The sequence below is a fragment of the Arthrobacter sp. P4_F10 genome (assembly GCF_056401435.1).
Genome location: NZ_JBFUJJ010000001.1, coordinates 170,572 through 227,229, shown reverse-complemented (window position 1 = coordinate 227,229; position 56,658 = coordinate 170,572). Strand labels below are relative to the sequence as shown.

The 56,658-nt window shown below is 67.0% G+C and carries 52 protein-coding genes (1 of these 52 only partly in view); 27 read left to right on the top strand and 25 right to left on the bottom strand.

What is annotated here, in order from left to right; translation table 11 throughout:
• Positions 1-209 precede the first annotated feature (209 nt).
• On the top strand, positions 210-1,667 hold the full coding sequence (locus AC1DR1_RS01050; RefSeq protein WP_229994771.1) for an amino acid permease: 1,458 nt from the start codon (positions 210-212) through the stop codon (positions 1,665-1,667).
• 90 nt (positions 1,668-1,757) lie between these two features.
• Here the strand turns inward: AC1DR1_RS01050 and AC1DR1_RS01045 are convergent, their stop codons facing one another.
• Genes AC1DR1_RS01045 through AC1DR1_RS01020 form a run of 6 tightly spaced genes read right to left on the bottom strand, consistent with a single transcriptional unit; the run spans position 1,758 to position 8,205 of the window.
• Positions 1,758-2,591 (bottom strand): HpcH/HpaI aldolase family protein, encoded by an 834-nt coding sequence (locus AC1DR1_RS01045; protein WP_364745047.1) that lies wholly within the window; start codon positions 2,589-2,591, stop codon positions 1,758-1,760.
• Positions 2,576-3,361 carry a 2-oxo-hept-4-ene-1,7-dioate hydratase gene (gene hpaH / locus AC1DR1_RS01040; protein WP_364745050.1) on the bottom strand — a complete coding sequence of 262 codons (786 nt, stop codon included), beginning with the start codon at positions 3,359-3,361 and terminating at the stop codon, positions 2,576-2,578. The genes AC1DR1_RS01045 and hpaH overlap by 16 nt, the downstream gene beginning before the upstream one ends.
• 1 nt (position 3,362) lies before the next feature.
• A complete protein-coding gene (hpaD, locus tag AC1DR1_RS01035; RefSeq protein ID WP_229994774.1) occupies positions 3,363-4,451 on the bottom strand; it encodes a 3,4-dihydroxyphenylacetate 2,3-dioxygenase in 1,089 nt (362 codons plus the stop codon).
• A 39-nt stretch (positions 4,452-4,490) separates the two neighbouring features.
• The gene (hpaE, locus tag AC1DR1_RS01030; RefSeq protein ID WP_476992069.1) at positions 4,491-6,005 is read right to left on the bottom strand and encodes a 5-carboxymethyl-2-hydroxymuconate semialdehyde dehydrogenase; all 1,515 of its coding nucleotides are present in this window, start codon (positions 6,003-6,005) and stop codon (positions 4,491-4,493) included.
• Positions 6,006-6,014: 9 nt separating this feature from the next.
• Positions 6,015-6,719, bottom strand: coding sequence for a GntR family transcriptional regulator (locus AC1DR1_RS01025; protein ID WP_476967488.1), 705 nt, complete (start codon positions 6,717-6,719; stop codon positions 6,015-6,017).
• The gene (locus tag AC1DR1_RS01020; protein WP_476992068.1) at positions 6,712-8,205 is read right to left on the bottom strand and encodes a fumarylacetoacetate hydrolase family protein; all 1,494 of its coding nucleotides are present in this window, start codon (positions 8,203-8,205) and stop codon (positions 6,712-6,714) included. Before AC1DR1_RS01020 ends, AC1DR1_RS01025 begins: the two co-directional genes overlap by 8 nt.
• Positions 8,206-8,426: 221 nt before the next feature.
• Between AC1DR1_RS01020 and AC1DR1_RS01015 the strand changes: the two genes are divergently transcribed.
• Entirely contained in the window at positions 8,427-10,376 is a 1,950-nt protein-coding gene (locus AC1DR1_RS01015; protein WP_476992067.1) for an FAD-binding monooxygenase, read from the top strand.
• A 386-nt stretch (positions 10,377-10,762) separates the two neighbouring features.
• Here the strand turns inward: AC1DR1_RS01015 and AC1DR1_RS01010 are convergent, their stop codons facing one another.
• Complete coding sequence (locus AC1DR1_RS01010; RefSeq protein WP_229994779.1) at positions 10,763-11,533, bottom strand: dienelactone hydrolase family protein; 771 nt, start codon at positions 11,531-11,533, stop codon at positions 10,763-10,765.
• 106 nt (positions 11,534-11,639) lie between these two features.
• A complete protein-coding gene (locus AC1DR1_RS01005) occupies positions 11,640-11,816 on the bottom strand; it encodes a CsbD family protein (protein ID WP_229994789.1) in 177 nt (58 codons plus the stop codon).
• Positions 11,817-11,993: 177 nt separating this feature from the next.
• Between AC1DR1_RS01005 and AC1DR1_RS01000 the strand changes: the two genes are divergently transcribed.
• The 6 genes from AC1DR1_RS01000 (at position 11,994) to AC1DR1_RS00975 (ending at position 16,841) form a co-directional block, all read left to right on the top strand.
• Positions 11,994-12,467 carry an SRPBCC family protein gene (locus tag AC1DR1_RS01000; protein ID WP_364745065.1) on the top strand — a complete coding sequence of 158 codons (474 nt, stop codon included), beginning with the start codon at positions 11,994-11,996 and terminating at the stop codon, positions 12,465-12,467.
• Complete coding sequence (locus AC1DR1_RS00995; RefSeq protein WP_476992162.1) at positions 12,467-13,144, top strand: pentapeptide repeat-containing protein; 678 nt, start codon at positions 12,467-12,469, stop codon at positions 13,142-13,144. The genes AC1DR1_RS01000 and AC1DR1_RS00995 overlap by 1 nt, the downstream gene beginning before the upstream one ends.
• A gap of 109 nt (positions 13,145-13,253) precedes the next feature.
• Entirely contained in the window at positions 13,254-14,465 is a 1,212-nt protein-coding gene (locus AC1DR1_RS00990; RefSeq protein ID WP_229994782.1) for a thiolase family protein, read from the top strand.
• Positions 14,465-15,280, top strand: coding sequence for an enoyl-CoA hydratase/isomerase family protein (locus AC1DR1_RS00985; protein WP_476992066.1), 816 nt, complete (start codon positions 14,465-14,467; stop codon positions 15,278-15,280). The genes AC1DR1_RS00990 and AC1DR1_RS00985 overlap by 1 nt, the downstream gene beginning before the upstream one ends.
• Positions 15,281-15,282: 2 nt before the next feature.
• Positions 15,283-16,173 (top strand): 3-hydroxyacyl-CoA dehydrogenase family protein, encoded by an 891-nt coding sequence (locus AC1DR1_RS00980; RefSeq protein ID WP_476992065.1) that lies wholly within the window; start codon positions 15,283-15,285, stop codon positions 16,171-16,173.
• A 32-nt stretch (positions 16,174-16,205) separates the two neighbouring features.
• On the top strand, positions 16,206-16,841 hold the full coding sequence (locus AC1DR1_RS00975; RefSeq protein ID WP_476992064.1) for a GNAT family N-acetyltransferase: 636 nt from the start codon (positions 16,206-16,208) through the stop codon (positions 16,839-16,841).
• Here AC1DR1_RS00975 and AC1DR1_RS00970 read toward each other — a convergent pair.
• Positions 16,826-17,662, bottom strand: coding sequence for an SGNH/GDSL hydrolase family protein (locus tag AC1DR1_RS00970; protein WP_476992063.1), 837 nt, complete (start codon positions 17,660-17,662; stop codon positions 16,826-16,828). The genes AC1DR1_RS00975 and AC1DR1_RS00970 overlap by 16 nt on opposite strands.
• A gap of 284 nt (positions 17,663-17,946) precedes the next feature.
• On the opposite strand from AC1DR1_RS00970, the gene AC1DR1_RS00965 reads away from it, so the two are divergent.
• Positions 17,947-18,627, top strand: a complete 681-nt coding sequence (locus AC1DR1_RS00965; RefSeq protein WP_229994791.1) for a tyrosine-protein phosphatase — start codon at positions 17,947-17,949, stop codon at positions 18,625-18,627.
• Between the two features lie 9 nt (positions 18,628-18,636).
• On the top strand, positions 18,637-21,444 hold the full coding sequence (locus tag AC1DR1_RS00960) for a S1 family peptidase (protein ID WP_476992062.1): 2,808 nt from the start codon (positions 18,637-18,639) through the stop codon (positions 21,442-21,444).
• A gap of 113 nt (positions 21,445-21,557) precedes the next feature.
• Here the strand turns inward: AC1DR1_RS00960 and AC1DR1_RS00955 are convergent, their stop codons facing one another.
• Complete coding sequence (locus tag AC1DR1_RS00955) at positions 21,558-22,766, bottom strand: globin domain-containing protein (protein WP_476992061.1); 1,209 nt, start codon at positions 22,764-22,766, stop codon at positions 21,558-21,560.
• A 323-nt stretch (positions 22,767-23,089) separates the two neighbouring features.
• Positions 23,090-23,506, bottom strand: a complete 417-nt coding sequence (locus tag AC1DR1_RS00950; RefSeq protein ID WP_229994412.1) for a PaaI family thioesterase — start codon at positions 23,504-23,506, stop codon at positions 23,090-23,092.
• 161 nt (positions 23,507-23,667) lie between these two features.
• Between AC1DR1_RS00950 and paaZ the strand changes: the two genes are divergently transcribed.
• Positions 23,668-25,770 carry a phenylacetic acid degradation bifunctional protein PaaZ gene (paaZ, locus tag AC1DR1_RS00945; RefSeq protein ID WP_229994413.1) on the top strand — a complete coding sequence of 701 codons (2,103 nt, stop codon included), beginning with the start codon at positions 23,668-23,670 and terminating at the stop codon, positions 25,768-25,770.
• 143 nt (positions 25,771-25,913) lie between these two features.
• On the top strand, positions 25,914-26,321 hold the full coding sequence (locus tag AC1DR1_RS00940) for a VOC family protein (protein WP_476992060.1): 408 nt from the start codon (positions 25,914-25,916) through the stop codon (positions 26,319-26,321).
• Between the two features lie 97 nt (positions 26,322-26,418).
• Here the strand turns inward: AC1DR1_RS00940 and AC1DR1_RS00935 are convergent, their stop codons facing one another.
• The 4 genes from AC1DR1_RS00935 to AC1DR1_RS00920 all read right to left on the bottom strand — a co-directional run bounded on the left by AC1DR1_RS00935 (position 26,419) and on the right by AC1DR1_RS00920 (position 29,894).
• Positions 26,419-27,324, bottom strand: a complete 906-nt coding sequence (locus AC1DR1_RS00935) for a DUF427 domain-containing protein (protein WP_476992059.1) — start codon at positions 27,322-27,324, stop codon at positions 26,419-26,421.
• A 69-nt stretch (positions 27,325-27,393) separates the two neighbouring features.
• Positions 27,394-27,999, bottom strand: coding sequence for a TetR/AcrR family transcriptional regulator (locus AC1DR1_RS00930; protein ID WP_229994417.1), 606 nt, complete (start codon positions 27,997-27,999; stop codon positions 27,394-27,396).
• Between the two features lie 31 nt (positions 28,000-28,030).
• On the bottom strand, positions 28,031-29,359 hold the full coding sequence (gene paaK, locus AC1DR1_RS00925) for a phenylacetate--CoA ligase PaaK (RefSeq protein WP_476992058.1): 1,329 nt from the start codon (positions 29,357-29,359) through the stop codon (positions 28,031-28,033).
• 16 nt (positions 29,360-29,375) lie between these two features.
• The gene (locus AC1DR1_RS00920; protein ID WP_229994419.1) at positions 29,376-29,894 is read right to left on the bottom strand and encodes a hotdog fold thioesterase; all 519 of its coding nucleotides are present in this window, start codon (positions 29,892-29,894) and stop codon (positions 29,376-29,378) included.
• 223 nt (positions 29,895-30,117) lie between these two features.
• Here AC1DR1_RS00920 and AC1DR1_RS00915 point away from each other — a divergent pair, with 223 nt between their 5' ends.
• Complete coding sequence (locus AC1DR1_RS00915) at positions 30,118-30,567, top strand: cupin domain-containing protein (RefSeq protein ID WP_476966266.1); 450 nt, start codon at positions 30,118-30,120, stop codon at positions 30,565-30,567.
• Positions 30,568-30,681: 114 nt separating this feature from the next.
• Here AC1DR1_RS00915 and AC1DR1_RS00910 read toward each other — a convergent pair whose 3' ends face one another.
• Both AC1DR1_RS00910 and AC1DR1_RS00905 read right to left on the bottom strand, forming a co-directional pair.
• Positions 30,682-31,878: an acyl-CoA dehydrogenase family protein gene (locus AC1DR1_RS00910; protein ID WP_476966265.1), complete on the bottom strand. Its 1,197-nt coding sequence runs from the start codon at positions 31,876-31,878 to the stop codon at positions 30,682-30,684.
• Positions 31,879-31,881: 3 nt separating this feature from the next.
• Entirely contained in the window at positions 31,882-32,376 is a 495-nt protein-coding gene (locus tag AC1DR1_RS00905; RefSeq protein ID WP_229994423.1) for a MaoC/PaaZ C-terminal domain-containing protein, read from the bottom strand.
• A gap of 132 nt (positions 32,377-32,508) precedes the next feature.
• On the opposite strand from AC1DR1_RS00905, the gene AC1DR1_RS00900 reads away from it, so the two are divergent.
• Genes AC1DR1_RS00900 through AC1DR1_RS00880 form a run of 5 tightly spaced genes read left to right on the top strand, consistent with a single transcriptional unit; the run spans position 32,509 to position 36,561 of the window.
• Entirely contained in the window at positions 32,509-34,092 is a 1,584-nt protein-coding gene (locus AC1DR1_RS00900; protein WP_229994424.1) for an acyl-CoA carboxylase subunit beta, read from the top strand.
• A 12-nt stretch (positions 34,093-34,104) separates the two neighbouring features.
• A complete protein-coding gene (locus AC1DR1_RS00895) occupies positions 34,105-34,428 on the top strand; it encodes an EthD family reductase (protein ID WP_476992057.1) in 324 nt (107 codons plus the stop codon).
• 3 nt (positions 34,429-34,431) lie between these two features.
• Positions 34,432-35,088: an EthD domain-containing protein gene (locus AC1DR1_RS00890; RefSeq protein ID WP_476992056.1), complete on the top strand. Its 657-nt coding sequence runs from the start codon at positions 34,432-34,434 to the stop codon at positions 35,086-35,088.
• 13 nt (positions 35,089-35,101) lie between these two features.
• Entirely contained in the window at positions 35,102-36,025 is a 924-nt protein-coding gene (locus tag AC1DR1_RS00885; RefSeq protein WP_476992055.1) for a DMT family transporter, read from the top strand.
• Positions 36,022-36,561, top strand: a complete 540-nt coding sequence (locus tag AC1DR1_RS00880; RefSeq protein WP_476992054.1) for a nuclear transport factor 2 family protein — start codon at positions 36,022-36,024, stop codon at positions 36,559-36,561. Before AC1DR1_RS00885 ends, AC1DR1_RS00880 begins: the two co-directional genes overlap by 4 nt.
• Before the next feature lie 23 nt (positions 36,562-36,584).
• Here AC1DR1_RS00880 and AC1DR1_RS00875 read toward each other — a convergent pair whose 3' ends face one another.
• The 3 genes from AC1DR1_RS00875 to AC1DR1_RS00865 are packed head-to-tail and all read right to left on the bottom strand — an operon-like array spanning position 36,585 to position 39,551.
• A complete protein-coding gene (locus tag AC1DR1_RS00875) occupies positions 36,585-37,637 on the bottom strand; it encodes an MBL fold metallo-hydrolase (protein WP_476992053.1) in 1,053 nt (350 codons plus the stop codon).
• The gene (locus AC1DR1_RS00870) at positions 37,627-38,385 is read right to left on the bottom strand and encodes an SDR family NAD(P)-dependent oxidoreductase (protein ID WP_476992052.1); all 759 of its coding nucleotides are present in this window, start codon (positions 38,383-38,385) and stop codon (positions 37,627-37,629) included. Before AC1DR1_RS00870 ends, AC1DR1_RS00875 begins: the two co-directional genes overlap by 11 nt.
• Before the next feature lie 56 nt (positions 38,386-38,441).
• The gene (locus tag AC1DR1_RS00865; protein WP_229994438.1) at positions 38,442-39,551 is read right to left on the bottom strand and encodes an alkene reductase; all 1,110 of its coding nucleotides are present in this window, start codon (positions 39,549-39,551) and stop codon (positions 38,442-38,444) included.
• A 117-nt stretch (positions 39,552-39,668) separates the two neighbouring features.
• On the opposite strand from AC1DR1_RS00865, the gene AC1DR1_RS00860 reads away from it, so the two are divergent.
• The gene (locus tag AC1DR1_RS00860) at positions 39,669-40,340 is read left to right on the top strand and encodes a TetR/AcrR family transcriptional regulator (protein ID WP_476992051.1); all 672 of its coding nucleotides are present in this window, start codon (positions 39,669-39,671) and stop codon (positions 40,338-40,340) included.
• 199 nt (positions 40,341-40,539) lie between these two features.
• On the opposite strand, the gene AC1DR1_RS00855 is transcribed toward AC1DR1_RS00860, so the two are convergent.
• Positions 40,540-41,892, bottom strand: coding sequence for an MFS transporter (locus AC1DR1_RS00855; RefSeq protein ID WP_229994440.1), 1,353 nt, complete (start codon positions 41,890-41,892; stop codon positions 40,540-40,542).
• Between the two features lie 397 nt (positions 41,893-42,289).
• On the opposite strand from AC1DR1_RS00855, the gene AC1DR1_RS00850 reads away from it, so the two are divergent.
• From AC1DR1_RS00850 to pta, 6 genes are all read left to right on the top strand, one after another.
• The gene (locus AC1DR1_RS00850) at positions 42,290-43,825 is read left to right on the top strand and encodes a class I adenylate-forming enzyme family protein (RefSeq protein ID WP_476992050.1); all 1,536 of its coding nucleotides are present in this window, start codon (positions 42,290-42,292) and stop codon (positions 43,823-43,825) included.
• Positions 43,822-44,643 (top strand): fumarylacetoacetate hydrolase family protein, encoded by an 822-nt coding sequence (locus AC1DR1_RS00845; protein ID WP_476992049.1) that lies wholly within the window; start codon positions 43,822-43,824, stop codon positions 44,641-44,643. The genes AC1DR1_RS00850 and AC1DR1_RS00845 overlap by 4 nt, the downstream gene beginning before the upstream one ends.
• A 28-nt stretch (positions 44,644-44,671) precedes the next feature.
• Positions 44,672-46,432: an acetyl/propionyl/methylcrotonyl-CoA carboxylase subunit alpha gene (locus AC1DR1_RS00840; protein WP_476992048.1), complete on the top strand. Its 1,761-nt coding sequence runs from the start codon at positions 44,672-44,674 to the stop codon at positions 46,430-46,432.
• Positions 46,429-47,295, top strand: coding sequence for an HpcH/HpaI aldolase/citrate lyase family protein (locus tag AC1DR1_RS00835; RefSeq protein ID WP_229994445.1), 867 nt, complete (start codon positions 46,429-46,431; stop codon positions 47,293-47,295). Before AC1DR1_RS00840 ends, AC1DR1_RS00835 begins: the two co-directional genes overlap by 4 nt.
• Before the next feature lie 42 nt (positions 47,296-47,337).
• A complete protein-coding gene (locus tag AC1DR1_RS00830) occupies positions 47,338-47,823 on the top strand; it encodes a MaoC family dehydratase (protein ID WP_476992047.1) in 486 nt (161 codons plus the stop codon).
• A gap of 87 nt (positions 47,824-47,910) precedes the next feature.
• The gene (gene pta, locus AC1DR1_RS00825; RefSeq protein WP_476992046.1) at positions 47,911-50,052 is read left to right on the top strand and encodes a phosphate acetyltransferase; all 2,142 of its coding nucleotides are present in this window, start codon (positions 47,911-47,913) and stop codon (positions 50,050-50,052) included.
• Positions 50,053-50,061: 9 nt separating this feature from the next.
• Here pta and AC1DR1_RS00820 read toward each other — a convergent pair whose 3' ends face one another.
• Together AC1DR1_RS00820 and AC1DR1_RS00815 are read right to left on the bottom strand one after the other, a co-directional pair.
• Complete coding sequence (locus tag AC1DR1_RS00820; RefSeq protein WP_476992045.1) at positions 50,062-50,577, bottom strand: DivIVA domain-containing protein; 516 nt, start codon at positions 50,575-50,577, stop codon at positions 50,062-50,064.
• Positions 50,564-51,706: a globin domain-containing protein gene (locus AC1DR1_RS00815; protein ID WP_476992044.1), complete on the bottom strand. Its 1,143-nt coding sequence runs from the start codon at positions 51,704-51,706 to the stop codon at positions 50,564-50,566. Before AC1DR1_RS00815 ends, AC1DR1_RS00820 begins: the two co-directional genes overlap by 14 nt.
• A gap of 360 nt (positions 51,707-52,066) precedes the next feature.
• On the opposite strand from AC1DR1_RS00815, the gene AC1DR1_RS00810 reads away from it, so the two are divergent.
• Together AC1DR1_RS00810 and AC1DR1_RS00805 are read left to right on the top strand one after the other, a co-directional pair.
• Positions 52,067-53,236 (top strand): acetate kinase, encoded by a 1,170-nt coding sequence (locus tag AC1DR1_RS00810; protein WP_476992043.1) that lies wholly within the window; start codon positions 52,067-52,069, stop codon positions 53,234-53,236.
• Positions 53,237-53,296: 60 nt separating this feature from the next.
• A complete protein-coding gene (locus tag AC1DR1_RS00805; protein WP_364745128.1) occupies positions 53,297-53,860 on the top strand; it encodes a GNAT family N-acetyltransferase in 564 nt (187 codons plus the stop codon).
• 171 nt (positions 53,861-54,031) lie between these two features.
• Here the strand turns inward: AC1DR1_RS00805 and AC1DR1_RS00800 are convergent, their stop codons facing one another.
• Together AC1DR1_RS00800 and AC1DR1_RS00795 are read right to left on the bottom strand one after the other, a co-directional pair.
• Entirely contained in the window at positions 54,032-54,658 is a 627-nt protein-coding gene (locus tag AC1DR1_RS00800; protein ID WP_476992042.1) for a dihydrofolate reductase family protein, read from the bottom strand.
• A 343-nt stretch (positions 54,659-55,001) separates the two neighbouring features.
• Positions 55,002-56,658, bottom strand: partial view of a hypothetical protein gene (locus AC1DR1_RS00795; protein WP_476992041.1) — the 3' portion only. Its footprint extends 884 nt past the window's final position; 1,657 of the gene's 2,541 nt are visible here — the last part of the coding sequence; its start codon lies beyond the right edge, outside the window; the stop codon is at positions 55,002-55,004.

Below are 56,658 nucleotides of genomic sequence, written 5' to 3'. Positions count from 1 at the left end.
AGATTTGGCGCCATTAATTAGGGATAGTACCCATCTGGTGTTGCCCGCGTCACGGCCAAGCCGGGAATTCTAGTACGATGGATGAGCCGCGCGAAGCTTTGACTTTGTGAGGTTCGGTACACGAGGCTGCCCCACCGGGCAGAACCCGAATGCTGTGTAACCGAATCCCGGTCCCGTCCCGGCCATAATTCGACCTACAAGGAACCGTTGTGCCATCACTTACCCCCACAGAACTCAAGAGCGCGCCAGCGGAATCCGCCGTCGACTCGACCCTCAGCGCCGAGGGCTATAAGAAGACCCTGAGCGGCCGCCACGTGACGATGATCTCGATGGGTGGCGCAATCGGCGTCGGCCTGTTCATGGGGGCCGGCGGACGCCTGGCCTCCACGGGCCCGGCGCTGATCTTCTCCTACGCCATTGCCGGCGTGATCGCCTACCTGCTCATGCGGGCACTGGGCGAGCTCATCATGTACCGCCAGACCTCGGGCTCCTTCGTCAGCTACGCCGGCGAAATGTTCGGCAAGAAGGGCGCCTTCCTCTCCGGCTGGATGTACTTCATCAACTGGGGCATGACCGGGATCGCGGAACTGATCGCGATCGGCCTGTACTTCCAGTTCTTCTTCCCCAATGTCCCGGTGGAAGCCTCCGCGATTGCCGCCCTGGCGCTGCTGGTGGCCGTCAACCTGCTCAGCGTCAAGGCGTTCGGCGAGTTTGAATTCTGGGCTTCCTGCCTCAAGGTTGGCGCCATCCTGATCTTCCTGGCCGTTGGCACCTTCATGGTGGTCACCAACGCCAAGGTGGGCGATGGCCACGCCTCAGTCGCCAACCTCTTTGCCGACGACGGCGGGATGTTCCCCAAGGGCGCCCTCGTGATGGTCCTCGTGCTCAACGCCGTGATCTTCGCCTACAACGGCATCGAACTCGTCGGCATCACCGCAGGCGAGATGGAAAATGCCAAGCGCGAAGTGCCCAAGGCGATCCGTGCCGTCGTACTGCGCATTGTGGTGTTCTACGTCGGTTCCGTGCTGCTGCTGGCCATGCTGCTGCCCTCCGACCAGTACAAGGCCGGCGTGTCCCCGTTCGTTACCGTGTTTGGCCAGATGGGCCTCGGCTGGGTGGGCGACGTGATGAACATGATCGTCATCACCGCCGCGCTGTCCTCCTGCAACTCGGGCCTGTACTCGATTGGCCGTGTCTTCCGCACCATGGCCAACAACGGGCATGCCCCGCAGTGGCTCACCAAGATGTCCAAGCGCCACGTGCCGTACGCCGCCATCCTCGCGATCGCCGCTTTCTACCTCGTGGGCATCCTGCTGAACATCTGGCTGGGCGGCTCGCACGCCTTCGACCTCGCGCTGAACACCGCGTCCATCGGCGTGATCTTCACGTGGGGCGCCATCTTCGCCAGCCAGATCGCGCTGCGCCACCAGAAGGGCCGCGTCTCCAGCCTCCCCATGCCGGGCTCGCCCTGGACCAGCTGGGCCGGACTGGTCGCGCTGCTGGCCATCACCGTGCTGATCGGCTTCGACACCATGACCAGCAAGACCGGCGAGGTCTTCCACCTGGGCCTGTGGACCCTGGCCACCGTTCCGTTCTTCGCCCTGGTGCTGTGGCTGGGCTGGCAGAAGGTCAAGAACAACGCGCCCAAGAGCGAGCTCTACAGCTAGGACCCACCGGTCCGKCGCGTAGCGCGACGGCGGCGGCAATCACCTCGACCAGGTGGTTGCCGCCGCCGTCGCGTTTAACGCCGCGGATCTTCAGTAGCTGGCAGGGGTGTCGGCAGGCCCCACCACCGGGTCCGCTGGGATGTAGTCGGCAGCGAGTGCCTCGGAGCCGCGGGCGAGGATGGACACATCGGCCCCGACCAGCACGAAGGCCGCGCCGGCTGCCATGTAGTGGCGCGCGGTGGCGGGGTTGAAAGCGTTCACGCCCGCGGGTTTGCCGGCCGCTTTGGCGGCGGCAAGGCAGTGTTCGACGGCGGCGCGCACCCGGGGGTGTTCCTGCTGGCCCAGCAGCCCCATGGAAGCGGCGAGGTCGGCGGGTCCCAGGAAGATGCCGTCCACGCCGTCCACCGCCAGGATGTTCTCGACGGCGGCGACGGCGGCTTCGGATTCGATCTGCACGGTGACGCTGACGGTGTCGGAGGCGCGGGCGAGGTAGTCGGGGGTCCGGTTCCAGCGCGCGGCCCGGGCCAGGGCAGAGCCCACGCCGCGGACGCCGTGCGGCGGGTAGCGGGTGGCGGCCACGGCGGCCTCCGCCTCGGCGGCGGAGTTCACCATGGGGATCAGCAGGTTCTGGACTCCCAGGTCCAGGTATTGCTTGATGAGCACCGTGTCGTTCACCGGCGGACGGACCATGGCCTGGACCGGGTAGCCGTGGACGGCCTGCAGCTGGGCCAGGATGGATTCGAGGCCGTTGGGGCTGTGCTCGGCGTCGATCAGGAGCCAGTCCAGTCCGGCACCCGCGCACAGTTCGGCCACCAGGGGGCTGCCGGAGCAGACCCACATCCCGGCCAGCGGGCGGCCGGCGCCGCCCGTTTGGTTGCGCAGGGCGTCACGGAAGGTGGGGTCTGGTTCTACTCGAAGCGGCATGTCACAACTCCCAGGGGTCCGTAGTCGGCGTGCACGGTGTCACCTTTGTACACCCAGAGGGGCCGGGTGAAGGAGCCGGCGAGGATGATGTCGCCGGCCTTCATGCCGTCCCCGTGGGCGGCGATCTTGTTGGCCAGCCAGTGCACGCCGTTAGCCGGGTGGTCCAGGACACCGGCGGCCACGCCGGTTTCCTCCACGGTCTGGTTCTTGTAGAGGATGGCGGAAACCCAGCGGAGGTCCACGGCGTCGGGCCGGACGGGGTTTCCGCCCACCACCATGGCGCCCATTGCGGCGTTGTCGGCGATGGTGTCCACGATGGTCCGGCCCTCCATTTCGATCCGGGAGTCCAGGATCTCCAGGGCCGGGACCACGTAGTCGGTGGCATTCAGGACGTCGAAGATTGTGCAGCCGGGACCGGCCAGGTCCTTCTTCAGCACGAACGCCAGTTCCACTTCGACCCGCGGGTGGGTGTACTGGTCCCACTGCACCGAGCAGCCGGTCTCCAGGACCATGTCATCGAAGATGGCGCCATAGTCCGGTTCGGTGATGCCGGTGGCGGCCTGCATCGCCTTGGACGTGAGGCCGATCTTGCGGCCCACCAGGGCCCGTCCGGCGTCCTCGTTGCGGCGCCGCCACAGCTGCTGGACGGCGTAGGAGTCCTCCACCGACATGTCCGGGTAGCGGGCCGTCAGACGGGGGACCGGGGTCCGGCGCCGGCCGGCTTCCACCAGTTCGTCTGCGATCGCCTCGATGGTCGCGGGATCCAGCACGCTAAACCTGCGCTCCGAGCTTGAAGCCCGTCTTTTCTCCGGCGGGGCCGTCCTCTTCCTTGCGGGTGTAGGAGAAGCCGTCCGCGCCCACGGTCACGGCCATCTCGCTTTTTTCCTCACGGACAATGACGGGCTGTGGGTTGCCGTCGAGGTCCAGGACCAGGGAAGCCTCGGTGTACCAGGAGGGGACCACGGGATTGCCCCACCAGTCGCGGCGCTGGTTGTCGTGGACGTCCCAGGTGATGATGGGGTTGTCCGGGTCGCCGGTGTAGTAGTCCTGCGTGTAGATCTCGATGCGGTGGCCGTCCGGGTCCAGGATGTAGAGGTAGAACGCATTGGAGACACCGTGCCGGCCGGGGCCGCGTTCGATCCGGTCGGAGATGCGCAGGGCACCCATCTTGTCGCAGATCTGGATGATGTTGTGCTTCTCGTGCGTGGCGAAGGCAATGTGGTGCAGCCGCGGGCCGTTGCCGCCGGTCAGTGCGGTGTCGTGCACGGTCTGCTTGCGGTGCATCCAGGCGGCGTAGGTGACACCGTCGGAGTCCTTGATGTCCTCGGACACGCGGAAGCCCAGGTCCTCGAGGTATTTGCGGCCGCGCGGGACGTCCGGGGTGACCTGGTTGAAGTGGTCCAGCCGGACCAGCTCGCCGGCCGAGTAGAGGTCGTAGCGCTGGGTGAGGCGCTCGACGTGTTCGGTCTCGTAAAAAAATTCGTAGGGGAAACCGAGCGGATCCTCGACGCGGACGGCGTCGCCGATGCCCTTGGTGAAGCCTTCCTTGCGGCGCTCGGTGCGGCAGCCGAGTTCCTTGTAGTAGGCCTCGGCGGCGTCCACCTCGGCGGGGGACTTCACCCGGTAGGCGAAGGCGGCCGCAGCGGCCACGGGGCCCTTGCGCAGCACCAGGTTGTGGTGGATGAACTCTTCCAGGGACCGCAGGTAGATGGTGTTCTCGTCTTCCTCGGTGACGTGCAGGCCCAGCAGGTCCACGTAGAACTCGCGGGACTTGGCGAGGTCCGTGACCACGAGTTCCAGGTAAGCGCAGCGGACGATGTCCGGGGCCGGGACGGTGGGGGTGGGGACGAAGTTGGTCATGGTGTTCTCTCTTCTTTGAAAGGGGGGTGGTGTGCGCTGTTAGGCGCCGAATTTGGGGGTGTGAACGGTGCCGAGGGTGATGTGGACGGCCTGCTGGTCGGTGTAGAAGTCGATGGACCGGTAGCCGCCCTCGTGGCCCAGGCCGGAGGCCTTGACGCCGCCGAACGGGGTGCGGAGGTCGCGGACGTTGTGGCTGTTGAGCCAGACCATGCCTGCCTCGACGTTCTGCGAGAAGTTGTGCGCCCGGGTCAGGTTCTGGGTCCAGATGTAGGCCGCCAGCCCGTACCTGGTGTTGTTCGCCAGGGCGAGGGCTTCCTCGTCGGTATCGAAGGGGGTAATGGCGACGACGGGGCCGAAGATCTCCTCCTGGAAGATCCGCGCGTCCGGGGCGACGTCGGCGAACACGGTGGGGGCGATGTAGTTGCCCTCGGGAAGGTGGTCCGGGCGGCCGCCGCCGGCCAGCAGCCGGCCCTCGGACTTGCCGATCTCCACGTAGGAGGCCACCTTGGCGTAGTGCTCCGGGTGGACCAGGGCACCGACCTCGGTCTTGGGGTCGTGCGGGTCGCCCACCACGATGTTCTTGGCCCGGGCGGCGTACTTGTCGCAGAATTCCTCGTACACGGCGCGTTCCACCAGGATCCGGGAGCCGGCGGTGCAGCGTTCGCCGTTGAGGGAGAAGACGCCGAACAGCGCGGAGTCGATCGCGGCGTCGAGGTCGGCGTCGGCGAACACGACGCACGGTGACTTGCCGCCGAGCTCCATGGACAGGCCCTTGAGGTTGGCCGCGGCGTTGCGGAAGATCGTCTGGCCCGTGGTGGTTTCACCGGTGAAGGAGATCAGCGGGACATCCGGGTGCTTCACCAGGGCGTCGCCGGCTTCCTCGCCGAGGCCGTTGACGAGGTTGAACACGCCGTCGGGAAGGCCGGCGTCCTTGAAGATCGTCGCCCACAGCGAGGCGGACAGGGGAGTGAATTCGGCCGGCTTGAGGACCACGGTGTTGCCGGTGGCCAGGGCCGGGGCGAGCTTCCAGGATTCGAGCATGAACGGGGTGTTCCACGGGGTGATGAGGCCGGCGACGCCGATCGGCTTGCGGTTGACGTAGTTGATCTGGGCGCCGGGGACCTTCATGGCGTCGTCGAACTGGGCCACGATCAGGTCCGCGAAGAAGCGGAAGTTCTCGGCCGCGCGCAGCGCCTGGCCCTTGGCCTGGGTGATGGGCAGGCCGGTGTCGAAGGTTTCGAGCTCGGCGAGGCGTGCCTCCTGGGCCTCGACGGCGTCGGCGATCCTGTTCAGGATCCGGGCCCGTTCGCGGGGCTTCATCTTCGGCCACGGTCCGTTGGTGAACGCGTCGCGGGCGGCGGCGACGGCGAGGTCGATGTCTTCCTTCTGGCCGGCGGCGGCGGTGGCGTAGTTCTGGTTGGACACCGGGTCCAGGACGTCGAAGGTCGCCCCGCCCACCGAATCAACGAATTCGCCGTTGATGTAGTGCTGGATGTGGGTGGGAAGGTCCTTCGGAACGTAGTGGGTCTGGGTGGATTCGGCAGTGAACGTCATTGTTTTTCCTTACTGCTGTGTGGTCTGCGGGGTCGGGAGCTCGATTGCCGCCGCCTGGGCGAGGTACGCGTCCAGGGTGGCGCTGCGGTGGCGGCGGGCGGCCTTTTCGATGTCATCCGGGCTGGCGCCGGACTCGATGAGCTGCAGCAGGGCCTCGTGCTCGTCCACGGATTCGTGGGCGCGGCCGGGGACGAAGCGGAACGTGGATGAGCGCAGGGACGCCAGCCGGTTCCAGCCCCGGTGCACGAGGTCCAGGATGTGCGGGTTGGGGCAGTGCTCGAACAGGACGCTGTGAAAGTCCTGGTTCAGCCGGGTGAACCGGACGGGGTCGAAGTGCTGCAGGCATTCGCGCATCTCAGCGTTGACGGCCCGGGCGCGGGCCACGTCCGCCTCCCCGATCAGCGGAGCCGAGAGTGCTGTGGCGGCGCCCTCGACGATGCTGAGCGTCTGCATTGTGTAGAGGTACTCGGTGGGGTCGATGCCGGCCACCGTGGCGCCGACGTTCCGCTCGAACTTGACCAGGCCCTCGGCCTCGAGCCGGCGGATGGCTTCGCGGACCGGGACCACGCTGACACCCAGGTCCTCGGCGATCTTTGCCAGCACCAGCCGGTAGCCGGGGGAGTAGGTCCCGTCCACGATCCGCGACTTGATGGCCGCATAGGCCTGCTCGGATTTGCTCACTGTTGCAGTGGCCGTGGCAGCTGTGTCAGTCATGGGCTTTGCCGGCTTCCCATTCCTGGTAGCGGGTCCGCCATGCGGCGTTGAGCGGGTAGAGCCCGTCCACGCTGTGGCCCTGCTGCACCATTTCGGCGATGAAGGTCTCCTCGCGTTCCTGGGCGATGGAGTCGTCCGCGAGCTCTTCGGCGAGGGCCGGCGGGATCACCAGGATGCCGTCCGCGTCGGCCACGATGATGTCCCCGGGCTGCACGGTGGTGCCGCCGCAGGCGATGGTGATGTCCGTGTCCCACGGGATGTGCCGGCGGCCCAGGACTGCGGGGTGCGGGTTGGCATAGTAGGTGGGCATGTCCATGGCGGCCACGGCGGAGAAGTCGCGGACGCCGCCGTCGGTGATGATGGCGGCGGCGCCGCGGACCTGGGCGCGGAGGGCCAGGATGTCGCCGATGGTGCCGGTGCCCTTTTCGCCGCGGGCTTCCATCACGAGGATCTCGCCCTCGTTGACGGAGTCGATGGCCTTCTTCTGGGCGTTGAAGCCGCCGCCGTGGGCCTTGAAGAGGTCCTCGCGGTTGGGGACGTAGCGCAGGGTCCGGGCCAGGCCCACGATCCGCTGCTCCGGCCGGGTGGAGGTCAGGCCGTCGATGCTGACGTTGTTCAGGCCTCGCTTGCGCAGCTGGGAGGAGAGGGTGGCGGTGCAGACGCTTTCCAGCTTCGCCTTCAGTTCCGGGGACAGGATAGGTCCGACGGCGGCGAGGCCGGCGGCTTCACGGGAACCGTAGGCTTCCTCCCGCTGCAGATCGTCGGTCTTGGGCCGGGCGCCAAAGTCTGCGAACGGCGTCGTGCCTTCCGCCACCCGGGTGACCAGCCGGCCGGTGGTCAATTCAGCGCCGGCGGCGCCTCCCGTCGTCGCGCTGACTTCAACCTCGACGACGTCGCCCGGCTTGGCCACCGAAGCCCCGGCGGGGGTGCCGGTGAGGATGATGTCGCCCTCTTCGAGGGTGAGCAGCTGGGACAGATCGGCCACGAGCCGGGCGAACGGGAAGAGCAGGTCCCCGGTGGTGTCGTCCTGGACCAGTTCGCCGTTGTGCCAGGTGCGGATCCGCAGCTTGGCGGGATCGACGGCGTCTGCCGCGATCATGCCCGGTCCCACCGGCGTGAAGCCGTCGCCGCCTTTGGAGCGGAGGTTAGAGCCCTTGTCCGCGTAGCGGAGGTCGTAGACGCCGAGGTCGTTGCTGGCGGTGACCCACTCGACATGGCTCCACGCGTCCTCGATGCCCACGCGACGGGCGGGCTTGCCGATGATCAGGGCGATCTCGCCCTCGTAGCCGAGGAGTTCGCAGCCGGCCGGGCGCTCCACGCTTGAGGGGGCTGCTGCCGAACCGATTGCCAGGGACGACGACGGCTTCAGGAAGTAGGAAGGCTGCTCGGGTGTGCGGCCGCGCTGGGCTGCCCGGCTGGGGTAGTTGATGTGCACCGCGATGACCTTGCGGGCCGCGGCCAGGATGTGGTCGGTGACCTGTTCCAAGAGTTACTCCTCATCGAGTACGAAATCGTATACGAAAACTATGGTCCGGGATCCGTGGAACGTCAAGCCCCTTTTCGGCAATTTCCAAAGTGCTTGTAACCCGCGTCATATCTGCCGTACAGTTTTGGATTGGGAATCAAAATTCTATTATCGAACGTCAAGTTCTAATATCGAACACCACGACGGCGACAGACCGCCACACAACGAAGTGAGGAAAGCCCGTGCATTTCCACCACCACGGTTACGTATCCGGTGACCCGCGAGTCCAGCCGGCCGCCGGCGTCGGCATCGACCGTCCCACGCAGCTTCCGGACGAGGTCGACGTGCTCATTGTGGGCACCGGGCCTGCGGGCATGCTCACCGCCGCGCAACTCTCCCAGTTCCCGGGCGTCACGACCCGGATCGTGGAGCGCCGCGCCGGCAGGCTCGCCATCGGCCAGGCCGACGGCATCCAGGCCCGGAGTGTCGAGACCTTCCAGGCCTTCGGTTTCGCCGAGCGGATCATCGCCGAGGCCTACCGCATCACCGAAATGGCCTTCTGGAAGCCGGACCCCGCGGACCCGTCCCGCATTCACCGCAGCGCCCGCGCCGTGGACGACCCTGCCGGCATCAGTGAGTTCCCGCACCTGATCGTCAACCAGGCCCGCGTGCTGGACTACTTCGGCGAGTTCATGGCGAACTCGCCCACCCGCATGTCGCCGGACTACGGCCTGGAGTTCCGCGGCCTCGAGGTCACCGGTGAAGGCGAATACCCCGTCACCGTGACCCTCCTGCACACGGCCGGCCCCTACGAGGGCCAGGAACGCACTGTCCGCGCCAAGTACGTCGTCGGTGCGGACGGCGCGCGGAGCAAGGTGCGGGAATCGATCGGCTGCACGCTCGCCGGCGACCAGGCCAACCATGCCTGGGGTGTCATGGACGTGCTCGCGAACACGGACTTCCCCGACATCCGCCTCAAATGCGCCATCCAGTCCGGCCGGGGCGGCAGCATCCTGCATATCCCGCGTGAAGGCGGCCACCTCTTCCGCATGTACGTCGACCTCGGCGAGGTGGACCCCAACGACAAAGGCGCGGTCCGCAACACCACCATCGAGCAGATCATCGCCAAGGCGAACGAAATTCTCCACCCGTACACGCTCGACGTGCGCAACGTCGCCTGGCACAGCGTGTACGAGGTGGGACACCGCCTCACCGACCGGTTCGACGACGTCCTGCCGGAGCAGCGGGGCACCCGCACGCCGCGGGTGTTCATCACCGGCGACGCGTGCCACACGCACAGCGCCAAGGCCGGCCAGGGCATGAACGTCTCCATGCAGGACGGTTTTAACCTGGGCTGGAAGCTCGGACACGTGCTCGAGGGCCGCAGTCCGGAGAGCCTGCTGTCCACGTACTCGGCCGAGCGCCAGGTCATCGCGAAGAACCTCATCGACTTCGACAAGGAGTGGTCGACGCTGATGGCGAAGAAGCCCGAGGAGTTCGAAAGCCCCTCCGAGCTCGAGGACTTTTATGTCAGCACCGCCGAATTCCCGGCAGGCTTCATGACCCAGTACGCACCCTCCATGCTCATCGGCGGGCCGGCGCACCAGGACCTGGCCGCCGGGTTCACCATCGGCAAGCGTTTCAAGTCCGCGCCCGTCGTGCGGGTCTGCGACACAAACCCGGTGCACCTCGGCCACCAGGCGAAGGCGGACGGTCGGTGGCGCATCTACGTCTTCGCGGACGCGGCAGCGCCGCAAACGGGCCAGCAGGGCGCGGGCGAGCAGGGCGCGGCGTCGCCCGTCGCCGAGTTCGCCGACTGGATCGCGAACTCGCCGGACTCGCCCCTCGCCGCCACCCCCGAGGGGGCGGACCGTGATGCTTGGTTCGACGTGAACGTGATCTACCAGCAGGACCACACGAACCTCGACATCGGCGCCGTGCCGGCGGCGTTCAAGCCGCAGGTGGGCCCGTTCCAGCTCACCTACCTCGAGAAGGTCTACGCCACGGATCCGACGGCGGACATCTTCGAGCTGCGCGGCATCGACCGCGGCGGCGCGGTGGTGGTGGTGCGGCCTGACCAGTATGTGGCGAACGTCCTGCCGTTGACAGCGACGGCGGAGCTCGCCGCGTTCTTCGCGCCCCTCCTGCGGGCAGGCAACCGCGCCCGTGAATTCCAGAACCACGCGGGCTAAGCGCCGGCCCACGGGCACCCTTCCGATGGCGCAGTGACGCTCCCGCCCAGTTGCTGCTGACCGCACCTCTACGTGCCCGCGAAACCCCGGCAGTGCGTAGAGGTGAAGCGGGGTCCGGCACCGAGCAACTGGGATGGAGCGTCGTCAGGCGGGAGCAGGGACGAACGCGGACATCCCGCCACACACCGGCCCGGTTCCGCTACGGAAAACGTTCCGTGACAAGGCAATGGCCCGGCGCTACGGGTATACCAGCAGCGCCGGGCCGTTTGCGCGTCGCCGGCCCGGATCCGTAGCGAATTGCTGGGGCGCTCAGCCCGGGACTGGGTCCCGCGACGTGGCGGCAATCCTGGGGCTCAATTGTCCCTGAGTCGGCGTGTACGCACGGCTCAGGGCCTCAGGTGCTGGGCGAAGTGGTCCTCGATCCGCTGCCAGGCTTCGGGGGCCGATTCCGGGTCCGGGCCGATGCCCATGACCCGGAACAGTGGTCGCAGCGGCCTCGGCCCGGTCTCCACATCGTTGAGGAAGGCGTGCCCGGCGTGCGGGAATTCCTTGACGTCGTGGGCCACACCCAGGCGGTCGAGCACGGACTCGAGTTTCGCGGCCCCACCACGCAGGGTGCGGTCCTTGCCGCCGAAGTTGGCCACGATCGGGCAGGCCCCGGCGAGGGCCTCCTCCGGGTTCTTGGGGAGCCGGCCGTAGTTGACGGCTGCGGCGTCGAAGCCGTCATTGGCCAGGAGCAGGGCAAAGCCGCCGCCCATGCAGAACCCGATCACGCCGATCTTGCCCGTGGTCCGGCCGGATTCCCGGAGCCAGTCCCGGGCGGTGGCCAGATCGGTGAAGGCCCGGCCCTCGCCCGCAGCCAACGCACGCATGGTGGCCACGAGACAGCGGCGGGCGCCGCCGTCGCTGAAGAGGTCAACGGCCAGCGTCAGGTAACCGGCGGCCGCCATGCGGTTGGCGTGGCGGACGGTGATGTCGTCCAGGCCCAACGCTTCGTGGACCATCAGGACCGCAGGAAAAGGCCCGTCGCCCTCCGGCGTCGCCAGGTAGCCGCGCAGCACCGGCGAACCGCCGGCGGCAGCGCTGGCCCGGCTCAAGTCGACGTTGCTGAGATTCCGGCTGACGCTCTGGCCGTGGTCTGCTTGGGTGCGTGCCATGGTGTCCCCTTTATCGGCTGTGTGGGGCCATTCTCGCAAACGGGCACAAAAAAGCAGCGCCGGACATCCCCCAAAGGAAAATCCGGCGCCGCAAACTTTTTAAGGACTAGTCCTTCTTGAAGGTGTCCTTGACGTTTTCGCCGACCTTCTTCGCATCGGCTACAACCTGGTCCCGCTGGCCCTCGGCTCGAAGCTGGTCGTTGTCAGTGGCATTGCCAGCAGCTTCCTTGGCCTTGCCGCCGAGGTGCTCTGCTTCGTTCTGAATCTTGTCTCCGACGCCCATGGTGTTGGCCACCTTTCGTTTCCGGTTGAAATTCACTGTCCAATCACCATAACACAAAGCATGCTTACTAATTCAAGGGTCTCCCGGGATGATCCTGCGGTGCGTCGACGCCGGCCGCGGCCTGGGCGGTTGGCGCAAGGGTGAAATTCTCCCGGCCCGCGGGCTAGGCTCGAGGTCATGGACCACAAGACCACTCTCACGCAGCACATCAATGCTCCGGCGGACTCGGTGTGGGCGGTGGTGTCGGACATTCCGGGATCCGCCGCGACCCTGTCCGGCGTCGATTCGATCCAGATGCTCACTGACGGACCTTATGCCGTGGGCACCCGCTGGAAGGAAACCCGCACCATGATGGGGCGCTCGGAAACGGTGGAGATGTGGGTTTCCCAGTCCGAGGCGCCGTCGACCGGCCGGGGCGGCAGCACCACGGTGAAAGCCCTCCAGGGCGGCGCCGACTACACCTCCAGGTTCGCACTGGCGGAGCGCGACGGCGGAACGGACCTCACGCTGACCTTCGGCGCCGAAGTCATCAAACCAACCCGGTTCAGCAAGATCATGCTCACCGTGTTCGGCCCGCTCGGGATGCGCATCACCCGCAAGGCGCTGGCCAAAGACCTGGCGGACATCGCCGCCAAAGCCGAGTCCCTGTGATGGTGCGGCGCGCTGCGGCGGACAAGGCACCCAAGGTCACCGCACCCCGCCTCGAGCCGGTCCGGCCGGGGGAGCTGCGGGACGATCCTGCCCCGGAATTCCGGCGGGGTGTTCGGTACGACGGCGTCCGGTACAGCCGCGCGTCGGCAGACGGCCTGGACCTTGGCGCCACGGACTTCGCCGAGTGCGAATTCGCCGGGGTCTCCTTCAATGAGACGCAGCTGCGCGGTGCCACTTTCCGTGACTGCATCCTGACCGAGGTCTACGCCCCCGTGCTGATGGCAGCCCGGACCAGTCTGCGGGATGTGGAGATCAGCAACCCCCGCTGGGGATCGGCCGAACTCTATGATTGTGGCTGGCAATCGGTGCGGATCGACGGCGGCAAACTCGACTATGTGAACCTGCGCGGGTCCAAGCTCACGGACGTGCAGATCAGTGACTGCATCATCAACGAGCTGGATCTGGGCTCCTGCACCGCCACGCGGGTCGCCTTGAAGAACTGCACGATCGGCACCCTTGATTTCTCCGGGGCCCGGCTCAAGGACTTCGACCTCAGGGGCGCCGATTTCCGCACGATCAGCGGCCTGGGTAGCCTGGCCGGCCTCGTGGTCGACGACGACCAGCTCACCCTGCTCGCCCCATTGCTCGCGGCCCATCTGGGCGTCGTCGTCGCGTAATCCGCCGGCATCCGGTTGACCCCCTTGGCCCACCGTGTAATCTTTATAGAACGAACGGTCGGTAAATTACTCTGCTGCCGGCCCCGCTTTCTTGGTGAAGGATGTTCTCATGGTCGAGGCTTTTCTTGTTGGCGGCGCCCGCACCCCGGTGGGCCGCTACGGCGGCGCCCTCTCCGCAGTCCGCCCCGATGACCTGGCCGCACTGGTGGTTCGTGAGGCTGTGGCCCGGGCCGGCGTCGATCCGGACAGCATCGAGGAGGTAATCCTCGGCAACGCCAACGGCGCCGGCGAAGAAAACCGCAACGTGGCCCGCATGGCCACCCTACTTGCCGGGTTGCCCCTCCACATCTCCGGCATCACCGTGAACCGGCTCTGCGCCTCCGGGCTCAGCGCCATCATCATGGCCAGCCACATGATCAAGTCCGGCGCCGCGGACATCGTGATCGCCGGCGGAGTCGAATCCATGAGCCGGGCCCCCTGGGTCCAGGAAAAACCCCGGACCGCCTTCGCCAAACCGGGGGAAATATTCGATACCTCCATCGGCTGGCGTTTCGTCAACCCGCAGTTCACTAAGGGAGAGCTCTCCCGGGACGGCAAGATGACCTACTCCATGCCCGAGACGGCGGAAGAGGTGGGCCGGGTTGACGGCATCTCGCGGGAGGACGCCGACGCCTTCGCCGTCCGCTCCCACGAACGCGCCCTGGCCGCCATCGCCGCCGGCCGCTTCGCCGAGGAAATCGTCCCCGTGACCGTCAAGACCCGCAAGGGCGAGACCGTGGTGGACACCGATGAGGGCCCCCGCGCCGGCACCACCATGGACGTCCTCGCCGGGCTCCGGCCGGTAGTCAAGGGCGGCTCGATCGTCACGGCAGGCAACTCCTCCACCCTCAACGACGGCGCCTCCGCCATCATCGTGGCCTCCGAAGCCGCGATCCAGAAGCTTGGCCTCACGCCCCGGGCACGCATTATCGACGGCGCCTCCGCCGGCTGCGAGCCCGAAATCATGGGCATCGGACCGGTCCCGGCCACCGAGAAGGTACTCGCCCGTTCCGGCCTCAGCGTCGGGGACCTCGGCGCCGTCGAACTGAACGAGGCGTTCGCGACCCAGTCCCTGGCCAGCATGCGCCGGCTCGGCCTTGACCCGGAGATTGTGAACCGCGACGGCGGCGCGATCTCCCTGGGCCACCCGCTCGGTTCGTCCGGTTCCCGGATCGCGATCACGCTGCTGGGGCGGATGGAACGCGAAAACGCGAAGATCGGCCTCGCCACCATGTGCATCGGTGTCGGCCAGGGCACGGCCATGCTGCTGGAGCGCGTGTAGTGGCGGCCCCGGCACTGGCCCTCGACGCGGCTGGCTTCGGCACGCTCCTGGTCGAAGAGCGCGAGGACCGCGTGGTGGTGGTGCTCAACCGCCCCGAGGTCCGCAACGCGATCGACCAGCAGATGGTCGACGAACTCCACGCCGTCTGCGCCCATCTCGAGCAGCACCCGAAAATCCTTATCATCGCCGGCGCCGCCGGGGTTTTCGCCTCTGGCGCCGACATCGGGCAGCTGCGCGAACGGCGCCGCGACGATGCCCTGCAGGGCATCAACTCCACCATTTTCGTCCGGATCGCCAAGCTGCCGATGCCCGTCATCGCAGCCCTCGACGGCTTCTGCCTCGGCGGCGGCGCCGAACTGGCCTACGCCGCCGACTTCCGGATCGGCACCCCGTCCGTCCGGATCGGCAATCCCGAAACCGGACTCGGCATCCTGGCCGCCGCCGGCGCCAGCTGGCGCCTCAAGGAACTCGTGGGGGAGCCCGTCGCCAAGGAAATGCTGCTGGCCGGTGCCGTGCTGCGCGCAGACCGTGCCCTCGCGGTCAACCTCATCACCGAAATCCACGAACCGTCCGGGCTGATGGCAGCGGCCCACGGGCTCGCCGACCGGATCGCCTCGCAGGACCCGCTCGCCGTCCGGATCACCAAATCCGTGTTCCACGCCCCGGCCGAGGCGCATCCCCTCATTGACCAGCTGGCGCAGGGGATCCTCTTCGAATCCCAGGCCAAGTTCGACCGTATGCAGACTTTTTTGGATAAGAAATCAGCCAAGAAAACAGAGAAGCAGTCAGCCAAAGAATCCGGGAAGCAGAAATAGACATGGGCAACTCCGTACTCCCCGACAGTAACCTTCCCGGCAGCAAGTTTCCCCACTCCGTCGGGGTTCTCGGCGGCGGCCGCATGGGCGCAGGCATCGCCCACGCCTTCCTGATCAAGGGAGCCAATGTGGTGGTCGTCGAGCGCGACGAGGCTTCGGCCGAGGCCGCCCGGGAGCGGGTCGAGTCCGCCGCTGCCAAGAGCCTCGAGCGCGGCGCCGTGGATGGCAACCTGGACGAGATGGCTTCCCGGCTCGCGGTCACGGTGGACTACGACGACTTCGCCGGCCGGCAGCTGGTGGTCGAGGCTGTTCCGGAGGACTGGGACCTGAAGGTCACCGCGCTGCGCGGTATCGAGGAACGGCTCGCCGACGGCGCCTACCTCGCGTCAAACACGTCGTCGCTGTCCGTCAACGGGCTGGCCCGTGAGCTGAAGCGGCCGCAGAACTTCCTGGGCCTGCACTTCTTCAACCCGGTGCCGGCGTCGACGCTGATCGAGGTGGTCCTCGGCGAGCAGACTTCCGACGCCCTGGCGCAGGCCGCCCGCGRCTGGGTCGAGGCGCTCGGCAAGACCGCCGTCGTGGTCAACGACGCGCCTGGCTTCGCCTCCTCCCGGCTTGGCGTCGCGATCGCCCTCGAAGCGATGCGGATGGTGGAAGAGGGCGTGGCCACCGCCGAAGACATCGACAACGCCATGGTCCTCGGCTACAAGCACCCCACAGGCCCGCTGCGGACCACCGACATTGTGGGCCTGGATGTGCGCCTCGGCATCGCGGAGTACCTGCAGTCCACGCTGGGGGATCGTTTCGCTCCGCCGCAGATCCTGCGGGACAAGGTCGCCCGCGGGGAACTGGGCCGCAAGTCCGGCAAGGGCTTCTTCGACTGGACCAAGTGACCGGCGCGTGACCGTGCCCCTAGGATGGTGCGGTGACTTCCCTGGACCGCCCCGCGATCGCCCCCATCACCCTGACCGGCAAATATGTCGTCCTTGAACCGCTGAGCCCGGACCACCACGACGGCCTCGTCGAGGCGGCCCGCGACGGTGAGCTGTGGCACCTCTGGTACACCAGTGTGCCCGCGCCGCAACACATGGCCGCCGAGATTGAGCGGCGCCTGGCCCTGCAGGACAGCGGCGACATGCTGCCCTTCACCACGCGGCTGCTCGACCCCGCTACGGGCACAGCGGGCCGGGTGATCGGCATGACCACCTACATGAACATCGACGCCGCAACGCCCCGGGTGGAGATCGGCTCCACCTGGAACGCGGCGTCAGCACATGGCAGCGGCACCAACCCGGACTCCAAGTTGTTGCTGCTGCGGCACGCCTTCGAGACGCTGGGCTGCCCCGCCGTCGAGTTCCGGACGCACTGGCTCAACCACCAGTCCCGTGAGGCGATCGCGCGGCTGGGCGCCAAGCAGGACGGTGTGCTCCGCAGCCACACGCGCAGCACTGACGGGGCGCTGCGGGACACAGTTGTGTTTTCCATCCTGGAACACGAGTGGCCGATGGTCCGGAACGCCCTTGAGTCCAGGCTGGCCAAGCGGCGTCAGGGTGCCGAGTAGGCCTTGGCCCCATTAAGCGAAGCGAAGTACGCCTCGTAGCCCCGGGCGTTCGGGTGGAAGTTTTCGGGACTGGCCAGGGCCGAACGGTCGAGATTGATCCACGGGGCTGCTGAGTTCACGCCGTGACCGGCGAAAGCGGCCCGGACATCGACGTACTCCGCTCCGGTGGCCCGGGCGGCGGCGGCGATGGAGCCGTTCAAGCCGTCAGCCAGGAGTGTGGACTTGTAGATGAACAGGGACATCGGATCAGCCTGACCGGGGGCGACCGGATCGTAGAGGTACGGGTAGCCCGTCACCACAACCTTGGCGTTGGGCGCGGCAGCCTTCACGCGCTGGATCATCGCGGTCACGTCACCGGCCAGCTTATGGCTGGAGATCTGGCCCTCAGCGTAGGCGCTGGCAGCGTCGCAAAGCGGACCCGCGGCGGGATTAACCATGGCGGCGCCGCAGGAGGCGAGGATTTCCGCAAACCGGAGGTTGTTGCCGCCGGCCGTGATGGTGACGAGTTCCGTGCCCTTGTTCAGCTGCCTCAGCTGGGTGTTCACAACGTCTTGGGTCGTCTTGCCGCTGCAGGCCGCGTTCGCGACCAGTTTGATGGATTTCTTGTGGGCAGCGAGTTCGGAATAGGTGTTCTCGCTGCGGTAGCAGTCATCCAGGTACGGCCCCGCCCCCAGCCCGGCGGCGTAGGAGTCTCCCAGCGCGATGTAGTTGGCCTTGTCTACGGCCTGCGCCGGCGCCGCCGCCAAACTGGCCGCCACTGCCAGGGTGGCGAGACCGGCCGCAAGAGCCGTTCGCCGGCGTCGAAGTTTCAGAGTTCCCATGGTGTTCTCCTCGGTTGCACGCTGGTTTCAGCGCCCGTGCCGTGAAAGCGTGCCGCGAAGAGGTCTCAGTCCCGGCTGCAGGCGAGCTGAAGTGGGCCCGGCGGCCACCGGGCACACCGCCACCCTATGCGGAAGCGTCGACCCGCACCATGGCAATCGTCCCGTTGTGTATAACTTTTGTGAATCCTCCCGTGGATCGGCACCGGTGCGTGTGTTTAGCTTTCTGGATGACGATTCCTGCCGCGCCCGGAGGCCATGCCAGGAGGACGGCCGTGCCCGGAGCGATGGCGTGGGACGGAGCGGTTAACGCCTGGCACGTCGCCGGCAGCGTGTTCCGGATGGGACGCCGCGAGTGGCTGACCGAGGCCGGCTGGCGGCAGGTGTACGACGGCGGCATCCGGACGGTCGTGGATCTCCGCAACGAAGCGGAAATCCGGCGCCGGGAGACCGACCCGCCGGTGACGGGGGCAGCCTTGGCCGGTTTCGACGTCGTGCTGGCCCCCACCGAAGACCCGGGCAACAGCGAGTTCCGCGAGCTCTGTGTGCCCTACCTGAACGACCCTGTCTGTTATGGCGACAACGCCAGGCTGTTCCCGCACCTCCTGGCCGGCGTCTTTAAGGCAGTGGCGGCCGCGGAGGGCGGCGTGGTCATCCACTGCTCTGCCGGGCGGGACCGGAGCGGCATGATCGCCGCCATGCTGCAGGACCTCGCCGGCGACAGCGACGAGGCCATTGTGCGCGGCTACCAGCGCTCCATGCGGGGCATCAATGAGCACCTCAGGCAGGCGGCTGTCCCGCATCCCCACGAACGGTATCTGCCCGAGGAAGTTCTGGCTCCGCTGCTCCAAACGCGGTCGGAAAGCCTCTTGCGGTTCGTGCGCCACGTGAAGACCGGTGATTTCTTACGCCACAATGGCATAACGGACCGGGAGCTGACTGCCATTCTGGCCAAATTGGGGCGCTAGAGTAACCGGGTGAAGACTCCGACGTACCAGCTGACAGTGCGGGCGGTGGCGGCTGCCGCCATCGCGCTTGCGGGATCGTTCTACGCCGTTCCTGCCCTCGCCGTAACAGGAGGGACGGAACCCGCACCGACAGCGTCGCCGACAGTCTCGCCGTCGGACGCGCCGACAGCCCCGCCGTCGGCAACCGCCGGCCCGGCAGCGCCGGTTGATACGACGGCGGCGGCTGGCGCGACAGCCACGGCCGCCGCCGCGACGCGCATCAGCGACGCCGGCCTCGCCGAAGCCGTGCAGCGGGACCTTGGCATGACCCTTGCGGAGTTTGATGCCGCCGGTGCGCTGGCCCGGCGGGCCGCCGACGCCGCTCCCTCCCTGCGGGCCCTCCCCGGCTATGTGGGGATCAGCCTCGCCGGCGGCAAGATCGCGGTTGAAGGCAGCGGCCCCGAGCTCCGGGCCCGCGTGGCCGAGCTGAACCAGTCCGGCACGGCCACGTTCGTGCTTGCCGCCCCGGCCGCCGCCGTTGTCCCCTCGGCCGCGGAGCTCCTTGCCTCCAGCACCCAGCAACTGTTCGAGGCCTACGTCAGCGAGGTCGGGGCCGCAGGGCTGCAGGCCGTCACCTACACCAACGGCCACTTCGTCATCCGCACCGGCGGCACCAACACGGCGCAGTCCATTCCCGCCTCCGGCGCCGCTCCCGCCTCCGGCGGGGATGCGCAGCCAGCGACAGCGCCGGGCACGAAGCCGAAGATGTCCGCGGCGGATTTCGTGGCCCGCTACGCCAACGTGGCACTGGAACAAGGATCGCGGATCGCCACGGAAGAGGACTTCTTTGGCGGCCAGGGGTACATCATTGACGGCCGCACCCTGTGTTCGGCCGGATTCGGGGCCTTCAGCCCCGCGGGCGAGCCCTTGGTCCTGACCGCCGGGCACTGCGCCGCTGACGGTGCCGCGAAGCAGGCCCAGGTTGAAGATCCCGCGGGGGCGCCGGCGGCCGGCGGGGCCGGTTCGGGCGCGGCCGCCGGGACCCTGGGGACCTTCGGGTTCAGCCAGTTCGGCGGTCCGGACAATTCCATAGTGGCTGCGGACGGCACCAATGTCGGCACGGACATCGCCGTCCTCCGGGGTATCCGGAGCAGCGTGGACCTCCAGCCGGCCGTCACGCGGTGGGACAACCCCGCCGATCCGGAGCCGTCGTCCGTGAAGATCGTGGGAACCGTGGCGCCGTTCCAGGGCCAGCCCGTGTGCCGGTCCGGCCGGAGCCTCGGCTGGTCGTGCGGGACCGTGGACTCAGTGGGCACATGGGTCATCGCCGGACCGAACTCCCTGCCGCCGGACTTTGACAACGATCTCCGGGCGCTGAACGGCTTCGACTCCAGCACGGTCAAGTCCCGCCCCGGGGACTCCGGCGGACCGTGGATCAGCGGGAACTTCGCCGTCGGCATGCACACCGGGGCCGAAAGCGAGGGCGGCGTACAGACGCGGGCCATCGCGACCACGCTCGAGGACGCAGCGGGCCGGGTTCCCGGCGGTGTCCAGCTGCAGCTGTTCCTGGCCAAGCCAACGCTCGCGGCGGCCGCCAACGGAACCGTCACAGCCGGTGAGCCGCTTACGGGGCACGTGGGCGCCGGTCCGGCCTCCGTGGTGGCGCCGAATTCCAAGGTCCGCATCACCGTCCTGGACCAGAAACCAGGCCAGAAACCAAGCCAGAAACCAGGCCAGAAGGACGGCCAGAAGGCCGGCCAGCCGTTGGAAGTGCCCATCGACGCGTCGGGAAACTGGCAGTTCCCCGCGCCGTCGTCGGCCGGGCAGTTCAAGTTCTCGGCTGAAACTGTGAACGGATTCAGCCGCTCCGGGGCAGTCTCGCTGTCCGTCGACGTATCCCGCCTCGCGGCTCCGGCCATCACTTCTCCGGTGGACGGCCCGGCGCTCACCGCCATCGAAACAATCGAGGGCACCGGCGAAGCCGGCCGCACGGTGCGGCTCTCCGGCGACTTTACCGGGACCGGACTGGTCGCCGCAGACGGCCGCTGGAGCATCAAGGTGGCCGATCAGCCGGTCTTCGGGAAGGTCTCGGTCACGGCGGTGCTCACGGCTCCCGGAGAGGCGGACAGCCCGTCGGTGACCCGCGCTTACACCGTCGTTCCACCGATTCCAGCGGTGTCGAACCTGCGGGACGGCAAACACCTGCGCCAGGATGCCCTGCCCGCCGGCATCTCCGGCACGGCCATTGATGGCGCCGACGTGACCGCGGCGGTGGATGGTGTGGCCATTGGATCAGTCCAGGCCGGTTCCGGCGGTGCTGGTGCCGGGGGTTCCGGCGGTGCCGGGACGCGGGCCGCGCTGCAGCCGCGGATTCCGCAGGACCTGGCCGGCGGCGCCCGGTGGAGTGTCCCGTTCCCCGCCGGACTGGCTACCGGAGCGCACACGCTGACAGTTACGCAGGCCATTGACGGTGTCGCTTCGCTTCCGGCCGCCGTGGCCTTCACCGTCGACGCCGCACCTGTCTCCGCGGGTACCCCGGACGAGACCCCGGCAAACAGCCCGCCGGCAACGCCCAGCCAACCGACAGTCCCGCAGCAGCCGGTCAACCCAGCCGGAGCTCCCGCCGAGCCGGCCAACCCGGCTCAGGCGCCCGTTCCGCCGTCGGACACCACCGCCATTGTGGGCGGTGCGGCACCGGGCGGCACGGCGGCAGGCGATGCGGGCCAGTTGGCCAGCACGGGTGCCGGCGGGCTCCTGCCCGCCGCCGGTCTTGGCGCCGGGGCCCTGCTGCTCGGCGTGTCCTTCGTGGCGTTCGGCCGGCGCCGGGCGGGCCGCTAGCGGCGGACTCCAGGCCCGGCTCGCTGCAAAGCTGCGGGGTCGCCGTACGGTTACGGCGACCCCGCAGCTTTTGGGCGACCCCGCGAGTTCGGGGGCAGAACCGCGAGACGCGGCTACTGGAAGTCAGCCAGCCAGAGATCCGGGCCGAAGACCTCGTATTGAATGTCCTTCGCCGGTACGCCACCAGCGATCAAGGCGCTCCGAACCGATTTCAGGAACGGCAGGGGACCGCAGAGGTAGTACTCGGCGTCGTCGGGGAGTTCCACCGCTCCGACGTCCATGAAGCCGGAGAACTCGGATCCGGAGTCACTTCCGCCGACAGTGGGATTCAGGAACCACGTCCTCAACGTCCCGTCCGGCAATGCAGCCAGATCCTCCGTGACCTGCCCCCGAAGTGGGAAGGACGCCTCGCTGTCGTCGGCATGCAGCATTATCACCTGCCGCTGGGAACCGGACTTGACGAGGTGCGACAGCATTCCGGCCATCGGGGTGATCCCGATCCCCGCGCTGGCCAGGACCAGGGCCCGGTCCGTGTACTCCAGCACCACATCGCCGAAGGGTGCCGAGAGCTCCACCTCGTCGCCCACCCGGACCTCATTGTGCAGCAGATTGGACATCTCGCCGTCGGGGGTCCCGAGTCCTTGGACCCGCTTCACCGCGAACTGCCGGTGCTGGCCGTCGTCGGCCTTGGTCAGGCTGTACTGCCTGGGCTGGTGGACGCCGTCGTGCATTTGCATCTTGATCGTCACGTACTGCCCCGGCAGGGAAGGCTTGACGTCGCGCTCGTCGGTACGTTCGACGACGAACGAGACGACGTCGTCTGTCTCCTGGATCCGCTGCACCACCCGCCATGTCCGCCAGATGGTTTCGGGGGAGAGGTGCACGGCGTTGTACAGCCCGCGCTCCTTGTTGATGAGCAGGTTCGCCAGCAGCCAGTAGACCTCGTCCCAGGCGGCGGCGACCTCGGGGGTGACGGCATCCCCCAGGACATCCACGATCGCCCACATGAGGTGGTCGTGGACAACCTGGTACTGGTCCGGGCTCAGGCCCAGCGAGACGTGTTTGTGGGCCACCCGGGAGAGCAGATGGTCCGGCACCTGATCCGGTTTCTCCACGAGCATGGTGGCGAATGCCGCGATGGATCCGGCGAGTGCCTGCTGCTGGCGGCCGTCCGCCTGGTTTCCCCTGTTGAACAGGCCGTCCAGGAGGTCCGGCCGTGCCTCGAACATATGTTTGTAGAAGCGCTTGGCGATCTCCTCGATGTGCTCGCCGACTACGGGAAGCGTTGCCTGGATGACAGGAAGTGAGGTGTCTGAGAGCATGGTGGATCCCTTCCGGTGCGACCGGTGCAACCCGTCGGTGGCGGGCGACTCAGCACTACCAAGCTAACAGCCGGGGCAACGGGCCTTCCGGGTCGATCGGCCCTACACCGACGGGGGCGACCGGTGTAGGCGGCGTTCACGCCCGGGCCCAGTTTCCCGCCCCCGCCCCCGTCCAGGCCCACGCCCAGGTCCCGTTCCATGCCCCGGCTCGCCGGAAAGCTGCGGGGGCGCCGTACGGCTACGGCCACCCCGCAGGTCTCCGGCGACCCCGAGGCGGCGACCCCGAGGCGTCGGGCCCCAGGCGCGGGCCGCGAACTCGGGAGTCAGGCCTTGCGGGCCAGCAGCAGATTGGTGATCCGCAGCGTGCAGAGCCGCTGGCCGGCCTCGTTCGTGATCAGCACCTCGTGCGTGGTCAGGGTGCCGCCCAGATGGATCGGGGTTGCCGTGATCGTGATCAGCCCCTCGCGGGCCGATTTATGGTGCGTGGCCGAGACGTCGACGCCCACCGCCGTCTTGCCCAGGGTGCTGGCGTGGATGACGGCGGCCCAGGAGCCCACGGCCTCGCCCACGGCCAGGGAGGCGCCGCCGTGCAGGAGCCCGAACGACTGCCGGTTGCCCTCCACCGGCATGGTCGCCACCACGCGGTCCACGGACTCCTCGACGATCTTCACGCCCATCTTCTCGTCGAGTTCCCCGAGGGTGATCTTCCACATCTCGGTGCTGCCGGTCTCGGGCGTCATAGCGTCTCCTTTGTTGCCGGCCGGCCGCGGCCCGGTCGGTGCCACCGCTGCTAGTGTGCGGTAGGCCTCATTCATGTACTCTAGATCATATTACCGAACGGACGGTCAGTAATGTTCCGGCCGTGTTGATCTTGCTCCCCCGTTGGAAGGACCCGTCAACGATGACCACCACAGCCGCACCCACAGTAGACACTGTCGAGATCGTTCCCAGCTTCATCCGGGGTTCCTGGTGGACTCCCGACGCCGCCTCCGCCGCCGGCGCAGCGCCGGTCCTGGACGCCAGCACCGGCGAACTTCTGGCCAAAGTGAGCACCGAGGGGCTCGACCTCGCCGCCGTCGTGGACTACGGCCGCACCACCGGCCAGGCGGAACTGGGCACGCTGACCTTCCACCAGCGCGCGCTCAAGCTCAAGGAGCTGGCGCAGTACCTCAACGGCCGCCGCGAGGAGTTCTACGCGCTCTCGGCGCAGACCGGCGCCACCAAAATCGACTCAATGGTCGACATCGACGGCGGGATCGGCGTCCTGTTCACTTTCGGGTCCAAGGGCCGCCGCGAACTGCCCAACTCCCAGGTGGTGGTCGATGGCCCCATGGAGGTGCTGTCCCGCGACGGCTCGTTCGCCGGTGAACACATCTACACCCGCATTCCCGGCGTCGCCGTGCAGATCAATGCCTTCAACTTCCCCGTGTGGGGCATGCTCGAGAAGCTGGCCCCGGCCTTCCTCGCCGGCGTGCCCACCATCGTCAAGCCGGCCACCCCCACCGGGTACGTGGCCGCCGCCGTGGTCAAGGCGATCGACGAATCCGGCATCCTGCCCACGGGCTCGCTGCAGCTGATTTCCGGCTCCGTCCGCACCCTGCTGGACCACCTGGACTACCGCGACCTCGTGGCCTTCACCGGCTCCGCCTCGACCGCCAACACGCTCAAGTCCCACCCCAACGTGGTCAAGGGCGGGGTCCGCTTCACTTCCGAAACCGATTCCCTCAACGCCGCGATCCTGGGCCCGGACGCCGTCAAGGGCACGCCGGAATTTGATGCCTTCATCAAGTCCCTCGTCACCGAGATGACGGTCAAGGCCGGCCAGAAATGCACCTCGATCCGCCGCGCGATCGTGCCGCAGGAACTCGTCGCCGACGTCACCGCCGCCGTGGGGGAACGCATCCGCGAACGCGTCGTGCTCGGTGACCCCCGGGCCGAGGGCGTCACCATGGGCGCCCTGGCCTCCCTCGAGCAGCTCGCCGACGTGCGCGCCGCCGTCCAGTCCATGCTCGACGCCGGCGGGGAGCTTGCCTACGGCACGCTCGATGCACCGAAGGTCACCAGCGCGGACGGCAGCATCGGCGTCGTCGACGGCGGTGCCTTCATGTCCCCTGTCCTGCTGAGCTGGGCCAACCCTGAGGCCGACGAGGTCCACTCGCTCGAGGCCTTCGGCCCGGTGTCCTCGGTGATCGGCTACACGGACCTGGCCGACGCCGTCCGCCTCGCCGCCCGCGGCGGCGGCTCGCTGGTCGCCTCGGTCTGCACGAACGACCCCGCCGTGGCGCAGCAGCTGGTCACCGGTATCGCGGCCCACCACGGCCGCGTGCTCATGCTCAACCGCGAGGACGCCCGCAGCTCCACCGGCCACGGCTCCCCGGTCCCGCACCTGGTCCACGGCGGGCCCGGCCGCGCCGGCGGCGGCGAAGAGCTCGGCGGCATCCGCTCGGTGATGCACCACATGCAGCGCACCGCGATCCAGGGCTCGCCCAACATGCTCACCGCCGTCACCGGCGTCTGGCACACCGGCGCGGACCGCAACTTCACGCTCGAGACCGAAGGCCAGCACCCGTTCCGGAAATCCCTGGCCACGCTGCACATCGGCGACGCCATCCGCTCCGAGCTGCGTGAGGTCTCGCTGGAGGAGATCACCAAGTTCGCGAACTCCACCGGCGACACGTTCTACGCCCACACCAACCAGGAAGCCGCCGCCGCCAACCCGTTCTTCCCGGGCATCGTGGCGCACGGCTACCTCCTGCTCAGCTGGGCCGCCGGCCTGTTCGTGGAGCCCGCACCGGGCCCGGTCCTTGCCAACTACGGCCTGGAGAACCTGCGGTTCATCACCCCGGTGGCCGCGGGGGACTCCATCCGGGTGACCCTGACGGCCAAGAAGATCACCCCGCGCGAGACCGACGAGTACGGCGAGGTGGCCTGGGACGCCGTCCTGACCAACCAGAACGACGAAATCGTGGCGACCTACGACGTCCTGACCCTCGTCGAGAAGTAGCCTCACCCGACGCTCCCTCCCGTTGCCCTATCGCTTGTGGCTGCCAAAAGGTCGAAATGGCCGCCACAAGTGATAKGGCAACCGGGGAGGGGGCTCTTTCCACCCCGCTCCGGCGTAAAATCTTGCTCGTAGGAGGTGGCGAAATGACACTAGTACTGAACAAAGCCACAACAGTCCTGCCAGTCGATGATGCAGCGCGTGCCCGGCATTTCTACGAGGACACTTTGGGGCTCCCGCACCGTGGCGTGGCAGACGACGGAAGCGAAATGTTCGGCTCAGAAGGCGGCCCGATGCTGCAGCTGATGCCTGTGAAGGATGGAAAGCACTCAGAGCACACCACCCTGAGTTTTGAAGTCAGCGAGATCGAACGCACAGTCAAGGATATGGAAGCCAAGGGCGTCCTGTTCCAGGACTACGATCTCCCGGATCTCAAGACCGAGAACCACATTTGTACAACGGATTCAGAGAAGTGCGCCTGGTTCATGGACTCCGAGCACAATATTCTCTGCGTGCACGAGAACATCACCACGGCAGCTGATTACCAGCTCTGAGATCCGGTCCAGCCCTGGAATTCGGGGGGACAAGTTCAGGGTGGACAGATGCACGGCGCTCCGGCTCAGCGGGGCGCCTTTCTCGTGCGCACGGCCGTCAGCGTGCCCCCGGACCTGCCCCCGGACCGTCCGATCTGTCCGGACCTCCCCCCGGACCGTCCGATCTGTCCGGGCGGGACCACGGCGACACGGGGCGGGTCTGGAGCACGCCGTCGACGCTCACGTCGACGCGCTCATTGAAGAAACTGATGAGGCCGTGGATCTGGGCGGCGTCGCGGTACCGCCGGTCATAGCTCCACGCGATGTTCCGGCCCTGCGCGGAATCCGGGTAGCTCCAGTAGCTCGCCTGGCCCTTGTAGGGGCAGACGGTCCGCTTGGGGCTTTCCTCCATCAGGTCCAGCCGCACATCCGACGGCGGGATGTAGTAGCGCACCGGCAGCATCGTTTCGTAAAGCAGCTGCGCGCCGTTCGTCGCGGCCAACGTCACGCCGTCGAGACCTACCTCAACGGTGAGCGAGGACGCCCGGATGTCCACACGGTGGAACGGGTCGCGGGGATGGCCGATGATTTCCTCGTCGTCCTCCAGCCAGTCGAAAGCGTTGAAGTCCAGCACCACATATCCGGCCAGGTCGGGGTCCGCTGGCCGGAAGGCAGCGCGGGGCAGCCTCCCGTGGGAGGTCACGACGTCGAGCTCCTCGCCGGCCGCTGTGTGCCTGCCGAACGACGTGCGCGGATCCAGTGCCTGCGGCCCCTCCAGACCCATCCTGAAGCCGTGTTCCGTCACGTCGCCCGCCTGCTGACCCGGCGGCGCGAGTTCAGCCCGGAGGTCAACGTCGGAAACGGCGTAGACGGGGGTGACACGTTTGGGCTCCCACACCAGGAGCGCGTGAAGAGTGTCGACGACGGCCATCCCGCCCACCATGGCACGGACTCTTTTCTCGGTGGGCTGGTATCGCAAATCGGGGAATGCGCTGAAGAGGACTTCAGATAACTTCGTGGCCATGACTGCAGGGTGGGCGTCCGTTATCCTGCCGTCAACGACTGTCCTGGCCACATGACCGCCGGCGGACGGTCAGCGCGGGACGTGGAGGCCGTGGAACGCCATGGTGATGACGTCGTCGGCCAGCTTTTCGGGCGACAGCGAACCGCCGGGTTTGTACCACTCGACAATGGAGTTGATGGTGCCGAACAGCAGGCGGGTCACGGTGCGGGGATCGATGTCCTGGCGCAACGAGCCCTCATCCCGGGCCTCGGAAATCAGCGCGGCGACCTTGTGGTCGAAGGTGCGCCGCCGTTCCAGCGCGTCCCGCTCGATCTCCGTGTTCCCGCGCAGGCGCAGCAGCAGCGTCACGAAGGGCAGCCGCTCCACCAGGACCGAGATGGTCTGGCGGACCACGAACTCCAGCCGGGCATCGGCCGAGCCGGAGGTGGCCCCGGGCTGGTCCAGGATCGCCTCAAGCCCGCCCAGGGCGTGATCCAGGGCGAGCTTGAGCAGGTCGCCCTTGGACGGCACGTGATGGTAGATCGCGGACTTGGAGATGCCCAGGTTCTCGGCAAGGATGCCCATCGAGGTGGCGTCGTAGCCGTGGCGGTTGAAGACGTCGACGGCGATCACCAGCACGGACTGCTGGTCATAGCCGGGACGGCCGCGCTTCGTTGTGATTGCTGTGCTGGGCATAGTGGCTAGTTTCTCACGATCGGGTGCTCACTCAGGCCTTGGGGCGCATGTCGTAGATCCGCCGCAGCTTGCCGTTGGACCGCTCCAGCGAGCCGGGCTCGACGACGTCGACCGTGCAGGAGGAGCCCACATGGATCTTGATCTGCTGCTGCAGGACCTTGGCGGCCGCCGCCGCGCCCTCGGCCGTGACGGCGTCGCGGCGCTCGATCTTGACGGTCATCTGGTCCATCCGATGGCCCTCGGGCCGGGTGAGCTCCAGCTGGAAGTGCGGGCTGAGCTCGGGGATGCGCAGGGCGATCTCCTCGATCTGTGACGGGAACAGGTTCACGCCGCGCAGGATGATCATGTCGTCGCTGCGGCCGGTGATGCGGCCCATGCGGCGGTGCGCCGGGCGCGCGGTGCCCGGCAGCAGCCTGGTGAGGTCCTTGGTGCGGTACCGGATGATCGGCAGCGCTTCCTTGGTGAGCGAGGTGAAGACGAGCTCGCCCGGCTCGCCGTCGCCCAGCACCACCGTGGGGTCGAAGGCGTCAATGATCTCTGGCCGGAAGTGGTCCTCCCAGATGTGGCTGCCGTCCTGCGTTTCCACGGCTTCGCCGGCGACGCCCGGGCCCATGACCTCGGAGAGGCCGTAGATGTCGCAGGCCTTGAGGTTCATGGTGGTTTCGAGCTCGTGCCGCATTTCCTCGGTCCACGGCTCGGCACCCAGGACCGCGTACTTCAGTGACGTTGAGGCCGGGTCGATGCCCTGCTTGATCATGGCGTCGGCAATGGTCAGCAGGTACGTGGGGGTGGCCAGGATGGCGTCGGGCTTGAAGTCCTGGATGAGCGTGATCTGGCGCTCGGTCTGGCCGCCGGAGATCGGGATGACGGTGCAGCCGAGGGCCTCGGCGCCGGCGTGGGCGCCCATGCCGCCGGTGAACAGGCCGTAGCCGTAGGCGTTGTGCACTTTCATGCCCGGCCGGACGCCGGAGGCGCGCAGCGAGCGGGCCACCAGCTTGGCCCAGTCGGCGAGGTCCTTCTTGGTGTAGCCCACCACGGTGGCGCGGCCCGTGGTGCCGGAGCTGGCGTGGATCCGGGCGACCTCGTGCTGCGGCACGGCGAACATGCCGAAGGGGTACTCGAGGCGGAGGTCCTCCTTGGTGGTGAAGGGGAACTTGCCGAGGTCGGAGAGTTCACGCAGGTCCGTCGGGTGGACGCCGGCCTCGTCGAACTTGCGCTTGTACAGGGGGACGCGGTCGTAGGCGTAGGCCACCGTGTGCTGCAGGCGGCTGAGCTGGAGCGCCTCGAGCTCGTCGCGGGAGATGGTCTCCTCGCGGTCCAGGACAGCGTCAGTTGTGGCGGCGGCAGTTTCTTGGGTCATCAGTGGTTCCCTGTTTCTATTTCTTGGAGATGGTGCGGCTGCGGCCGCGGAACTCGGCGATGAGTTCGCCCGGGAGGATATCGGTGGGGAGCTGGCCCGGAAGGGTTGCTGCGGGGGCCGCGCCGGCCGGTGCCGCCGTCGGGATGCCCGCGCCAGGATCGGCGGCGTAGATCTGGATGTCGTACAGCCCGCTGCGTCCTGTGCTGGCGCGGCGGTTCGCGACGGCGGTCAGCACTTGTCCGCGGAAGGCGGGTTTCAGGAAGTTGATGTCGACGCCGGCAGCAACGGTGATGTTGGAGTCCTCGCCCGGGAGCGGATTGGCCGGGTTGCAGGCCAGCGCGAAAGCCGTGTCGCCGAAGGCGAAGATCATTCCGCCGTGGGCCATGCCGAAGCCGTTGAGCATTTCCTGCCGGAGCGTCATGCGGATCGTGGCATGCCCGTCGTCCAGCGCGAGGACTTCGATGCCCATCCATTCCGAGGCGTAGTCGTCTTTCAGGATGGGGTGGGTGCCCCCGGAAACCGTCAGTTCAGCCATGCGTCGTTGCCTCCAGCTTTATTTACCGAATGTTCATTAGGTAATCCCATTTTGGGCCACGCTGTCAAGAGCCGRTAGTCGTTGGTGCTACTGCTGGGACCGAGATGCATAAACGAACAAGCGTACGTCTTGACTCGCTGGTGTGAAGGACACATACTGAATTCGGGCCCCGGCTGCAATGACGAAACCGGCGGCAACTCAAGAACCTTGGAAGGGATTTGCCATGACTGAAGTGGCCTTTGACATCAACCGCAACGTGGACCTGTTCCGTGTGAACCGGGCAGACGAACTGGCCGCCGCGCCGGGACAGACGCTGAATGCCCGCCGCATCTCCGGCGTCAGCAAGGAAAGCAGTCCCGTTGAGCGACTCTGGTTCGGCAAGGTCTTCACCGGTCCCGGGGAGATCTCGGATGCCCATCACCACGGGGAGGCCAACACGGGAGGCTATGTGCTCAAGGGCCGTGGCTTTATCCGCTACGGCGAGGGCTACGGCCAGATCGTCTACCTGGAAGAGGGTGACTTCGTCTTCGTGCCGCCGTTTATGCCGCACATCGAAGGCAACGCCAGCATGACCGAGGAACTGGTCTGGATGACCACCCGCACGCCGGACAACATCGTCGTTAACCTGCGCGACCAGGACGTCGTGGACCTTGAAATCGACTACCGGTCCTGATTTCCCCCAACAAAAGGGCGGCTACCGAAAGGTAGTCGCCCTTTTGTTGTCGTTGGTCCAAATATAGGGCGGCTACCGAGCAGGTAGCCGCCCCATGTCGTGGCTAGGTGCCGGTCAGAAGGACCGGGGAAGTCCCAAGTGCTTCTCGCCGATGTAGTTGCGCGTCATCTCGTCAGTAAGCGGCGCGAACGTGTACAGCCGGGCATCGCGGAAGTAACGCTGCATGGGCAGGCCGCGGAAGAAGCCCCAGCCGGCCATGACCCGCATGCCAACATCGGTGGTGGTGGTTGCCGCGTCGGACGCTGCGAGCTTCGCCATGGCGGACCAGGTCTCATTGGTTCCCTCGCCGCCGTCGGACGCTTCTGCCGCCTGGCGCAGGAGGAGCCTGGCGGATTCAATTTTCACGCTGGCATCCACCAGATTGTGCTGGAGCCCCTGGAAGGAGCCCACGGGGCGGCCAAAAGCGTGCCGCTGACGTGCCCATCCGACGGCGGTTTCCATGGCTCCGCGGGCGATCCCCAAAGCCACCGCGGCCCCATTGAGCCGTTCGCCGTTGAGCGTATCCAGAACCTGGCGGAATCCCCTGTCCAGTTCACCCAAGACGTTCGCTGCCGGGACCCGCACGTCGTCGAGGTAGACGTCGCACTGCGCGAGGCCGCGGATGCCCATGGTGTCGATGGTTTCGGTCCTGATCCCGGGCGTGGAGCGGGGGAGCAGGAACATGGTGATGCCGTCAATGGCGGAGCGGGTGGTTTCGCTGGTCCGGGCCAGGAGGATCAGGTAGTCCGCGTCCATCGCACCGCCGATCCATTTCTTCTGTCCGGAGATGGAGTAGCTACCGTCCTCCAAGCGGGTGGCGTTGGTCTTCATGGCCCGGGCAACGTCAGTTCCGCCGTCGGGCTCGCTCAGTCCGAAGGACATCTTGGCTTTGCCGGCATGCAGCGGAGCCAGGAACTCTTCCTGCTGCCGGCGATTGCCGTAGGTGTGAAGGAGCTGGACGCCCATGTACTGGACCACCATGCTCACGGCCACCGATGTGGGGCCGGCGCCGAGTTCCTCAAGAACCACCGCCTGCGCCTGGTGTTTGGGTCCACGGCCGTGGAGCTCGCCGTCGAGCTTGATCAGACCGGCGGCGCCAATCTCGCGGTATAGCTCGACGTCGTATTCTTCGGCTTCGTCGAACTTGTTGAGCCGCTCCGGCGTGACGTGCTCGGCGAGCATGGCGCGCACACGTGTCCGCAGCGCTGCGAATTCGTCGGGCTCGGAGATTTCGGCCGGCGGTGCCGGGCGGAAATTGTCCTGGATTGTCATGGCCTACTTCCTTTTCATGATGAAGCTGCTGCTGAACGTCATGACGGTGGAACCGTCCTGTTTCAGTACGGAGTAATCGATTTTCCAGATGCCCTGGTCCGGCTTTTTGGTCTCGCGCGCCATGGCTACCGTGGCCTCAACATGGATGGTGTCCCCGATGAACACCGGGGCGAGGGCACGGACCTCATCCAGGCCCAGCCATGCGACCACGTTGCTGAAATACCCCGTTTGGGTCATCAGGCCCAGGCCCAGGGACATGGTCAGCGGCCCGTGGGCGATGCGCTGTCCGAACGGCGTCGTTGCCGCATAGGTTTCATCCAGGTGCAGGGAGACGAGGTCGCCGGTGAGGCCCGCCCACTGGACCAGATGTGCATCCGTGATGGTCATACCTGCCGTGCGGACCACGTCGCCTGCCACCAGATCTTCCCAGTAGTGGTCAGGGCGGCCTTTGGGTTGCGGCAGGGTGGTGCCGGCCAGTTGGGGATCGATGCTGTGCATGTCTCTCTCCTGTTCGGGTGAATGAGGTCGGAGCCTAGGGGAATCGTAAGTCCACCTGGAATAAGACTAGACTAGCGAACGCTTGTTCGTATACTAATAAAGGACAGCAACTCGAATTCCTGGAGGCCCAACATGAGTGAAGCTACGATCGTCGCCCCCGCGCCGGTGTCGGACATCGAAGTCCCGGCAGCAACCGTGCACGAACAACTGACCGAGAAGCTCGCTTCGGCCCGCCTCGGTGGCTCAGAGAAGAACCGCAAGAAGATCACCGAATCAGGAAAGCTCCTCGTTCGGGAACGCCTGGCAATCCTGTTCGACGACGAAAACTACATCGAGGACGGGCTCCTCGCCCGCTATGAGGAAGGCCTGCCCGGTGACGCCGTCGTCATCGCGTTCGGCCGCGTTGACGGGCGCGAAGTGTGCGTCATCGCTAACGATTACTCCGTCAAGGCCGGCACCTGGGGCAACCGCACGTTCGAAAAGATCACCCAGGCGCAGAAGAACGCGGATGCCGCCGGCATCCCCATCGTTTACCTCTTCGACTCCGCCGGTGCCCGCATCGACGAACAGTTCGAGAGCTTCGCCGGCCGCCACGCCTGGGGCAACATCTTCTACAACCAGGTCCAGATTTCCGGTCGTGTTCCCCAGGTTTGTGCCCTTTTCGGCCCGTCGCCTGCGGGTTCGGCCTACGTTCCGGCGCTCTGCGACATGACCATCATGGTCCGCGGGCACGCAACCGCCTACCTGGGATCACCCCGCCTGGCGGAAATGGTCACCGGCGAGAAGGTGACGCTGGAGGAAATGGGCGGCGCCGAGATGCACTGCACGGTCTCCGGCCTGGGCGACGTCCTGGTGGAAAGCGACGAGGAAGCCCTCAACGCAATCCGCGTCTGGCTGTCCTTCCTGCCCGCAAACTGGGAAACCCCCGCGCCGCTGGCCCCCGCAATCGAGCCGCGCCCCGGACGCACCCTGCAGGAAATCGTTCCGCTGCGCGAGGCCGAGGTCTTCGACATGGAGGAATTCGTGGAATCCCTCGTGGACGAAGGATCCTGGTTCCCGTACAAGGAGTTGTTCGCTCCCGAGATGCTGACCGGCTTCGCCCGCATCAACGGCCGGCCGGTGGGGCTGGTGGGCAACCAGCCCAGGCACATGGGCGGCTCCATCTTCCCCGACTCCTCGGACAAGGCTGCCCGCTTTATCTGGATCTGTAATGCCTACAACATCCCCATCGTCTTCCTGGTGGACATCGCGGGCTACATGATCGGATCTGCCGTGGAGCGCCAGGGCATCATCCGGCATGGAGCCAAGATGATCTTCGCCGTCTCTGAGTGCCGGGTTCCGAGGATCACGGTCCTGGTCCGCAAGGCCTACGGCGGCGGCTACCTTGCTATGTCCGGTGCCCCCATGAACCCGGACGCTGTCATCGCGCTGCCCACGGCCCGTCCCGCCCTGATGGGTCCGGATGCCGCAGTCAACGGCATCTACTACAACCAGATCCACGAGATTGAGGATCCGGCAGAGCGCAAGGCGTTCATCTTGGCTAAGCAAGCCGAGTACGCAGAAGGCATCGACGTCTTCAAGATCGCCAACGCGAACGCTGTAGAAGCTGTTGTCCCCGCCAACGAGCTGCGCGCCGATCTGACCAGGCGGCTGGGCCTGTACTCCAAGCGCAAGATGGTCCCCGTGGAGCGGCGCCAGGCCGTCACCCCGGCCTAAGGCGCGCGGCACATGATCAAGGTAGTGGCCGTTATCAAAGCCAAGCCGGAGCTGACCCGGGACGAGTTCCTGCACTTCTGGAACGTGGAGCACCCGGCCTATGTGCGCAAGCTCCCAGGCATCACCCGGTACCGGCAGAACCCTGCAATCGAGCACCGGAAGCCCTGGCCATACAGCGGCATGGCAGAACTTTGGTTCTGCTCGGTGGCCGACGTCAAGGCCGCCTACGCAGGCCCTGAAGGCAAGGAGCTGTTCGACCACGAGCACCACTTTTTGGACAGTGTCCAATGGTTCTTGGCCGAAGAAGTCGACGTGCCGCTGGCCGTGGAGGACTGACCCGTGCCCAAACGCATCACCTACCTGGAGAAGCGGGACGGCCTGGCCCGGAAGGACTTTCGCACGCACTGGTCCACGACGCACGCCGAGATTGCCCGTGCCCTGCCCGGTGTGACGGACTACCGGCAGAACCATCTGCTGGAATCCGCGCCGGGGCTCGGGGCGGGGCTGTACCGTGTGGACGGCATCGTTGAACTGTGGTTCGCCGCCGACGACGTCGTACACGCCGGCTTCGACTCCGCGGTGGCGGACCGCCTGATGGTCGATGAGCAGGAATTCCTCAGTGGCCTCACGGGGGGACCGGTGACCGCCGGCGCGCCCCACGCCCCGTGGCCGTTCAAGCTTTGGGTGCTGGCACGCTGGCGCGATGGAACTGACAACGACTTTGACGCGGTTGACCGCTGGGCGGGGCCGCTGTCTGCAACATTCGACGGCGCCCTCGGCCGGGCCGTGAACGTGCTCGTTCCCGGGGCGGATCTGTTGGTCCGCGCGGCGCTGCGCCGGGAGGAACATATTCCGGAGGTTGCCATCTCCTTCGGCTTCGCCGACGAGGCGGCCGCACGTGCCGCCGCCAGCATGCTGCCGGCCCACGTGGACGGGGTCCAGGGTATCCTGACCGGATTGTATACCCGCGTCGCCGAGGAACTCGTCATTATCTGATGGGGGTCCTGCGATGACGCCAGTCGGCGGTGTGGTCCGCTTCGTCCTGCTCGGCGCTGCGTGGGGCTCCAGCTTCCTGCTGATGAAACTGGCGGTGCAGGGGCTTTCCCCGGGCCAGGTGGTCCTCGGACGGCTGGTCCTCGGCGCACTGGCGCTGACCCTGCTTCAGCTCGTGATGCGGCGGCCGTGGCCGCGGCAGCGCAAGCTGTGGTCGCACCTGGCGGTGACCGCCGGCGTCGGCTGCGTCCTGCCGTTCCTGCTGTTCGCGTGGGCGGCCGAGCGCATTCCCAGCGGACTCTCCAGCGTCCTGAATTCCGCCACGCCGCTGGCCACCGCGGCTGTCACCGCGCTGGCCCTGCGGCAGGAGAAAGTCACGCCGCGGAAGACCGTCGGCATCGTGGCCGGAGCCGCCGGAATCCTCGTGGTGCTCTCGCCGTGGCGGTTCTACGCCGCGGACGCCGTCGATTTGTGGGGGCAGATGGCTTGCCTCGCGGCCGTGCTGTGCTTTGGCGTCGTCTTTTCCTATACCAAGAAGTACGTTTCGCCCTACGCGGCGGACCCCATAGGGATCCCGGCGGTCCAAATGGTCGCGGCGTCGCTGATGATGCTGGTCCTGGCTCCGCTCATTGCAGCCGGGGAAATCTCGCTGACGGCCCCGGTGGTGGTCGGCATGCTGCTGCTGGGTGTCGTCAGCACCGGCCTGGCATATGTCTGGAACTTCCGCATCATCGCCGAGTGGGGCGCCACGGCGGCGTCGACCGTCGCCTACATCACCCCGCTCGTAGGGGTGGCGCTCGGCGCGGTGGTGCTCCGGGAGGAAGTCAGCTGGAACCAGGTGGTCGGCGCTGGGGTGGTTATCGGCGGGATCGTCCTGGCCCAGTCAAGGCCGAAAGCGCCGGAGAAAGCCCCAGACGGGGAGTTGGAGGAAGCAACGTGAACACGCCCCGCGGCACAAGCACGCCCCACGATTGCGGGGACCCCAGGAGCTTTGAGGACATCAGGAATCTGAAGTCCGACTATTTCCGTCACGTTGATGCCAAGCGGTGGTCGAGCCTCCGCGCCCTCTTCCACGCCGATGCGAGGTTCCGTGGATTTCCCTTCGCCGCGGACGACGCCGACGGGTTCATCGGCGGCGTGTCAGGCTTCCTCGAGGGCGTCGAGTCGGTGCATCAGGGTTTTATGCCCCGCCTGGCCGTCACGGGCGACGGCGGCATCCGCGGGATCTGGTCGATGCATGACTACTTGGTCTGGGCCCGCGACAGCAGGCCTTACCGGGGCGCCAGCATCCCCGGACTCTACGGAATCCGGGGATACGGCTTGTACGAGGAGGAATACCGGCGGCTCGACGGGCAATGGCGGATTGCTGCCATGCGGCTGGTGCGGACCAGAGTTGACCTCCTGGTGGGTGAACCCCTGCAGCTCCCCGGCCAGGAGTTCGGCGCACCGGACCCTGACTGGATGCCCCGAACCTGACCCCAGGCACCTGAACGGCCGCCTTAAACCACCGGGGTCAGCCCCGGCACCCCCGCGTGGACGCCGGAGGTTGCCAGATACCGGATGTGGGCGGCCGTCTCGCTCAAGGCCAGCCTGAACTGCAGCGCGCTAAGCGACTCCCAGCCCCGGGACCATGTGAGCTGCCGGGCCACCTCGTGCACCGTGGGCGCGCCCTTGCCTAGCACGTCCAGGACTTCCCGTGAACGCTCCGCAATGTGCTTTTCGAGGACCCTTGCGCGGTGGCCCACGCCACGGAACCGGTATTCGTGTGCAGGGCAGGCCTCGTAGTGGTCGTTGCCCGCGATCCGCTGCAGCGACTCAATATTGTGCCGCAGCGGATCGGTGTCGCCGCGGATCTCCAGGGACACGTTGGGGGAGATGCGGGGGAGGACATGGTCGCCGGACAACACCAGTTCGCCGTCGTCATCCCACAGGCAGATGTGCCCCGGGGTGTGGCCCGGTGTTTCCATGATGCGCCAGTTACGTCCGGCCGCGGCCAGAGTGTCCGCATCGCCCAGCCGCCGGTCGGGGTCGGCGAGGCGCCGCATGTCGTGGAGTCCCTGAGGGCTCATGGCGGCTTCGGCCACCCGCCCCTCGGGGACGCCCCAGGTCCGCATGCGCTCGCGGTCCCGTTCCGATTCCGCATGGGCGTCATCGAACGCGGAGATGTGCCGCCGTTCCTGTTGCCCCAAAGCGATCCACGCGCCGGAGCCCCGCGCAAGGCGCGCCGCCATCCCGAGGTGGTCGGTGTGGAAATGCGTGGCCACGATCCCGCTGATTTCACGCGGCCCCACGTCCAGACGGCCCAGGGCAGCCATCAGCTGGCCGTGTCCCTCGTCGCTGTCAAAGCCGGGATCCACCACCACGCACTCGTCGCCATCGAGCAGCACGTAGCTGAGCGTGTAGCGCATCGGATTTCCGGGAAAGGCAACCGGAACGCTGTGGACGCCGGGCGCCACTACCTCCACCGGCGGGAGGACGCGGCGTTGCCAGGCCTCCTTCTGGGCGGTCCCGGTGATGGTGATGCCGTTGGTCTGCATCGTCTTAGTCTGCATGGTTATTGAAAAGCGAAAAGAGTCTGGTGGCACCGCCGTCGATCAGGAGGTCCGCGCCGTTGATGTTGCGGGCGTCGTCCGTCAGCAGGTACGCGATCATGGCGCCGATTTCGGCGGGGTCAACGATGGTCTGGGTGGGGACGCGCCGGCGTACCTGGTCACGGACCTCCTGGATGACCATGGGGGTGTCCACAACGCCGGGGCAGATCGAGTTGATAGTGATTCCGGTACCCCAGAAGTCCTCAAGGAGGGAGCGCGTGAAGTTGGCCAGTCCGGCTTTTGAGGCGGCGTAGCTCGGGTACGGGTAGCCCGTGACGCCGGCGATCGAAGCGATGTTGACGATCCGCCCCCAGCCGGCCTCGATCATTCCGGGGGAAAACGCCTTGATCAGGTTGAACGGACCCACCAGGTTCACGTCCAAGGCACGCCGGAAGGACTCCGCGGTGCTGTCCGCGAGGTACTTCCGGTCGAGGATGCCGGCCGCGTTGACCAGCGCCTGCACGGGCCCCACCTTGGCGGTCACCTCGGCCAGCAGCCTGCCGACGGCGGCCTCGTCCGCCACGTCGGCGGCAAACGCTACGGCCTTCCCGCCGGAGTCGCGGATGGCCCGGGCGGCCGCCTCGCTGCTCCCGGCGTCGAGGTCCACGCAGACGATGGTGTGGCCGGACCCGGAGAGGCGGGCATTGATGCCGCGGCACATGCCGCCGCCCGCTCCGGTCACCAGGACATTGAGGGAAATGCTGCTCATGATGCTGTGTCTCCTTCAGGAGTTCGAGTCGGAGCGCCCGGCGTTGGGCCCCCGCGTCAGGTGCTGCTTGTTGCCAGCGACGGATAGTCGGTGTAGCCCTCGGGGCCACCACCGTAGATGCCCGTGGGGCGCAGGGGTTCGAGTGGCGCCTGGGTCAGGAAGCGGTCCGGGAGGTCGGGGTTAGCGATGAAGAGCCGGCCGAAGCCCACCAGGTCCGCCGTTCCGTCAGCGAGGAGTTGTTCGGCGGAAGCCTGGTCATGTCCACCCGTGACGATGACGACGCCGTCGAACAAGGCAGCGAGTTCGGCCGTGGGGACGGACGCGGCCGGCCGTTCCACGGTGGTGGACCCTGCGATCTCGGGTTCCACCAAGTGGAGGTAGGCGATTCCCAAGTCACTGACAAGGCGCACCACCGAGGAATACAGGGTGCGCTTGTCCGAGTCGTTGGCGTCCATCCATTCCGACGACGGTGAGAGGCGGACGCCGATGCGTTCCATGGGAAGGTGGCGGGCCACCTCAGTGACTACCTCGCGCAAGAACCGCATACGGTTTTCGAGGGAGCCGCCGTAGTGGTCGGTCCGGCGGTTGGACCCGTCGTTGAGGAATTGATCGATCAGGTAGCCGTTGGCGGCGTGCAGCTCCACGCCGTCGAATCCGGCCCGGACCGCGTTCCGGGCCGCCGCTCCGTAAGCTTGGATAATCCCGGCGATCTCCGCCGCCGACAGTTCGCGGGGCGTCTCGTAAGGGATCCTGCCGGCCGCACTGCGGTACTGGTAACCGGTGATGGCAACGGGTGAAGGCGCCTTGGGGGGCAGGCCGTCCGGCTGGACACTGGAATGGGACTGCCTTCCCACGTGCCATAGCTGGGCGTAGACCACGGCGCCCTCCCGCTTTGCGGCCTCCACTACCGGCCGCCAGGCCGTCACCTGGTCCGGGGAGTAGAGCCCGGGAACCCGGGCGTAGGCCGAAGCCTGGGGCGTGATGACGGCACCCTCGCTGATCACCAGGCCCGCACCGGCACGTTGCCCGTAGTACTCCTCCATGAGTGGCGTAGGCACGCCGTCATCATCGGCGCGGCTGCGGGTCAGCGGTGGCAGCACAATGCGGTTTCGTAGCGGCTGGCCTCCGAGGGAGAAGCTGTCAAACAGGGTGCTCTGGGGTTCCACGGATGTCTCCTACTGGCTTACGAGCGTTCGTACGACTAAAGTGAGTTTTGCGGATGTTGGGAGCCATGTCAATATCCCCGCCCCTAAAAGCGGACGCTTGTTAGGATTAGCGGAGATATGACCGACACGATCACTGAGGGGGAGGTCAAGATGACCGTCCGAGCGGAACGAAACACTGCCCAGACCATCCGGGAAGGCGCAGCCAAGCTCTTTTTCGAGCGTGGTTACGATGCAACCACGCTGCGGCAGGTGGCCTCGTCCGCGGGGCTCAAGGTCGGCAGCCTCTACAACCACATCGACAGCAAGGAAGACCTCCTGCTGCAAATCATGGGGGGCATCATCGATGACCTGCTCGAGCGCGTCCGGCAAGCTGTCGCTGACGCGGACGGAGGGGACAGTGTCGATCTCCTCCAGGCTGCCCTGGCTGAGCACATCACGTTCCACGCGGAGCGTGCCCAGGAAGTCTTCATTGGCAACGCGGAGCTGCGCTCGCTGCCCCAAGGTGCACGTGATGTGGTCATCAAGAAGCGCGCCGACTACGAAGCGTTCCTGGAGGTCCTGGTGTCCGCCGCGGGGCAGGATGGACTCGCGGACGTCATCGACGCCAAAATCCACGTGTACAGCTTCGTTGCCCAGGCCACCCATATCGCAGGCTGGTTCAAGCACGGCGGCCGGTTCTCGCTCGAGGAGATTGTCCGGATCTACACGCGCCTGGCGCTGCGGGAGCTGAAGGTCGCGGACGCTGACGAACGCGTCGGTCGGGTGGTCCTGGACAGCTCAGCCACATAGGTAGCCAAGGCAGCGCCTCGCGCCGTTTTCGGACACCGCCAACGGCCGTTTTCGGACACCGCCCAAGAGTGTCGGAATCCGCCAAGAACCGGAACGCCCGGCTGGAATATCCGGCCGGGCGTTCCGGTCTTAAGGCTGGCTGCCGCGTCACTGGCCGGACCGCCAGTGCGGTCAGGCCGGCGACGTCAGGCGAGTGTGGTCAGTGCTCCTCCTGCAGCGATTGCTTGAACCGCTCCGGCAGCGTCAGGGTGGCAATGACGGAGATGATCACCAGGCTGAGGGCGATGGCCGTCAGGGCGGCCGTTCCGTTCTCGGTGTTCTGGAAGATCCAGGCCGCAATGAACGGGATGGGGGCGCCGAAGATCAGGCCGGCGAGGGTCATGCCGAGGGCTGAGCCGGTGTAGCGCATGCTTGTCGGGAGCGACTCCGAGAAGAACGCCGCCTGGGTACCGGCAGTGACCTGGATGCCGCACAGGGCCAGGGCGATGATCGCGACGCTTGCGGGGTAGTTCATGGAGTTCATGATGGGGAACATGGTGCCGGCAGCTACACCCTGCAAGGACAGGCCGAGGAGGAAGGTCTTCTTGCGGCCGATGCGGTCGCTGAGCTTGCCGCCGAAAATAGCGGCCGGGATGGAGATCAGGTTGGCCACGAGCAGCAGGCCGAAGGTGATCGAGTTTTCGTAACCGAGTTCCTTGGTCAGGTAGTTCACAGCGTAGGTGACGCTGATCCAGAACAGCCCCGCGGACGCAGCCCAGGACAGCACCAGCTTGATGACGGTTCCCGGCTTCTTCGCGATCACGGCCAGGGCACGCTCCTGGGGAACCGCGGACTCGGCAGCTTTCCTCTGGTTCTCCTTGAAAGCCGGAGTTTCTTCGACCCGCTGGCGGATGAATACGCCCACCACGAGCAACAGCACACCCATCAGGAAGGGGATCCTCCAGCCCCACGCGGCAAAAGCGTCCTTGGAAAGGAACATCGCCAGCCCGGTGAGGGTGATCGAGGCGAAGGTCTGCGCCAGCGGAGAGCCGGTGGCCAGGATCCCGCCGAACAGRCCTCGATGGTTAGTGGGCGCGTGCTCGACGACGAGCACTTGAACGCCGGTGGCCTCGCCGCCGAGGGCGAAGCCCTGGAGGAAGCGAAGCACCACCAGGAGCGTCGGGGCAACAATTCCCGCCACGGCGTAGGTGGGCAGCAGGCCAATCAGCACCGAGGACACGCCCATGAGGATAAGGGTGAACATCAGGACGTTGCGTCGGCCGATCTTGTCGCCCAAGGCGCCGAAGACGATTCCGCCGAGGGGGCGCGCCACCATGCCGGCCCCGAAGGTGGCAAACGACGCGAGGATCGCCGAGTTCGCATCAAAGCTGGGGAAGAAGAGCTGGGGGAAGAGGGTTGCCGACAGGGTGCCGTACACAGCGAAGTCGAACCATTCCAGTGCGGTGCCGAACGTGCCGCTCGCCACGGCGGTCCTTGCTGTCTTCGGATCGAACGTCGGTGCTTCGAGCACCAAGAGCGGCGGGGGCTGAACAGGATTTGTCAATTCCGACATTGGAACTCACTCCTTGGATAGGTGGAAAGTCAGTGGCGTTCGCCGGTCTCCGTCGTGTGCAGCGAACCGCAACCACACTCCGCATCCTCTTCGTCAGGGAGGGCTCGGACCCTAGGGGCAATATACCCGGGGGTTCGATGGAGAAGAACAAGCGTTCGTACATGAACAAGCGTTCGTACGAAGTGTAGGGTGTGATGTGGATCTCGCGCAAGGGCCCCCGGGGGTGCCTCTCCGCACCTGCCCGCCGATCCGTCAGCGCCCTCGACTGTGGACTCGGATCCCTCTTGCGGAGGGAGCCAACTCATACTAAACTTTCGAACGAACGCTTGTTCGTTGAAGAATAAGCACTGCGGAGTCCGGCCTGTCGGACCCGCACCAGCCACACCGAGGAGCAATCATGCGAACGATTGGTGAGTGGATCAAACTCAACCACCGGCGCTACCCGACGCGCGAAGCCATCGTCGACGGCGCCCGCCGGCTGACCTTCGCCGAGCTCGCCGAGAGCGCATGGGGCCTGGGGAGGGGCCTGCGGGACGCCGGCGTCGGCGTGGGTAACACCGTGGGGGTGCTGGCCGGAAACTCGACCTTTAATGCCGAAGTCTTCTTTGGGGTCGCGGCCGCCGGCGGCACATACGTTGCTTACAACTGGCGTTGGGCGCCGGCGGAGCTCGCGGCCGGCATCAATGAGACCGGCGCGAAGATCATCCTGGTGGAGGAACGGCTCATTCCCAACGCGGAAGAGGCCCTGGAAATACTGGGCCGAACCGAGCAGGAGCTGCCGCGGCTGGTCCGCCAGGGTGCCGAGGTCGACGCCCTGCGCACCGGATCCGGTCCGTTGGAGGATGTCACCACACTGGACAGCCCGCTCTGCATCATCTACACGGGCGGAAGCACTGGTACGCCCAAGGGCGTGGTCATGTCCCAAAGGGCAGCAGCCGCCAACGCATTCAACGAAATGTACGACTGCAGGATGGGCAGCCGCCGCGAGGAACGCGGCCTGATCATCACACCGTTCTTCCACTCGGCGGCACTGCTGTGCTGGCTGGTGCCGCACTTCATCGCCGGTGCCACCAGCGTGATAGCTGAGAAGTTCCACGACGAATTGATCGTGGACCTGGTGGGGCGGGAACGGGTCACCAACACATTCCTCATCCCGAACATGATGCGCCGGCTGATGGAAAACGGCGTCTTTGCGGACCCGGCCATCAAGACCCATCTCAAGGCGGTCCATACGGGCGCCGGCCTGCTACGGATGCCGGACAAGCAGCTTTTCACTGACCTGCTGCCCGACGCCGAACTGTACTTCCGCTATGGCCTCACCGAGGCGGGGCCCATGGTCACCCGGCTCAAGCCGGAAGACATGCTGGATCCCGCCGTCGACGGTTCGATCGGCACAGAGTACCTGCTGGCCGAGGCGCAGCTCCAGGATCCGTTCGGCGAGCCGGTTCCCCCGGGTGAGCTCGGCGAGATCTGCGTCAAGGGCCCGTCCCTGATGACCGGCTACTATGGCCGGCCCGAAGCTACCGCCGAGGCCTTCCGCGGCGGCTGGCTCCACACCGGAGACCTGGCCGTGCAGGACGAGCGAGGGTATTACTTCTTCCGGGACCGGCTGAAGGAAATGATCAAGACCGGTGGTGAGAATGTCTATTCCGCCGAGATCGAGCAGGCGCTGTACCTGCACCCGGCCGTCCTGGAAGCAGCTGTTGTTGGTGTCCCGGACCCGCGCTGGGACGAGGAGGTGCGGGCCGTGGTCGTGCTCCGCAGCGGACTGCAGGCGAACGGCGAAGAACTATCCACCTTCCTCCGCGGGCACCTGGCAGGCTACAAGATTCCAAAAAAGATCGTCTTCCTGGGTGCCGACCAGCTGCCGCGGTCCGCGGCCGGAAAGCTCGTGAAGGCTCAGCTGAAATCGAACCTGGGATGGGGCGCATGAAACTCGCAACCGTACGGATCGAAGGCGGCACCGCAGCCGCCGTGGAGGTGGACGGTGCCCTGGCGCTCTTGCCGTTTGCAGACGTCGGCGAATGGCTCCGTGCCGGATCGCCGGCAGTGGACCAGTACGTCGGCGGCACACGCCTTGCGATTGACGGGGCCGACTTCGCGCCGCTGGTCACCGCCCCCGGAAAGATTGTGTGCGTTGGGCTCAACTACCGCGAGCACATCCTTGAGATGGGCCGGGAACTGCCGCAGCACCCCACCCTCTTCGCCAAATTCTCGGACGCCCTGATCGGCGCCAACGATCCCATCGTCCTGCCGCCGGGTTCCGAATCCGTGGACTGGGAGGCCGAGCTCGCCGTCGTTATCGGAAACAGGGTCTCGCGGGCTTCGGCAGAGGAAGCCGCGGCGGCGATCGCGGGTTTCACGGTGGCAAACGACATCTCAGCCCGCGACTTCCAGCGCCGGACGCCCGAGTGGCTGCAGGGCAAGACCTTCGACGCCACTACCCCGCTGGGTCCGTTCCTGCTGACGGCCGATGACGTAGGACACGCGCCGGACCTGGAGATTTCCTGCTCGGTGGATGGTGTCGCCAAACAAAAGGCGCACACCGGCGACCTGGTGTTCAGCCCCGTTGACCTGGTCCGCTACATTTCCGCGATCACCACGCTCCATCCGGGCGATGTGATTCTCACCGGCACGCCGGGAGGCGTAGGCGACGGCCGCACTCCCAAGGAATTCCTCACCGACGGCAGCGTCGTCACCACCTCGATCGACGGCATCGGCGAGTGCCGCAACGCCTGCATCCTGCGCTGATTTCGGCGCCCTAGCTCTAAGGACAATCATGTTCACCAAAATCCTGATCGCCAACCGCGGTGAAATCGCCGTCCGGGTGGCACGCAGCTGCCGCACCCTCGGCGTCGAGTCCGTTGCCGTTTATTCGACGGCGGACGCCGCGTCCATGCACGTCCGGGCGGCGGACACCGCCATCGACCTCGGCGATGGTCCCGCCAGCAGCAACTACCTGAGCATCCCCAAGATCATCGCGGCGGCGCTCGAGTCGGGTGCCGAGGCCATTCACCCGGGTTACGGCTTCCTGTCCGAGAACCCGGAATTCGCGTTAGCCGTTGCGGACGCGGGCCTGACATTCATCGGACCGTCCGCGCATGCCATCACCACCATGGGCGGCAAAGTGGCTGCCCGCGATGTGGCCATCCGCGTCCAGGTCCCCCTGGCACCGGGCACCGATGGAGCCATTGCCAGCGCGGCCGCCGTCGAGGCGTTCGGCGCTGAGCACGGCTACCCCGTCCTGGTGAAGGCCTCAGCTGGTGGGGGCGGACGCGGCATGCGCCGCATCGACTCCGAACCCCAGGCCAAAGAAGCCTTCGACGCCGCCGTCCGTGAAGCCACAGCGGCCTTCGGCAACGGCGAGGTCTACCTCGAGCGGTACCTCACCCACGCACGCCACGTTGAGGTCCAGGTCTTCGCCGACACACACGGAAACACCGTCTACGTGGGTGACCGCGACTGCTCCGTGCAGCGCCGCCACCAGAAGCTGGTGGAGGAGTCCCCGGCCCCCGGTCTCTCCGACACCCTGCGCCGGAACATGGGTGAGGCCGCCGTCCGGCTGGCCCGCGAGGTTGGCTACGTCGGCGCCGGCACCGTTGAGTTCCTGGTGGAGGACGAGAAGTTCTACTTCCTCGAAATGAACACCCGCATCCAGGTGGAACACCCGGTCACCGAAATGGTGCACGGCGTGGACCTCATCGCGGAGCAGATCCGCGTGGCGGCGGGCGAGGAGCTGTCCATCATGGGCAACCTGACGCCCAAGGGTGCAGCCATCGAGGCACGCATCAACGCCGAGGACGTCGCGGAAGGCCGGTTCCTGCCCGCCCCGGGTCCGGTGGACCTCCTCACCGCACCCGTTGGCGAGGGCCTGCGGTTCGACGCAGGCTACGAGTCCGGCGACACGGTGCTGCCGCTGTACGACAGCCTCATCGGCAAGCTGATTGCCTACGGCCCGGACCGCGAGACGGCCATCAAGCGCCTGCTCGGCGGCCTGGAGCGGCTGCAGATCGAGGGCGTACCCACCACGGCCCCCGCAGCGCAGACGATTGTTGCGCACCCGGATTTCCGGGAGCTTCGCTTCAGCACCCTGTGGCTGGAAGAGACCGTTGACTTCACGGAACCCGAGCCCGTGGACCGCGCCAACGTGGAGGTGGGCGGACGCTTCTACATCATCCCCACGTTCAACGACTACGGCAGCGCGGGCGGCTACGGCAACGCCGCCCCGGCCCTGGCCGATCCGTCAGCCGCAGATCCGGCGGCCGCCACCGGCCGGACGCGGCAGGCACGGGCCAAGCGCGAGAAAGTCAGCGACGGAACCGTCAAGGCACCGATGCAGGGCACCATCATCAAGATCAACGCGGCCGCCGGGCAGAGGGTGGCCAAGGGCGACGTGCTGTTTGTCCTGGAAGCGATGAAGATGGAGAACCCCATCACCGCGCCGGCCTCCGGCGTGGTCGGTGAGATTACCGCCGTCGTGGGCGATTCCATGGCCGCCGGCACCCTGCTGACCAAGATCACCGAGGAGGTGGCGGCATGAAGCCATACCGTTCGCTGCTCTTTGTCCCCGGGCACAAACGGGACTGGATCGACAAGGCGCTGAACTCCGAGGCCGACGCCATCATCATCGACCTGGAGGACTCCGTCCCCGAGCAGGACAAGGAACTGGCCCGCACCAACGCCCGCGAAGCACTGGAAGCCCACGACGGCTCAAAGGGCATCCTGGTCCGGCCCAACGCCCTGGACACCATCTTCTTCGGCCGTGACGTGGCCGACGTGACCCACCGCAACCTGACCGCATTCCTGCTCCCCAAGCTGTTCTCCCGGGACGACGTGGTCCGGTTCGATGCGCTGGTGACGGCGGCGGAGCTCGATCACGGCATTGCCCGCGGAACCGTTGAACTGGTGCCCTCCCTCGAAACCGCCGCCTCCATCAATAAAGTGGATGAGATCCTGGCCGGCCCGCGGGTTGGCGGCGTAATGGCAGCGGCCGCCAAAGATGCGGACGTCTCCCGGGAGGTCGGCTTCCGCTGGACCGCCGCGGGAATGGAGACGCTGTACCTCCGGAGCAAAGTGGTGGTGGCGGCCCGTTCCGCCGGCATCCGCACCATTGTCCTGGGGCTCTGGCAGGAGGTGCGGAACCTGGAGGGGATGCGCAGCTTCGCGCAGGACAACAGCGGCCTGGGCTACACCGGGCAGGTGCTGATCCACCCTTCGCACGCTCCGATCGCCAACGAGGAATACGGCCTGACCGAGACGCTGAAAGGCTACTACGAGGGCCTGATCGAGGCTTTCGAGGAAGGCCAGCGCAACGGCCACGGGGCCGTCTCCTACCGCGGGGACCACATTGACCTGGCCCACGCCAACCACGCCCGCGAGGCTCTCGCCCTCGCCGCCGCGTAACCGCTACCTCAACAAAACCCACCCAAGCAAAGGAGGCCAGTCATGGCCGGAATGTATTACGAGGACTTCACCGTCGGCGACGTCATCAGGCACGAGGTCACCAGGACTGTCACCGAGACGGACAACCTGCTGACCACTGCACTGACCATGAACGTCCAGCCGCTGCACCTGGATGCGGAGTTCGCCAAGAAGAGCATGTTTGGACGCCAGATCGTCAACAGCATTTTCACCCTGGGTCTTGTCACGGGAATCCCCGTCCAGGACACCACCCTCGGCACTACCCTGGGAAATCTTGGCTTCCGGGACATCGAGTTCCCTAAGCCGGTGTTCTTCGGTGACACGCTGCGGGTGGAGACCGAGGCCTTGGACAAGCGTGAATCGAAGTCGCGTCCGGACACCGGAATTGTGGGCATCGAACACCGCGGCTACAACCAGGACGGCGAACTGGTCTGCGTTGTGCGCCGGACGGCGCTGATGCTGCGTCGCGCCGGTCAACTGGCGGAAGCAGTGGCCCCCAGCCATTCATAGTGGGTTGACTCATGCTCTGCCTGGCCCAGGTCGCCGCAGGAGGTGACAGGATAGGAGGACCTGCACCAGCACAGCAAAGGGCGGATCATGGCCAAAGGAATTTACGTCAGCGCGACCACCCCGGGCTCCGGCAAGTCCCTCATAGCGCTGGGGCTGGCGGACACCCTCCACCGGCACGCGGACCGGATCGGCTTCTTCAAGCCTGTGGTTCACGGCAACGACGCCGCGGCGGACCCGATGGTGGCGCTGATGAAGGCCCGGTTCGATCTTGACGACCAGCGCTGCCGCGGCGGCCTGACCTTTGCCGAGGTCCGCGGGCTGCTGGCCGAGGGAAACAGGGCCGAGATCGACGCCCGCTGCGTGGAGATCTTCGCCGAAATGTCCCGCCACTGCGACGTGGTGATTGTGGAGGGGACGGACCTCACCGGCCAGGATGCCGCCGTCGAATTCGACCTCAACGCTCGCCTGGCGAACAACCTGGCCGCCTCGATCGTGGCCGTGGTCGGCGCGAAGGGGCGGACCGTCGCGGAGGCTGCCGACGCCGTCGAGGTTGCCCGCAAGGAACTGGCGGCGGAACGCTGCAGCCTCCTGGCCATCATGGTGAACCGCGCCGACCCGGAGGACGTGGACGGGATCATCGCCGCCGTGAAGCCCGGCGCGTCCGGCCGCCCCGTCTACGTCTTCCCCGAGCTGGAGGACATCGCACGGCCCACCACCGGGGAGGTGGCCTCGGCCCTCGGGATCCGCCAGGTGGCCGGCCGGCAGGACATGGAACGCGACGTCCATTCCATCAAGGTGGCGGCGATGAACGTGGCCAACTTCCTGCACGTGCTCGACGACGGCGCCCTGGTGATCGTTCCGGGTGACCGTGCGGACGTGATGGTCGCGTGCCTCGCGTCGTCGTTCTCGCCGGAGTTTCCAGTGCCGTCGGCGCTCATCCTCACCGGCGGCCTGGCCCCGGACCCCAATATCTACTCGCTGCTGGCGCAGGCGCCATTCCCCGTGTTCGCGGCCCCGGACGATACCTACACCACCGCCAAACGGGTGTCCGAGGTCCGCAGCGAGATCTGGTCGGGGCACCGCCGCAAGGTGGCCTCGGCCGTGGGGCTGTGGGCGAAGCGCGTGGACGAGGCCGAGCTGGTGGAGCGGCTGCACCTGCCGCGGCTGGAGCGGATGACGCCGCTGCGGTTCCTGCACGACCTCATTGAGCGGGCCCGGCTGCAGCGCCGGCACATTGTCCTGCCCGAGGGCAACGACGTGCGGATCCTGCGGGCCGCCGAAATTCTGCACCGGCGGGACGTCTGCGACCTCACGATCCTGGGCAACGAGTCGGCGGTCCGGGAGCTGGCGTCCACCCAGGGCATCGACCTCTCCGGGATGAACATCGTGGACCCCGCGACGTCGGAGCTGCGCCAGCAGTTCGCTCAGAAGTACGCGGAGCTGCGGGCGCACAAGGGCGTGGACCTGGCCCGGGCGCTGGAAGTCATGCTCGATGGCAGCTACTTCGGCACCATGATGGTGCAGCTCGGCGTGGTGGACGGCATGGTGTCCGGCGCCGCGCACACCACGGCCCACACCATCCGGCCCGCGCTGGAGTTCGTCAAAACGCGGGACGGCGTAAAGATCGTCTCCTCGGTGTTCCTGATGCTGATGCCGGACCGGGTGCTGGTCTACGGCGACTGCGCGGTCAACCCTGACCCGAACGCGGAGCAGCTGGCGGATATCGCGCTGGCCTCAGCCGAGACCGCAGCCCAGTTCGGCGTGGAGCCGCGGGTGGCCATGCTGTCCTACTCCACCGGCGGGTCCGGGACCGGGGAGGCAGTGGACAAAGTCCGGCAGGCCACCGAAGTGGTGAAGGACCGCCGCCCGGATCTCGCCGTCGAAGGCCCCATCCAGTACGACGCCGCCGTGGACGCCGCGATCGCCCAGTCCAAGATGCCCGGCTCGTCCGTCGCCGGGCAGGCCACCGTGTTCATCTTCCCGGACCTGAACACCGGCAACAACACCTACAAGGCGGTGCAGCAGTCCTCGGGCGCGGTCGCCGTCGGGCCCGTCCTGCAGGGGCTCCGGAAGCCGGTCAACGACCTCTCCCGCGGGTGCACCGTGGAGGACATCGTGAACACGGTGGCCATCACCGCCGTGCAGGCGCAGTCCGTGACTGACAGCGCGTCAGCCGAGGCACTAGACTCCGACGCGCAGCCCGCGCAGGCGGGGCGCGCCGGAGCCTAGGGCTTGGTGCTACTCGTTGCCGTCGCGGCGGTCGGCGCGGGCCACGGGGAGGTCCCCGAGCCGGTCCACTTGCTCGGCCAGGGCATCGATCACGGCGCGCAGCTGGACCTGGGCCACCTTGGTGTAGGTGCGGACATACTCGATTTCCTGAATGGTGTCGGTGTAGCCGGCCGCCGTGGCCGCCGGCACAGGAACGGCCTCCCGCGTGGCCACGGAGTCCTCGGCGCGGCGCAGGATCTCGCTGTACTGCGTGCGGGCGCTGGCTACGAGGTCCTTCGAGTACTGCTCGGCCTCGGCCACGAACTTCTCGGCGAGAATCTGCGCCTGCGTGATGACCTTGACCATCTCGTCCTTGGCTTGGGGACTTACTGCGCCCGGCTGGCGCTGGTCCGCCTCGAGTTGCTCGGCAACAGCGCGAAGGAACTCGTGGACGGATTGCTGGTCGTACCCGCGTCCCACCACCTCGAACGAGGCGTTGCGGACGTCGGAAGGGCTGATGCGGCCTTCTGGGCTAGCGGTGCTCATGGTATACCTCTCCCTGGTCTGCGCCGGTGGCAGAGGAGTTGTCCTCGACACCTGCGTAGTCTTCGTACCGTATATCGGCGCGCGGGGTGCCCGCCGCAACGAGTTCGCTGATGGTGTGCCCCACCATCGCCGTCGATCCGGCCACGAGGGCCAGACGGCTGGGTGCCTCGGGGTGTGCCGCTGCCACGGTGCCCACGTAGCCCTGGGCGCCCGGGAAGGTCGCGTCGTCGGAGACGACCGGGTGGTAGCTGAACCACGGCTCCCTCGAGTCGAGCTCGGCGAGCCGCTGCTGGTCGTAGAGGTTCCACGGGACCCGTGCCCCGTGGAAGAGGTCCACCCGCGGCCCGGTCCCGTACTCGCCCCATTGCTGCCGGACGGCGTCGACGATCGCGGCCATGGGGGCGAGCCCGGTCCCGCCGGCAACCATGAGCAGGTCCCGTGAACCCTCGAGGGCGAGCTGGTCCCCTACAGGGGCGCCGATGCGCACCGTATCGCCCACCTTGGTCCGGCGGACGGCGGCGGTGCTGAAGAGGCCGCCGGGGATCAGTTGGACGTGCAGTTCGATTGTGCCGTCGGCGCGGGGGGCGTTGGCAGGACTCAGGAAGCGCCAGGTCCGCGGGAGGGCGGGAACCTCCACCGAGGCCGACTGGCCGGGCGAGTAGGTGAAGCCGTCCGCGACTCGGACCTCCAGGACCGTGACGTCCAGGCTGCGGCGCTCGACGGCGGTGACCTCGCCCTCCCACCACGGCGGACTAGTATCCGAGGCCTCCTCGGCGGCCATGACCATGACCTTGGCGATCAGTCCGTACGCCTCGGCCCACGACTGCGCCACCTCCTCGGTCCATTCCGGACCGAGGTACTTCTGCAGGGTCGCCAGGAAGGAAGCCCCCACCATCGAGTACTGCTCCGGCGTTACGGAGAAGCGGCGGTGGTCGCGGCCGAGTTGGCCGATGAACCCGGCCACCTCGTCAATCTGATCCGCGTGGCTCACAATGTGCCCGAGGGCGGCGAAGAGTTTGTCCCGCTGGCCGGCCATCGAGACCGGGAACATTTCGCGTAGCTCCGGGTGGGACAGGAATAAGTGCGAGTAGAAGTACAGGGGGACTTCGTCCCCGAGCGCGGCCGCCATGGACCAAGTCCTTTTCAGCCCACCGGCATCCATCCAAAGGCCCTTCTGTCGGGGTCGTCCTCCGCCGGTTCGGCGGAGCGGGCCCCCCCAGCACCCCGGCAAACTTACCCCATTGCCGCTCCGCAGGTCCAACGGGTCTAGGCGCCCACGCCGCGGGGCCCGGGCCTTCCCCGCGGCACCTTGAAAGGGCCGGTCAGGCCCGGCACCCGGCTCCTGCCGCGGCTTTCGCACCGGATTGGCGCCCTTGCCGGGTCCGGCAATTTATAGTGGAACCGACGGAGCGCTCGGCCAGGCTCCGGCGTGATGCCAGTCCCGACGCACCCTCGACGGTAGCGTCGAAGCCAAGGCTTAGGAGGCCCCATGCTCGTGCTCGTCATCAACTCCGGCTCGTCCTCGCTCAAGTACCAGGTGCGCGACGTCGAGGCCGGCAGTGTGCTCACCGAGGGCCTGGTCGAGAAGATCGGCGTGGGTGCCGGCGGTGAGGGCGACGGCCAGATCGAGGGCCCCCGCGACCACGCCGAGGCGCTGGAGCAGGTGGGCTCGGCCATCCACGAAGCCTTGGGGGACCGTGAGCTCGATGCCGTGGGCCACCGCGTGGTGCACGGCGGGGAGCGCTTCGCCGAGCCGGTGCTGGTCAACAACGAGATCACCCGGGCCATTGAACGGCTGAACCCGCTCGCGCCGCTGCACAACCCCGCCAACGTCCTTGGCATCCGCGCGATCTCGAAGAAGTGGCCCGAGCTGCCGCAGGTGGCAGTGTTCGACACCGCCTTCCACCGCACCCTGCCCGAGCACGCCTGGCGTTACGCGGTGCCGGACGAGCTCTACACACAACACGGGATCCGCCGCTACGGGTTCCACGGCACCTCGCACGAATACGTGGCGCACCGGGCGGCAGCGCTGCTGGATGTTCCGGTCGAGGAGTTCGACGCCGTCATCGCCCACCTGGGGAACGGCGCCTCGGTCACGGCGATCCGCGGCGGCCACTCAATCGACACCTCCATGGGATTCACGCCCCTTGAGGGCCTCGTCATGGGGACCCGCTCCGGGGACCTCGATCCGTCCATTCTGGTCTTCCTGGGCCGGAACGGCTGGTCTCCCGAGGACCTGGATTCGATGCTCAACCGGCAGTCCGGGCTCAAGGGCCTGGCCGGAAACAACGACATGCGCTCTGTGGTGGAGGCCGCGGAAGCCGGCGACGCCAAGGCGGCCATGGCCCTGGCGGTCGCGTCCTACCGGCTCGCGAAGTACATCGGCGGCTACCACGTGGCCGTTGGCGGTGCGAAGGCCCTCGTGTTCACGGCCGGGATCGGGGAGAACTCGCACCAGTTCCGGAACCTGGTGGCGCAGCGGCTCGGTGCGCTCGGCGTCGAACTCGATGCCGGGCTGAACCGGGAGCGGTCCAAGGAACCCCGGGTCATTTCCACCCCGACGTCGGCCCTGCCTGTCCTGGTGGTCCCCACCGACGAGGAGCGCGCGATCGCCGAGGCGACGGCCGCCGTCGTCGCCCAGGCATCGGTTGCTCCGTAACCGCCCTTGTGGCGGCTGAAAACGGCGCTTACGGAGCAATCGATGGGTAGCGTTGGAGGCATGACCGAACCCAAGCCCCTCCCTCCGCTGCCCATCCGCACCGAACGGCTAGTGCTGCGGCGCTTTGAGGCCTCCGACCTCGATGCCTTCCACGCCTACCACTCGCTCCCGGAAACCGCCCGGTTCCTGCCCCGCGAGGCCAAGAGTTACACCCAGTCGATGGAAACGGTGGGACGGTACGCCAACTTCGAGTTCGAGAAGGAGGGCGACTGGGTGGCCCTGGCCATCGAGGCCGCGGACTCGCCGGGGCTGCTCGGCGAGGTGGTGCTGAAGTGGCTGGAGGGGTGCGGGCAGGCCGAGATCGGCTGGAGCCTGGCCCCGGAAGCGCGGGGCCGGGGCATCGCGAGCGAGGCTGCCCGGGCGCTGCTCAAGCTCGGTTTTGAGGACCTGGGCTTCCACCGCATCGACGCCAAGCTCGATGCCCTGAACACGGACTCGGCGGCGCTTTGTGAGCGGCTCGGCATGCGCCTGGAATCACGGCAGGTGGACAAGTGGCATTACAAGGGAGAATGGGCCACGGAGGTGGTGTACGCCATCCTCGCGGAGGAATGGAAGGCCCGCTAACCGGGCCCACCGAGACGTTGACAGGCAGGTCGAGGAGACACCTTTCAGATGCCACCGGGTTCGACAGGCTCAATGGTTCGACAGGCTCAATGGTTCGACAGGTTCAATGGTTCGACAGGTTCAATGGTTCGACAGGTTCAATGGTTCGACAGGTTCAATGGTTCGACAGGCTCAACCACGGGACGAACCAGGATCATAGGTCCCGTACGTCGGAAGCCCTGCCGACTCATAGACAAGAATCGCGAGTCCGCCCGGCGTCGTCTCATTGCGGACCAGACGCAGGCCCGCCGGGGCGCCTCCCGGCGGAAACAGCCGCCTGCCGTTACTTACCACCACCGGGGCGATCACCAGCCTCAGTTCGTCGATCAGCCCCGCGCCCAGCAGCGACTGGGCCAGCCGGGCACTCCCGTGGATCTGCAATTCCCTGCCGGGCAGCCTCTTCAACGCAGCGACCTGTGCGGGGACGTCGCCGGACAGGATCGTCGTCGGTGCCCAACCAGCCTGCGCCAGGGTGTGCGAGGCCACGTACTTCGGCAACCCATTCATCTTTTCGGAGAACGGATCATCAGGGTCCGTGATTCTCGGCCAGTCCCTCGCAAAGTTCTCGTAGGTCCGACGGCCGAACAGCAACGCATCCGCCTCACCGAGCCAGGCCGCCGCCCGCCGGACGAAATCCTCGTCCAGGAAGGGGACGAACCAACCTCCTTGTGAGAAGCCGTCGCTGGTGTCCTCCTCGGGCGATCCAGGACCCTGCGCCACGCCGTCCAATGTGAGGAACTCTGTCAGCGTTAGTCTCATCGTGTTGCCTCTCCGTGGTGGGTGCCGGGTCCAACGGCTCGGCATGGGCCTGGAATCTCGGTAGGTGGAAAGTGGCAGGCCAACGTGGCACCAAAAGGACGAACGGCCACGGAAATGGTGTACACCATCGTCGCGGATGAATGGAAGGCCCAGTAGGAGGTGTCCGGCGGTTGGAGGCGCCGGGGGAGCACCGGGAAGCGCCGATGTGACGGAGCGCCGATGTGACGCAACGCCGATCTGCTGGAGTACCGAACTGACGGAGCGCCGATCTGACGCAGATGGCCGGAATGGAGTCCTCATTCCGGCTATCTGCGTCAATTCGGGTGCCGTTCGCGTCCCCGGCTTAGGGTGCCGGCGGCGCGGTGGATGCGGGCGCTGGTGAGACCATGCCCGATGCGGGAGCCGGCGCAGTCGGTTGCTGCTCTGCCGGCACCGTGGCACCGGAGCCCGGAGCGGGACCGGACGACGCCGCACCGCCAGTCGGCGCCGTGGATCCGGTGGGTCCCGGGGCCGGGGCCTGCGTGCTGCCGGGGGTCGCTCCGGCAGTGGCGCCAGACGTTGCGCCGGGTGTGGCGGCGGTACTGGGCCCCGGCGTGGCACCAGGCGTTGCGCCCGGCGTCGCTTTCGTGCCGGAGGACCCGTCCGGGGTGGCACTGGGATCGGCCTTGATGACCGCCATGATCTGTTCCTTGTACGCGCTGAGCCGGCTCTGGATCTCCGAGAGCGGCTGGTTCCGCAGGTCCTTGCCGTAGGCCGCGATCTCCTGCCACAGGGCGTTGAGCCTGGCCATGCCGTCGCCGCTCAGGGGCCCGTCAAGGGTGAGCACCAGTTGGCTCGCCAGGGCGTAGGTCAGGCACCGGAGGCAGTTGTAGTTGGCCGACGCCGAGAGGTTCTCCGGGACGATCACATCGGTCTGGCCCACAATCAGGACCACCTGGAAGCCCACGGCCACGGCGGCGCAGTCCGCGCAGCTGGCAAAGGCGTAGGCCTCATTCTTGGTGTCCACGGTGTCGCCGTCGTCCGCCCAGACCAGGGCGAAGGCGACGTCGTAGACCACGGAACCGTCAGTGGTGTTGACCGCGAGGGACTGGTTGCCGTCATCCTCCGGAGCGGCTGGCCTGTCGAAGGGGAACACCCACGACGGCGCCGCCGCGCCGGCCGTGCCGGCTGGCGCTCCCTGCCGGGGCACCAGGACCATGCTCAGCTGCGGCTTGTCGCGGGTGGGCTTCCGGGCGCCCTCCGGCCACAGGGCAACGGTCTTGCCCGACTGGCCCTCCGCCATCCGGCCCGTGGCGGCGGCCGGGAAGACTGCCGTGGTGGCGTCGGCCAGGGTGCCGCGCTCGTAGGGCTGGACGGGGCGGTAGGTGTCACCGCCGGGCCACCAGGCCCAGGCGAGGCCCGCGGCCACAGCCGCGATGGCTACCATTGCGGTGGCGCGCTGCAGGGCCTTGCCGCTGGTCTTCCGCCACAGCACGGTGACCAGCTGGCGGACCAGGCGCAGCAGGATGTACAGGATGCCCAGCACCGGCAAAGCCAGGCAGGCGATCGCGATCACCCGGACGGCGGCGTCGGCGATGTCCCCGGCGGCGAGGCTGTGGGAGAACATGGCCTGCTGCTTGAGGCCGTTGTCCCAGGCGGTGCCCAGGACGCGCGGCAGGGTCAGCACCATGGTGGCCATGCTGAAGAGCAGCAGGGGAACCGTGACCAGCACCCAGATGGTGACGACGGCCCGAGCCCAGGGCTTCAGGAGCCTGGCTTCGGGATCTGTCCTGCGCCACGGCACCAAGGCCAGCAGGGTGGGCTTGATGCGCTGGAACAGGTCCGGGACGCCGGTGGCGTCGGCCAGGATGTGATAACCGTCAAAGCGGACCAGCGGCATCAGCTGCCGGACCATCTGCAGGATCTGGGTGACCACCACCAGCAGCAGCGCATCGAAGCCTGTGGCCCACCAGATGCCCATGATCGCGACGGCCACGATTGCGTTGAAGTAGAGTCCGCCA

Coding starts and splice junctions, on each gene's coding strand:
- AC1DR1_RS00995 (WP_476992162.1), top strand. CDS start 12,467: ATGGTGCGGCGCGCTGCGGCGGACAAGGCACCCAAGGTCACCGCACCC.
- hpaE (WP_476992069.1), bottom strand. CDS start 6,005: ATGACGTTCACTGCCGAATCCACCCAGACCCACTACGTTCCGAAGGAC.
- AC1DR1_RS01000 (WP_364745065.1), top strand. CDS start 11,994: ATGGACCACAAGACCACTCTCACGCAGCACATCAATGCTCCGGCGGAC.
- AC1DR1_RS01010 (WP_229994779.1), bottom strand. CDS start 11,533: ATGGCACGCACCCAAGCAGACCACGGCCAGAGCGTCAGCCGGAATCTC.
- pta (WP_476992046.1), top strand. CDS start 47,911: ATGGCCAAAGGAATTTACGTCAGCGCGACCACCCCGGGCTCCGGCAAG.
- AC1DR1_RS00840 (WP_476992048.1), top strand. CDS start 44,672: ATGTTCACCAAAATCCTGATCGCCAACCGCGGTGAAATCGCCGTCCGG.
- AC1DR1_RS01025 (WP_476967488.1), bottom strand. CDS start 6,719: ATGACTGACACAGCTGCCACGGCCACTGCAACAGTGAGCAAATCCGAG.
- AC1DR1_RS00820 (WP_476992045.1), bottom strand. CDS start 50,577: ATGAGCACCGCTAGCCCAGAAGGCCGCATCAGCCCTTCCGACGTCCGC.
- AC1DR1_RS00905 (WP_229994423.1), bottom strand. CDS start 32,376: ATGCACAGCATCGATCCCCAACTGGCCGGCACCACCCTGCCGCAACCC.
- AC1DR1_RS00875 (WP_476992053.1), bottom strand. CDS start 37,637: ATGCAGACTAAGACGATGCAGACCAACGGCATCACCATCACCGGGACC.
- AC1DR1_RS00965 (WP_229994791.1), top strand. CDS start 17,947: ATGGCGTGGGACGGAGCGGTTAACGCCTGGCACGTCGCCGGCAGCGTG.
- AC1DR1_RS00910 (WP_476966265.1), bottom strand. CDS start 31,878: ATGACAATCCAGGACAATTTCCGCCCGGCACCGCCGGCCGAAATCTCC.
- AC1DR1_RS00860 (WP_476992051.1), top strand. CDS start 39,669: ATGACCGACACGATCACTGAGGGGGAGGTCAAGATGACCGTCCGAGCG.
- AC1DR1_RS00885 (WP_476992055.1), top strand. CDS start 35,102: ATGACGCCAGTCGGCGGTGTGGTCCGCTTCGTCCTGCTCGGCGCTGCG.
- AC1DR1_RS00970 (WP_476992063.1), bottom strand. CDS start 17,662: ATGGGAACTCTGAAACTTCGACGCCGGCGAACGGCTCTTGCGGCCGGT.
- paaK (WP_476992058.1), bottom strand. CDS start 29,359: ATGACCCAAGAAACTGCCGCCGCCACAACTGACGCTGTCCTGGACCGC.
- AC1DR1_RS00900 (WP_229994424.1), top strand. CDS start 32,509: ATGAGTGAAGCTACGATCGTCGCCCCCGCGCCGGTGTCGGACATCGAA.
- AC1DR1_RS00800 (WP_476992042.1), bottom strand. CDS start 54,658: ATGAGACTAACGCTGACAGAGTTCCTCACATTGGACGGCGTGGCGCAG.
- AC1DR1_RS00955 (WP_476992061.1), bottom strand. CDS start 22,766: ATGCTCTCAGACACCTCACTTCCTGTCATCCAGGCAACGCTTCCCGTA.
- AC1DR1_RS00895 (WP_476992057.1), top strand. CDS start 34,105: ATGATCAAGGTAGTGGCCGTTATCAAAGCCAAGCCGGAGCTGACCCGG.
- AC1DR1_RS00830 (WP_476992047.1), top strand. CDS start 47,338: ATGGCCGGAATGTATTACGAGGACTTCACCGTCGGCGACGTCATCAGG.
- AC1DR1_RS00835 (WP_229994445.1), top strand. CDS start 46,429: ATGAAGCCATACCGTTCGCTGCTCTTTGTCCCCGGGCACAAACGGGAC.
- AC1DR1_RS00940 (WP_476992060.1), top strand. CDS start 25,914: ATGACACTAGTACTGAACAAAGCCACAACAGTCCTGCCAGTCGATGAT.
- AC1DR1_RS01045 (WP_364745047.1), bottom strand. CDS start 2,591: ATGCCGCTTCGAGTAGAACCAGACCCCACCTTCCGTGACGCCCTGCGC.
- AC1DR1_RS00850 (WP_476992050.1), top strand. CDS start 42,290: ATGCGAACGATTGGTGAGTGGATCAAACTCAACCACCGGCGCTACCCG.
- AC1DR1_RS00990 (WP_229994782.1), top strand. CDS start 13,254: ATGGTCGAGGCTTTTCTTGTTGGCGGCGCCCGCACCCCGGTGGGCCGC.
- AC1DR1_RS00845 (WP_476992049.1), top strand. CDS start 43,822: ATGAAACTCGCAACCGTACGGATCGAAGGCGGCACCGCAGCCGCCGTG.
- AC1DR1_RS00805 (WP_364745128.1), top strand. CDS start 53,297: ATGACCGAACCCAAGCCCCTCCCTCCGCTGCCCATCCGCACCGAACGG.
- AC1DR1_RS00950 (WP_229994412.1), bottom strand. CDS start 23,506: ATGACGCCCGAGACCGGCAGCACCGAGATGTGGAAGATCACCCTCGGG.
- AC1DR1_RS00935 (WP_476992059.1), bottom strand. CDS start 27,324: ATGGCCACGAAGTTATCTGAAGTCCTCTTCAGCGCATTCCCCGATTTG.
- AC1DR1_RS00920 (WP_229994419.1), bottom strand. CDS start 29,894: ATGGCTGAACTGACGGTTTCCGGGGGCACCCACCCCATCCTGAAAGAC.
- paaZ (WP_229994413.1), top strand. CDS start 23,668: ATGACCACCACAGCCGCACCCACAGTAGACACTGTCGAGATCGTTCCC.
- AC1DR1_RS00915 (WP_476966266.1), top strand. CDS start 30,118: ATGACTGAAGTGGCCTTTGACATCAACCGCAACGTGGACCTGTTCCGT.
- hpaD (WP_229994774.1), bottom strand. CDS start 4,451: ATGACCAACTTCGTCCCCACCCCCACCGTCCCGGCCCCGGACATCGTC.
- AC1DR1_RS00810 (WP_476992043.1), top strand. CDS start 52,067: ATGCTCGTGCTCGTCATCAACTCCGGCTCGTCCTCGCTCAAGTACCAG.
- AC1DR1_RS00930 (WP_229994417.1), bottom strand. CDS start 27,999: ATGCCCAGCACAGCAATCACAACGAAGCGCGGCCGTCCCGGCTATGAC.
- AC1DR1_RS01005 (WP_229994789.1), bottom strand. CDS start 11,816: ATGGGCGTCGGAGACAAGATTCAGAACGAAGCAGAGCACCTCGGCGGC.
- AC1DR1_RS00870 (WP_476992052.1), bottom strand. CDS start 38,385: ATGAGCAGCATTTCCCTCAATGTCCTGGTGACCGGAGCGGGCGGCGGC.
- AC1DR1_RS00815 (WP_476992044.1), bottom strand. CDS start 51,706: ATGGCGGCCGCGCTCGGGGACGAAGTCCCCCTGTACTTCTACTCGCAC.